General features: G+C 74.0%; 23 protein-coding genes (1 of these 23 running past the window's edge). 3 read left to right on the forward strand and 20 right to left on the reverse strand.

Annotation, left to right across the window (positions count from 1 at the left end; genetic code table 11):
- The coding region (locus ACFV57_RS05870; protein ID WP_385226489.1) for an amino acid adenylation domain-containing protein at positions 1-2,008 on the reverse strand (2,008 nt) is incomplete at its 3' end.
- Positions 2,009-2,125: 117 nt separating this feature from the next.
- Here ACFV57_RS05870 and ACFV57_RS05875 point away from each other — a divergent pair.
- A complete protein-coding gene (locus ACFV57_RS05875) occupies positions 2,126-2,869 on the forward strand; it encodes a 4'-phosphopantetheinyl transferase family protein (protein WP_385226129.1) in 744 nt (247 codons plus the stop codon).
- A 10-nt stretch (positions 2,870-2,879) separates the two neighbouring features.
- Here ACFV57_RS05875 and ACFV57_RS05880 read toward each other — a convergent pair whose 3' ends face one another.
- The 10 genes from ACFV57_RS05880 to ACFV57_RS05925 form a co-directional block, all read right to left on the reverse strand.
- Complete coding sequence (locus ACFV57_RS05880) at positions 2,880-4,541, reverse strand: amino acid adenylation domain-containing protein (RefSeq protein ID WP_385226131.1); 1,662 nt, start codon at positions 4,539-4,541, stop codon at positions 2,880-2,882.
- Entirely contained in the window at positions 4,538-5,806 is a 1,269-nt protein-coding gene (locus ACFV57_RS05885; protein WP_385226133.1) for an MFS transporter, read from the reverse strand. The genes ACFV57_RS05880 and ACFV57_RS05885 overlap by 4 nt, the downstream gene beginning before the upstream one ends.
- A complete protein-coding gene (locus tag ACFV57_RS05890; RefSeq protein ID WP_385226135.1) occupies positions 5,803-6,963 on the reverse strand; it encodes an HAD-IIIC family phosphatase in 1,161 nt (386 codons plus the stop codon). Before ACFV57_RS05890 ends, ACFV57_RS05885 begins: the two co-directional genes overlap by 4 nt.
- Positions 6,960-7,964 (reverse strand): 3-oxoacyl-[acyl-carrier-protein] synthase III C-terminal domain-containing protein, encoded by a 1,005-nt coding sequence (locus tag ACFV57_RS05895; protein ID WP_385226137.1) that lies wholly within the window; start codon positions 7,962-7,964, stop codon positions 6,960-6,962. The genes ACFV57_RS05890 and ACFV57_RS05895 overlap by 4 nt, the downstream gene beginning before the upstream one ends.
- On the reverse strand, positions 7,961-9,073 hold the full coding sequence (locus ACFV57_RS05900; RefSeq protein ID WP_385226139.1) for an acyl-CoA dehydrogenase family protein: 1,113 nt from the start codon (positions 9,071-9,073) through the stop codon (positions 7,961-7,963). The genes ACFV57_RS05895 and ACFV57_RS05900 overlap by 4 nt, the downstream gene beginning before the upstream one ends.
- Positions 9,070-9,360 (reverse strand): acyl carrier protein, encoded by a 291-nt coding sequence (locus ACFV57_RS05905; RefSeq protein ID WP_385226141.1) that lies wholly within the window; start codon positions 9,358-9,360, stop codon positions 9,070-9,072. The genes ACFV57_RS05900 and ACFV57_RS05905 overlap by 4 nt, the downstream gene beginning before the upstream one ends.
- Positions 9,357-10,220 (reverse strand): 3-hydroxyacyl-CoA dehydrogenase family protein, encoded by an 864-nt coding sequence (locus ACFV57_RS05910; RefSeq protein WP_385226491.1) that lies wholly within the window; start codon positions 10,218-10,220, stop codon positions 9,357-9,359. The genes ACFV57_RS05905 and ACFV57_RS05910 overlap by 4 nt, the downstream gene beginning before the upstream one ends.
- Before the next feature lie 61 nt (positions 10,221-10,281).
- A complete protein-coding gene (locus tag ACFV57_RS05915) occupies positions 10,282-13,773 on the reverse strand; it encodes a thioester reductase domain-containing protein (RefSeq protein ID WP_385226143.1) in 3,492 nt (1,163 codons plus the stop codon).
- The gene (locus tag ACFV57_RS05920; protein WP_385226145.1) at positions 13,770-14,156 is read right to left on the reverse strand and encodes an acyl carrier protein; all 387 of its coding nucleotides are present in this window, start codon (positions 14,154-14,156) and stop codon (positions 13,770-13,772) included. Before ACFV57_RS05920 ends, ACFV57_RS05915 begins: the two co-directional genes overlap by 4 nt.
- Positions 14,157-14,181: 25 nt before the next feature.
- Positions 14,182-15,015, reverse strand: coding sequence for a sugar phosphate isomerase/epimerase family protein (locus ACFV57_RS05925; protein ID WP_385226147.1), 834 nt, complete (start codon positions 15,013-15,015; stop codon positions 14,182-14,184).
- Between the two features lie 1,018 nt (positions 15,016-16,033).
- Between ACFV57_RS05925 and ACFV57_RS05930 the strand changes: the two genes are divergently transcribed.
- Positions 16,034-16,825: a phytanoyl-CoA dioxygenase family protein gene (locus tag ACFV57_RS05930; protein ID WP_385226149.1), complete on the forward strand. Its 792-nt coding sequence runs from the start codon at positions 16,034-16,036 to the stop codon at positions 16,823-16,825.
- Between the two features lie 55 nt (positions 16,826-16,880).
- On the opposite strand, the gene ACFV57_RS05935 is transcribed toward ACFV57_RS05930, so the two are convergent.
- The gene (locus ACFV57_RS05935; protein WP_385226151.1) at positions 16,881-18,182 is read right to left on the reverse strand and encodes a condensation domain-containing protein; all 1,302 of its coding nucleotides are present in this window, start codon (positions 18,180-18,182) and stop codon (positions 16,881-16,883) included.
- The gene (locus ACFV57_RS05940; RefSeq protein ID WP_385226153.1) at positions 18,179-18,433 is read right to left on the reverse strand and encodes an acyl carrier protein; all 255 of its coding nucleotides are present in this window, start codon (positions 18,431-18,433) and stop codon (positions 18,179-18,181) included. The genes ACFV57_RS05935 and ACFV57_RS05940 overlap by 4 nt, the downstream gene beginning before the upstream one ends.
- Positions 18,434-18,564: 131 nt before the next feature.
- Here ACFV57_RS05940 and ACFV57_RS05945 point away from each other — a divergent pair, with 131 nt between their 5' ends.
- Positions 18,565-20,133 (forward strand): amino acid adenylation domain-containing protein, encoded by a 1,569-nt coding sequence (locus tag ACFV57_RS05945; protein ID WP_385226155.1) that lies wholly within the window; start codon positions 18,565-18,567, stop codon positions 20,131-20,133.
- Positions 20,134-20,174: 41 nt separating this feature from the next.
- On the opposite strand, the gene sbnA is transcribed toward ACFV57_RS05945, so the two are convergent.
- The 7 genes from sbnA to ACFV57_RS05980 all read right to left on the reverse strand — a co-directional run.
- On the reverse strand, positions 20,175-21,218 hold the full coding sequence (gene sbnA, locus ACFV57_RS05950) for a 2,3-diaminopropionate biosynthesis protein SbnA (protein WP_385226157.1): 1,044 nt from the start codon (positions 21,216-21,218) through the stop codon (positions 20,175-20,177).
- A 15-nt stretch (positions 21,219-21,233) separates the two neighbouring features.
- Positions 21,234-22,340, reverse strand: coding sequence for a 2,3-diaminopropionate biosynthesis protein SbnB (gene sbnB / locus ACFV57_RS05955; RefSeq protein ID WP_385226159.1), 1,107 nt, complete (start codon positions 22,338-22,340; stop codon positions 21,234-21,236).
- Positions 22,341-22,399: 59 nt separating this feature from the next.
- Positions 22,400-23,452: a TauD/TfdA family dioxygenase gene (locus ACFV57_RS05960; protein WP_385226161.1), complete on the reverse strand. Its 1,053-nt coding sequence runs from the start codon at positions 23,450-23,452 to the stop codon at positions 22,400-22,402.
- A complete protein-coding gene (locus tag ACFV57_RS05965; protein WP_385226163.1) occupies positions 23,449-25,971 on the reverse strand; it encodes an amino acid adenylation domain-containing protein in 2,523 nt (840 codons plus the stop codon). The genes ACFV57_RS05960 and ACFV57_RS05965 overlap by 4 nt, the downstream gene beginning before the upstream one ends.
- Before the next feature lie 88 nt (positions 25,972-26,059).
- Entirely contained in the window at positions 26,060-26,278 is a 219-nt protein-coding gene (locus ACFV57_RS05970) for an MbtH family protein (protein ID WP_385226165.1), read from the reverse strand.
- A gap of 79 nt (positions 26,279-26,357) precedes the next feature.
- Positions 26,358-39,683, reverse strand: a complete 13,326-nt coding sequence (locus tag ACFV57_RS05975; protein ID WP_385226167.1) for an amino acid adenylation domain-containing protein — start codon at positions 39,681-39,683, stop codon at positions 26,358-26,360.
- Between the two features lie 717 nt (positions 39,684-40,400).
- A protein-coding gene (locus ACFV57_RS05980; RefSeq protein ID WP_385226169.1) for a non-ribosomal peptide synthase/polyketide synthase crosses the window boundary here: on the reverse strand, positions 40,401-57,671 show its 3' portion. The gene runs 4,860 nt beyond the window's last position; only the last 17,271 of its 22,131 coding nucleotides appear in the window; the start codon falls outside the window, past its right edge; it ends in the stop codon at positions 40,401-40,403.

Here is a 57,671-nt window from a genome sequence, read left to right on the forward strand (position 1 = left end):
GTTCGGCGGGCAGTGCCGCGAAGAAGTCCGGGTCGACGAGGAGTTCCTTCTCCAGGCGGACGCCCTGGTCGATCAGCGCGCCGAGCGCGGTCGCCTCGGCGTCGGCGCCCGCGCGGGTCAGCTCGACGGCCGTACGGAAGAGCCGGAGCAGGCGCCGGTTGCGGATGTCGCCGACGAAGACCCGGCCGCCGGGGGCCAGCAGGTCCACGGCGCGGCCCAGGACACGCAGGAAGTACGCGGCGTTGGGGAAGTACTGGGTGACCGAGTTGATCACGATGGTGTCGAAGTAGCCGGTGGGCAGGCCGTCGGTGACGTCGGCGGGCCGGCAGCTCAGCTCGACCTTGCCGGCCAGCTCCGGTACGGCGGCGACCTGGCGGCGCAGCCGCTCGACGGCCGGGGCCGAGAAGTCCGCTCCCCAGTACGCCTCGCAGGCGGGCGCCACCTGCGACAGCAGCAGGCCGCTGCCGACGCCCATCTCCAGCACGCGGCGGGGCTTGAGGGCGAGGATGCGCCGTACGGTCTCGGCGCGCCAGTCGCGCATCTCGCCGGCGGGGATCGCGGTGCCGTCGTAGCTGCTGTTCCAGCCGCTGAAGTCCTCGCCGAACGGCGGCTCGTCGTCCTGTGCCTTGGCCTCGTCGGCGTAGACCAGGTCGTGCATCTCCTGCCACTCGCCGACCTGGTGGCTGTCGGCCCCGTCGGCCGGCGCGGGGCCGTCGGACGGTACGACGTAGCCGACCAGGCGGATATCGCCGGGCCGGTCCTCGCGGGCGGCGACCACGGCCTGCCCGACGCCCGGGTGCGCGCCGAGGACCTGCTCGACCTCGCCCGGCTCGACGCGGTGGCCGCGCACCTTGACCTGGTCGTCGGCGCGGCCGACGAACTCCAGGCCGCCGCCGTCCCGGCGGCGCACCACGTCGCCGGTGCGGTACATCCGCGCGCCCGCCGGGCCGAACGGGCAGGCCACGAAGCGCTCCGCGGTCAGTCCGGCACGGTCCAGGTAGCCGCGGGCCAGGCCGGAGCCGGTGACGTACAGCTCGCCGGTGCCGCCGTCCGGCACGGGGGCCAGCGCCGCGTCGAGCACGTGCAGGCGCACGTCGGCGATCGGCGTGCCGAGCGGGGGCACCACGCGGCCGGACAGCGGCTCGCCCGCCGAGGCGCACACCGTGGTCTCCGTCGGGCCGTACGCGTTGACCATGCGGCGCCCACGCGACCAGCGGTCGACCACGTCCGGCGGGCAGGCCTCGCCCGCCACCGTCAGGGAGGTGATCTGCGGCAGGGTGGTGTGCGGCGGGAGCGCGGCCAGGAGGGACGGCGGGAGGGTGGCGTGGGTGACGCGCTGTCCGGCGACCAGCTCCGCGAGGCCGCCGCCGGGCAGCAGGCGCGCGGCGGGCGCCATGACGAGGGCGGCGCCGGACAGCCACGCGACGCAGATCTCCGCGACCGACGCGTCGAAGCTGGGCGAGGCGAACTGCAGGACGCGGCTCTCCCCCGTCACCGCGAACCGCTCGGCGTGGGCGGCGGCCAGCCCGGCGAGGCCCGCGTGCGGGACCACGACGCCCTTCGGGCGGCCCGTCGAGCCGGACGTGTAGATGACGTAGGCGGCGTGGGCGGGGGTGAGGGCCGCCCCGGGGTCGGTGTCGGGGTGGCCGGACAGGTCGCGGGGCAGGGTCTCCTCGTCGAGGACGAGGACGGGGGCCGCGTCGTCGAGGATGAAGGCGCGGCGTGCCCGCGGGTATTCGGGGTCGACGGGTACGTACGCGCCGCCCGCCTTCAGGACGGCGAGCAGCGCCACCGCCAGCTCCACCGAGCGCGGCAGGACCAGCGCCACCCGGGTCTCGGGGCCCACGCCCTGCCCGGTGAGCCAGTGCGCCAGGCGGTTGGCCCGCGCGTCCAGCTCGCGGTACGACAGCGTCACGTCCTCGAAGACCAGCGCCGTGGCGTCCGGGGTACGCGCCGCCTGCCGGGCGAAGAGTTCCGGGAAGGGGGCGGCGGCCGTCGCCTGCGTCATGTCGTTCACTGGTCCTCCACTCGTCGGCCGGCGCCTGGAGCGGGCCGTTCAAAAGGTGCGAAAGCGGGAATGCGGTTGCCTTGCCCGTGCCGTGTGCGCTCTGGAAAGGTGATCGCCATGGGGGCGAGCGGACAGCCGGTGGCGGTGGTGGCGGGTACGGACGAGGTGCTCGGCGCGGTCCCGGCGTACGAGCGGCTGCTCACCGGCGTGGAGCGGCGGCGCGCCGACGCGTTCCTGGCCGCGGGCCCGCGGGCCGACTTCGTCGCCGCGCACGTGCTGGTGCGGCTCTGCGCCGCCCGGCTGCTGGACCGGCCGGCGGACGGCCTCGTACTGGAGCAGCACTGCCCCGGCTGCGGCTCCGCCGAGCACGGCAGGCCGGGCCTCGCCGGGCTGCCGCAGGTGTACGTGAGTCTGTCGCACACCACGGGTGTGGTGGCCGCGGCGGCGGGCCACGAGCCGGTGGGCGTGGACGTGGAGCGGCGGACGCTGCCGGACAGTGTGCGGGGCGCGGCGGGCCGGGTGCTGAGCGCGGCCGAGCGGGCGGCGATGCGCGAACACGCCGACCCGGACGCGTACTTCCTGCGCCAGTGGGTCCGCAAGGAGTGCTTCGTCAAGCTGGGCAGGGCCACGCTGGGCGGGCTGGCCGCCGTGGACCTCGCGGGCCTGCCCGACGGAGCCGGCGTGCGCGACGCGGCCCGGGAACGCCTGTCCTGCCACGGCGACCTGTACGTGCTCGACCACACGGACCCGCGCCGGGACGCCGTCGCGGCCGTGGTGAGCACGGCGCGCCCCCGCATCGGCGCGTTGGCCGCGCACACCGGTCCGGGGCATCCTGCCGGGCTGGAGGGCCGGGGCACCTGAGCACCGCCCCTCACGCCAGCAGCTCGGCGAGCCGCTGGCGGTTGAGCTTGCCGTTGTCGTTGTGCGGCAGCTCCTCCAGGCGGCGGATACGGCGGGGCACCATGTGCAGCGGGACGTGCTGCCGCAGCCAGTGGCTGAACTCGTGCGCGCGCATCTCCTTGCCCAGGTAGGCGGCGAGCAGCCGCACCTCGTCCTTGACCCGGACGACCACCACGGCCGCGTCGCTCACCTCGGGGTGGCGCCGCATCGCGGCCTCGACCTCGCCCAGCTCCACCCGGTGCCCCATGATCTTGACCTGGTTGTCCAGCCGGCCGCGGTGCACCAGCCGGCCGTCCTCCCGGCGGACCCGGTCGCCGGTGCGGTACCAGTGGTCGCGGGTGAGCGGTCCGGTGCCGTCGTACGGGGCGGCGGGCGCGCCCGGCTCGTAGTGGACGAACCGTCCGGCGTTGTCGGCCGGGTCCAGGTAGCCGTCGAAGCGCTGGGCGCCGCGCACGCACAGTTCCCCGTCGTCGCAGGGCCGCCCCTCCTCGTCGAGGAGGACGGCTTCCATGTGCGGGTACGGCTGTCCGATGGGCACGGTGCCGTTGGCGCTGCCCGCGGCGGACCCGCCGTCGGAAAGTTCGTGGTCGGTGCAGGTGATGGTCAGCTCGGTCGGGCCGTACAGGTTGTGGATACGGCTGCCGGGCGCCACCTCGTGCCACAGCGAGGTCAGTTGCGCGGTGACCGGCTCGGCGCTGAAGCAGCTGTGGCGCAGCGTGGTGACCTGTCCGAGCGGCAGGTTGCCGTACCGCTCGGCGGTGGTGACCAGGGACGGAACGGAGAACCAGTGGGTGAGGCGGCGGCGCAGCACGTAGTCCACGGGCCGGTAGACCTCGTCCTTGTCCGGTACGACGACGGTGGCGCCGGAGCCCCACGCCACGAACAGGTCGTACACGGACGGGTCGAAGGTCAGGCCGAAGGTCTGCGACATGCGGCAGCCGGGGCCGGCCTCGTAGCGGGCGATGTTGTACGCCACGTACGGGGAGACGTTGCGGTGGCGGATCGGCACGCCCTTCGGGCGGCCGGTCGAACCCGAGGTGAAGAGCAGGTACGCCTCGTCCTCCGGGTCGCCGGGGTGGGCGGGCAGGGCGTCGGCGGGCGGCTCCGGGAGGCCGGCGCCGTCCGCCGGTACGACGGTCACCGGCGGCCGGAAGTCCGCGGGCAGGCCGGCGAAGGTGTCACGGTGCTCCTCGCCGACGAGGACGGCGCCGACCCCGGCGCGGCGCGCGATGTCGAGGTTGCGGGGCAGCGGGTGGTCGGCGTTGAGCGGTACGGCGGAGGAGCCGAGGCGCTGCACGGCCAGGTATGCCACGTACGCGGCGACCGTGCGGGAGGCGACCAGCGCGATGCGGGCGGGCGGGCGCGCGGGCCCGTCGCTGGCGGGCTGCGCGTCGAGGACGCGGGCCGCCAGGGCGAGCGACCTGCGGTGCAGTTCGCCGTAGGTCAGGGTCTGCTCGCCCAGTTCGAGGGCCGGGGCGTCGGGCCACCGGCGGGCGGAGTCGGCGAACCACTGGTAGAGGGTGCGGTCTTCCAAGGCGGGCTCCACGGGGACGGGCACGGCGGGGACGGCTGGCACGGCGGGGACGGGCTCGGCGGTGAACGGTGGGTGCGTCGGGGCGGGGTCGCTGCTCACGTCGTGGCCTCCGCCGGTGCGTCCGGGGCCGCGGCGCGCTTCTCCAGCGCCGTCCCCATCCGTACGACGGGACGCGCGACCAGCGCGAACAGCAGCAGCACACCGGCTCCGGCGGCCAGGTACGGGACGTTGACCTCGACCAGCTTGGCGAGCGCGCCGCCCGCCAGCGCGCCCAGCGGGATGGTGCCGGTGCCCACCAGCCGGTAGACGCCGTTGAGGCGGCCCAGCTGGTCGGGCGGGGTGGTGGCCTGGCGGAAGGAGACGGTCAGTGCCTGGTAGACGGCGGCGCCCAGCGCCATCAGGGCGAAGCCCGTGGCCGCGACGACCGCGTGCCGCACCAGGCCGGTCAGCAGCATCGCCACGCCCATCAGGACCATGCCGCCGAGCGCGGCGGGGAACGTGCCGAACCGGGCGGCCAGCCGCGCGTTGAGCAGCCCGCCGGCGATGCCGCCGAGCGCGCCGACGGCCAGGAACACGCCGAAGGCGGCTTCCGGGAGGCCGAGCCAGCGCACGACGTAGAGGACTTCGAGCGTGCCGGTGACGGCCATGCAGAAGTTCAGCGCGCCGAGCATGCCCGCGAGGGTGGCCAGCAGCCGGTCGGTGCGGAGCAGGCGTACGCCGTCCAGGATCATGGTGCGCCAGCGCGGCGCGGCGCCGGGCTCGGCGGGGCCGGCGGACGGGGCGGGAAAACGCGGCAGGGTGACCAGGAGAGCCACGCCGAGCAGGAACGACACCCCGTCGATCAGGAACGGCAGGCCCGCGCCGGCGACGAAGGCGAGGCTGCCGAGCGGCTGTCCGGCGGAGTCGCGGAAGATCAGCTGGGCCACGTGGAGGCGCCCGTTGGCGGCGGCGAGCCGGGCGGTGTCCACCACCATCGGCAGGTACGACTGGGACGCGACGATGTGCACCGTCTCGCCCAGCCCGAGCACCGCCGCCACCGCGCAGACCACCGGCAGGCTCACCACGCCGGTGACCACCGTCAGCGTGAGGACCAGGACCGCGGCGGCCCGCAGCAGGTCGACGCCGATGAGCAGCGCGCGCCGGTCGGCCAGGTCCGCCCAGACGCCGGCCAGCGGCGACAGCAGCAGCGGCAGCCAGTTGGCGACCGTCACCAGGGAGATCAGCAGCGGGTCGGTGGTCAGCGAGAGGGCGAGCAGCGGCAGGGCGGTCAGCCGTACGCCGTCGCCGAGCGCGGACACCGCGGTGGACGCCCACAGCCGGCCGAAGGCGCCCCGGCCGGGGCCCGCCGCGGCGCCGTCCGTCATGCCCACGGTTTCCCGGTGCCGTCGCCGGACCACAGGGCGGGCCCGGTCGCGGTGAGGGTCGTGGGGGCGGCCTGCCGCTGCGGGACCAGGTGCAGGCGCTGGACGTCCGCCGGGGCGTCGGCGCCCGGCTCCCGGCCCTCCTGGCACGCGCACGGCTTGGAGTCGAAGCCGGCGAACCGGTACGCGACCTCCATGATCCGGTTGCGTTCGGTGCGCCGGAAGTCGGCCTCCAGGTGCACCCCGGCCCGGGTGGCCTGGTCGGCGATCCAGCGCAGCACCTGGGTGCCGATGCCGAAGTTGACCACCCGGCAGGAGGTGGCGAGCAGCTTCAGGCGCCAGCTGCCCGGCGTCCGCTCCAGCAGGGCCACGCCGACCGCGCCGTGCGAGCCGAAGCGGTCCTCGACGGTCGTGATGAGCACCTCGTGGTCCGGGTCGGTGAGCAGGGCGCGCAGGTCGGCGTCCGAATAGTGCACGCCGGTGGCGTTCATCTGGCTGGTGCGCAGGGTCAGTTCCTCGACGCGCGCGAGGTCGTCCTCGTGGGCGCGGGCGATGCGCATCCGCATGTCCAGGGAGCGCAGGAAGTCCTCGTCCGGGCCGTTGAACTCGCTCTGGGCCCGCTCGCGCCGGAACTTCTCCTGGTACATGGCACGGCGGCGGCGGGCGTCGGTGGTGACGGTGGGGGCGAAGTCGGGCAGGTCCGGCAGGCCAGCCGCCTCCGGGGCGTCGTAGCAGCGCACGTCCGGCAGGTGGTAGGCGACCTCGGCGCGCTCGGTGTGCTGGTCGTCGATGAACGCGATGGTGTTCTGCGCGAAGTTCAGCTGCTCGGCGACGGCGCGTACGGCGTCGGACTTGCGGCCCCAGCCGATGTGCGGCAGCACGAAGTACTCGGCGACGCCGAGGCTCTCCAGCCGGGCCCAGGCGTCGTCGTACTCGTTGCGGCTGGCCACCGACTGGAGGACGCCGCGCTCGTCGAGGGCCTTCAGCGTTTCGAGGACGCCGGGCCGCAGGCCCAGTTCGTCGTTCTCCAGCAGGGTCCCCTGCCACAGGGTGTTGTCCAGGTCCCAGACCAGGCACTTCACCGCGGGACGTACGGCTGTCCCCGCCGCGTCCGTGGAAGTCCCGGTCTCCGCCGTCTCGGTGCCCGCCATGCCGGTCATACCTCCCAGAGGGTCACGGCCCAGGCCGCGACGGGGCTGTTGTTCAGGACGAGGACGAGGTCGCCGGGCGCCAGTTCGCCGCGGGCCGGCAGCCGGTCCAGGTTGAGCACCACGTCCATGGCGCCGGTGTGCCCGTACGACTGGAGGTGTTCGGTGCACACGGGGTGGATGGGCAGGCCGAGCAGGGTCTCGTAGAACTGGAAGGCCGACGCGGTGACGTTCTGCATGAGGGTGGCGGCGACCTGCTGCCGCTCCACGCCCGCGTCCTCCAGGACCTGCCCGACCATGCGCTTGAGGTGCTGCTGGCTGTGCAGGGCCAGTTCGAAGCGGTACCGGTCGACGGAGCCGACCTCCTCGCGCCACTCGTACCAGGGGGCGCTCTTGTAGTCGACCTGGAGGAGGTCGTGGAACTTGCCGTCGGTCTCCTGGCGGTGGGCACGCAGCACGGGCCGGCCGCCGCGGACCATGGTCATGGCGAAGGCGCCGTCGCCGACGATGGTGACGGGGTGGCGCACCCGGTCCAGCGCGACCGGGCGGCTGGCGTGCGCGATCATGACGGACTGCCGGGCCGGGTCGGCCACGAGCAGGTCCCGGGCCAGCGCCCAGGCCGAGCTGGAGCCCGTACAGCCCAGGCCGTCCAGGACGAAGGAGAAGGCGGAGCCGAGTCCGGCCTCGGCCTCGACACGGCCGGAGCCGGAGCCCAGCAGTACGTCGGGGGCGCGGGCGCCGACCACCACCAGGACGTCGGGGTCCGGGGCCGCCGGGTCCTTCTCGCGCAGTTCGCGTACGGCCTGGGCGGCGAGGCCGGCGGCCGTCGGTTCACCGGCGAACCGGCCGACCGTACGGATGCCGCAGTCGCGCACGAACTCGGCCTCTTCGCGCGGCAGTTGAGCGAACTCGTCGAGCTTCTCGACGGGTATCAGCTCGTCGGGCAGGAGGCAGTGCACGGCCCCCACCCCGATGGCCGTGTCCGTGCCGCTGCCCGTGTCCGTCGTCGTCATCCCCGGCCCGTCCGTACGTGGTCCGCGAGGAGCAGCTGGCTGATCTCCGTGCTGCCCTCGATGATCTCCATGAGTTTGGCGTCGCGGTAGGCCCGCGCCACCGGGTGGCCGTCGCGCGCCCCGCGGGAGGCCATGACCTGGACCGCCGCGGCGGCGCCCTGGGTGGCTTCCCTGGAGGCGACGTACTTGGCGACGACGGCCTGGGTGCCCAGCTCGGGCCGGTTCTCGTCCCAGCAGGCGCTGGCGTGTTCGCAGCATCTGAGGGCGATCTGCTCGGCGACGGCCAGTTCGGCCAGGTGCCGGGCGACGAGCTGGTGGTCGGCGAGCGGTTTCCCGAACTGTTCACGAGTGCGCGCGTGCGCCGCCGTGCTGTCCACGCAGGCCCGCAGGATGCCGGCGCAGCCCCAGGCGACCGAGAGCCGGCCGTAGGTCAGCGCGGTGGTGGCGAGCAGGGCGACCGGCAGTCCGGCACCGGACAGCAGGTGGCCGGCCGGTACCCGGACGTCGTCCAGGCGCACGTCGGCGTGGCCGGCGGCCCGGCAGCCCATGGGGTCCGGCACCCGCTCGATCCGTACGCCCGGGGCGTCGGCCGGTACGACCACCACGGCCGCACCGGAACCGTAGGTGCCGAAGACCACGAGCAGGCTCGCGTAGGCGGCCCCGGTCACCCAGATCTTGTCGCCGGTGACGCGCACCGTGTCGCCGTCGCGGCGGATCTGCGTGCGCATCGCCGACAGGTCGCTGCCCGCCCCGCTCTCGGAGAACGCGACGCCGGCCGTCTCTCCCCCGGTGAGCCGGGGCAGGAACGTGCCGCGCTGCGCGGCGGTGCCGAAGCGCTGCACGGTCCAGGCGGCCATGCCCTGCGAGGTCATCAGCGACCGCAGCGAGCTGCACAGCGACCCGGCGTGTGCGGTCAGTTCGCCGTTGGCGCGGCTGTCCAGGCCCAGGCCGCCGTGCTCCGCGGCGACCTGCGCGCACAGCAGTCCGCGCCGGGACGCCTCGCGTACCGTCTCCGCGGGGATGCGGCCGGCCAGGTCCCACTCCTCGGCGCGGTCACCGACCAGTTCGCCGAGCGCGGTGGCGGCGTCCGCGGTCGCCTGTGCCGTCACTGCCCCGCCGCTCCTTCGCCGCGCAGCCGCACGACGAGCGCGGTGATGGCGGGCACGGTACGGAAGTTGTCCAGGGTCAGGTCGTCGCCCTCGACGGTGACCTGGAACTCCTGCTCGACGTGCTGGAGGAGTTCCAGGGAGAACAGCGAGGAGAACGCCCCGGAGGCGAACAGGTCCTGGTCCACGGCCCAGTCGCCGCCGGTGCGGGAGCTGAGGAACGCCACCAGGCGCCGCTGGACGTCCTCGGCGCCGGTGGCCGCGCCGGCCTGGTTGTCGACGGTGGTCATGCGCGCGTTCCTCCGTAGGAGTAGAAGCCGTTGCCGGTCTTGTGGCCGAAGTCGCCGGCCCGCACCTTGTCCAGGAGCAGGTCGCAGGCGAGGTATCCGTCGTCGCCGGTGCGCTCGTGCAGCACCTTGAGGGTGTCGACGATGTTGTCCAGGCCGATCAGGTCCGCGGTGGCCAGCGGCCCCGTGCGGTGCCCGAAGCAGCCGGTGAAGACGCGGTCGACGGACTCGGCGTCGGCGCGGCCCTCGGCGACCAGCCGGGCCGCGTCGTTGATCACCCGCATCAGGATGCGGTTGGAGACGAAGCCGGGGCCGTCGCCGACCACGATCGCCTCCCGGTCCAGGGCGGTCAGCAGCCGGTCCAGCGCCGCCATCGCCGCGTCGCCGGTGCGCGGGCCGCGGATCACCTCGACCGCCCTGATCAGGTAGGGCGGGTTCATGAAGTGGGTGCCGACGACGTCGTGCGGCTGCTTCGTGTAACCGGCCAGCTCGTCGACCGGTACGGCCGAGGTGTTGGAGGCGATCAGTGTGCCGGGGCGGACCGCGGCCGAGATGGCGGCGAGCGCCTCGGTCTTGGCGTCGGTGGTCTCGGTGACCGCCTCGATGACGGCCGCCGCGGTGTCCAGCCGCTCGTACGAGGTGCTCAGCGTCAGTTCGCCGTCCGGCCCCTTGGGCAGCTTGCCCAGCAGCCGGGCGTGCCGCAGCTGCTGGCGCACCGCCCCGCGGGCGCGCTCCAGCTGTGCTTCGGACACGTCGATCAGCAGCACCGGGAGGCCGCGGCCCACGGCGAGCGTGGCCAGGGCGGTGCCCATGACCCCGGCGCCGACGACGGCCAGCCGGCCGTCGCCCCATCCGTCGTCCATCGTCGTCCCGTCTGTCGTCGCATCGGTGGTCACACCGGTGGTCCCGTCGGTGGTCACTGGGTCAGGCGCCTTCCGTCACGTCGGTCAACAGGGCCGCGAAGGAGGGGTGACCGGCGAGGTGGCGCAGGGCCAGCAGGGCCCGTGCGCCGTCGAGGCGGGGGTCCAGGCCGCGGTCGCGCAGCCACTCCCCCCACAGCCGGCCTTCCACGTCCACCCGCGGCGTGTCCAGGTCGTGGGTCTCGTACAGCGCCATGGTCGACAGCACCGGGTCGCCGGTCTCCAGTGCCCGCCGGCCTGCCAGGCGCGCCCACTCCGCGACCGGTACGGGGCGGGTCGGTGCGCCGAGCGCGCCCAGTTCGGCGAAGAGCGCGGCGAAGGTGGTGGCCTCCTCGCCGACCAGGTGGTAGGCGCGGCCCGCCGATCCGGGCTCCCGGCCGAGCTGGACGACGGCGCGGGCCACCAGGTCGATGGGGGCCACCGGCAGCGGCATGTCGTCCGCCGGGTGGGCGCCGACGGCCAGGCACGCGGCGACCAGCCGCCAGAGCATGTCCAGGTCGTTGCAGGCGCCGGTGGCGGTGTCGCCGCCGATCAGGCCGGGGCGGAAGACCCGTACCCGCATCCCGTCCCGTTCGGCCTTGTCCAGGAGGCGTTCGCTGACCCACTTGGAGATCCCGTAGCCGCCGGCCTCGGGGTCCAGGGGCTGTTCGCGGCGCTCCAGCATCCGGCCCTCGGAGCCGAGGGCCTGGCCGCAGGCGGCGAGGGTGGAGATGTAGCTGATGTCCGTGATGCCGTGGCGGCGCATCCAGCCGAGGAGGTGGTAGGTGGCCAGGGTGTTGGCCGGGCGCAGGACCTCGTACGGCTCGGTGAAGACGACGTGGGCGCCGCAGTGCACGACGTGGCCGGTGCGGCGGGCCAGTTCGCCGTCGCGGAAGGTCTCGCACACCTCGGCGATGTCCCGCAGGTCGCCGGGGACGATGTGCACGCGCGCCGGATCGGGCTCGGGGAGCCGGAAGCGCGCGGCGGTCTCGCGCAGGCGCCGGCGGCCGTGGTCCTCGTCGTCGGCGCGGACCAGGCAGTAGACGCGGCTGTCGCGGTAGCCGGGGTCCTGGAGGAGTTCGTGCAGCAGGAAGGCGCCGACGAAGCCGGTGGCGCCGGTGAGCAGGACGTCCGTGCCGGGCGGGGCCTCGCGCGGGGCGAGGGGCGGGAGTTCGAGCGCGAGGTCGGCGTCGATGAGGGCGGCGTCGGAGGGGTGCGTGGCGGGAGCCGCACCGGCGGTGGGGCCGGTGTCCGTGCCGCTGGAGCCTTCCGTGTCCGTACGGCCGGACGCGCCGCGGACCGCCTCGGCGACGCGGGCGACGGTGGCCCGGCTGCCGCCGGTGCGGTGCAGGTTGAGCAGGGTGCCGTACCGCTCCTGCACTTCGAGCGTCATCCGCAGGCCGAGCAGGGACGTGCCGCCGAGGGCGCCGAACTCGTCGTGCAGGCCGATGCCGTCGATGCCGAACAGTTCCTCCCAGAGGGAGACCAGTTCGCCTTCGAGCCCGGTGGGCGCGTCGGACTGCGCGCGCGCCGCGGCCCGCGGTGCGGGGTCCGTGGCTGCGGCGCCCGGCACCGTGAACACCGAATCGTCCAGCGCCGAGCAGCGGCGCCGGGTGAACGGGTACGTGGGCAGCGCGACGCGCCGGCCGGTGCCGTCGTCGAGCGCGCGGGCGTCCACCGGGACGCCGTGCAGCCAGGCGTCCGCGAGCGCCGCGGCGATCCGCTCGTCGCGGGCCGCGCGGTCCTCGGCCGGGTCCACCGGCAGGACGTGGCGGCCGGGGCCGCTCTCCCCCTCGCCGAGGATCAGCAGGTAGGCGTCGGCGGGCAGCGGGGCGGGGACGGCGCCGTGCTGTTCGGTACGGCCGCCGAGGGCGGCCAGCAGCACCGTACGTATCTGCTCGGCGTGCTCGCCGGTCGCGGTGACGGCCAGGACGGGGCGGCGCGTACCGGCGCGTACCGTGCGGGCGGCGGGCGGCCGGGGCAGGCGCAGGGCGGCGGCCAGCCGGTCGGGGGCCGCGGTGACCACCCGGCGCTCGGCGAAGTCCTGCCGCCCGACGCGCAGGGTGTGGGCGATGTCCCCGGCGGGGGCACGGTCCTGGTCGATCTCGTCGGCCAGGCCGCGGGAGAGCGCGTCCAGTTCGGTGCGGGTACGGGCGGAGAGCTGGAGCCGTACGACGGGCCGGGCGGGCGCGGAGGGGCGCACCGGCTCCGGCGGCGGGGCGAGGACGACGGACGCGTTGGCGCCGCCCAGGCCCATCGAGTTCACCAGCACCTGCCGGGCGGTGTCGGTGCACCGCTCCAGCTCGGTGGGGACGCGGAAGGGGCTGTCGGCGAGGACGCCGGGGTCGCGGGCGTGCTCGAACATCGGGTGCGGCACCAGGTGGCCGGTGCGGGCGAGGTGGATGCCCTTGATCAGCCCGGCGATGCCGGCGGCCGATCCGGCGTGCCCGATGTTCGCCTTGACCGTGCCGAGCGCGCAGTAATTGCGGTCGGCGGCCCGGCCGCCCGCCGCGCGCAGGCCGTCGATCAGGCCGCGCAGTTCGACCTGGTCGCCCAGGGGCGTGCCGGAGCCGTGCGCCTCGGCGTACCGCAGGTCCGCCGGGTCGGTGCCGGCCACCGTGAGCGCGGCGGCGACGACCGAGGCCAGGCCGTCCGGGCTGGGCGCGGTGAAGCCGGGCCGGTGGGCGCCGTCGTTGCCGACCGCGCTGCCCCGGATCACGGCGAGGACCGGGTCGCCGTCGGCGAGCGCGTCGGCGAGGCGGCGCAGGACGACGACGCCGATGCCGGAGCCCGCGCCCGTACCGGTGGAGCGGATGTCGAAGGCGCGGCAGAAGCCGTCCTCGGACAGCACGCCGCCGGGCTGGTACTGGTAGCCGACGGACGGGTACGACAGTCCGCTGCCGCCCGCCAGGGCGATGTCGCACTCCTCCGAGAGCAGGCTGAGGACCGCGTAGTGCACGGCGGTCAGCGAGGAGGAGCAGGCGGTCTGCACGGCCAGGGACGGGCCGCGCAGACCGAGCTTGTAGGAGACCCGGGGGGCCATGAAGTCGATGCCGCCGCCCAGTTGCGTGGCCAGGTCGTCGAAGGCGGCGGGGCCTTCCGTACGGGCGCGGGCGTACTGGAGCAGCGTGTTGTACGTGCTGTTGCTCGCCCCGGCGAACACGCCGATCTGCGGGCCGTGCGCACCGTTCGGCAGGTGGCCGGCGCGCTCCAGGCCCTCCCGGCACGCCTCCAGGAAGAGGCGCTGCTGCGGGTCGATCAGCTCGGCCTCGACGGGCGGGTAGCCGAAGAACTCGGCGGCGAACAGCTCCGGGTCCTCGATCCAGCCGGACCGGGTCACGAAGCCCGGCGCGGCGGCCGTCTCGGCGGACACACCGCAGCGGCGCAGGTCCTCGGCGGGGATGTCCCGGAGCGAGACCACGCCCTTGTCGAGGTTGCTCCAGAACTCCTCCGGGGTCGCGGCTTCCGGGAACCGGCAGCCGACGCCCACCACCGCTACGGCGGTCTCGCTGTTCATCGCGCGGCGGACCCTTCCGGCTGCTGCGGGCCCGCGGCGGGCGCGGCGTCCGTACGGCCGCGGCGGGCGCTGCCCAGCAGGCGGCCGCGACCGGCCGGGGCCGCCGCCGCGGGGGCCGGGGCCCCGGGCTCGTACGACGGGTCCAGCAGGCGGGCCTGGGCGCGCACCGTGTCGTGCCGGAACAGCTCGGCGACCTCCAGCTCGCGGCCGGACTGGTCGGACAGCTCGTCGCTGAGCATGACCAGCAGCATCGAGTTGCCGCCCGCGTCGAAGAAGCCGGTGTCCAGGGGCACGTCGTCGGTGCCGAGCACGTCCTGCCACGCCTGGCGGACGAGCTGGAGCGGGTCCGCGGGTATGGACGCGCTGTCTTCGGGGTTCGCCACGGGGGCCTCCGGGAGGGTTTCGGTTTCAGACACGCCGCGCCGCCGCGGTGTCGAAGAACTCGCGGGACCGGGCCATCGCCCGGCCGACCTTGTCGTAGGCGTTCTCCGGGTCGGAGAACGGGCCGACCTCGACGCCGACCCAGGCGGCGTCGACCGCGAGCAGCTGTTCGGTGAAGGCGGCCATGTCGGCGACGCCCTCGCCCGGCACCAGGTGCTCGTGGTAGGTGCCGTTGGAGTCGGAGTAGTCGACGCTGTTGACGCGGCCGGGCAGCCGCCCGACCTCGGACGCGCTCACGCCGGCGACGACGAGGTGCGAGACGTCGACGTTCGCCTGGAGGGCCGGGGAGCCGACGTCGTCCAGCAGCCGTACGAGGTCGTCGACATCGGTGACCAGCGAGGTCCGCATCGGCTCCGGCTTGACGCTGAGCGCGATGCCGCGGCCCTCGGCGTAGTCGGCGAGCCGCCGGACCGAGGTGGCCAGCAGCTGCCACTGCGCCTCCTCGGGCCACATGGCGCGCCAGAACCAGTCGCCGAGGAGCAGTTTCATGACCTCGCCGCCCAGTTCCCCGGTGAGATCGATATGTGCCTCGGCGCGCTTGAGGTGGAACTCCCGTACGACGTCGCGGAAATCACTGAGGCCGAAGGCGTGACAGGCCGTCAGGCTGATCGGCAGGCCCACCGCGTCGGCGTCGTTGCGGAATTGCAGCAGCCGTTCCGGCGCCAGTTCCATCGCCTCTTCGACGATGCAGATCCATTCGGCGCCCAGTTCCGCGGCGGCCCGCCATGCGTCCTTGCCCTGGTAAGGGGAACCGTAGAACGCCTGGTCCACCAGCAGCCCGAGGCTTACTTGACTGTTCATGGATTGTTCCGCTCCTAGTCGGTGCGCGTCCCGGCCGTGGCCCGGAGTGCTTCGGTCTTTCCCCAGGGAAAAGACCCGGCGCGAAATTCCGCTGTCCGCAGTGGTGGTGGTGCCGGAACGGGCGCGCCGGGCCGGAGCGCGTCGGCGTATGGCCGCCGCGCCGCGCACCGGTGCGCGTACCGGGCCGCTGCCGTTTCGGGCAGGGCGCGGACCGCTCGCGGGGGTCGACGACTGTCGGTATTTCCGGATTCGCCCGCCGGACCGGGGCCCGCTACGCGGCGTCGGCCGCCGGACGGCGTGGTGGTGCGGTGCGGCGGCCGGCCGCACACCGGATCGCGCCGCCGCGGCGGGCTGCGGTGCTCGTCACCGCGTCCGCTCTCTCGTCGATTGTCATCATTCGCGCCCCCGTCGGCCCATGATCCTGACGACCTGTTCCGGCCCTGTCGAACACCGGGATGCTAGCACGCGTCCCTGTGTGCGCTCTATGGCGAAATGTCAGGTCATGGCGCGCCGTCGGGCCAGGAAAGGCCAGCTCAGAGGGGGTAGTTGGACGAAGCAACCGAAAGCGGGAGCGGGCGGTCCGAACGGACTGGACAGGGCCGCCCCGGCCGCTCGCCGACGGCCGCGGCGCACGCCCGGCGGACGCGGCGCGACGGCCGCCCGTGCGCGGTCGGCGCCCGCGCGCGGCGCACGGACCCGGCCCGCCGCCGACGCGCCGCGCCGCATTTCCCGCTCCCCGCCAAAGAACGCGTTCCGTTTCCGTGGCGGTCCCCCGGGACGGTTGCGCGGTGGATCACGGCTGGAGTTAACTGGTCGTGTTGAACGGGGGCTGGAAAAAGGGCGGCCGGTGCGTACGGCCCGCCGTCCCGCCGGTGCGGGCCCATTGCGCGGCCCGGCGCCGCCGTCCCTCTCTTCGCGGCCCGTCCGCCGCATTCCACGCCGCTGACCCGACGTCCACGGACCGTCATGGGAGCGGCACATCACAGAGGAGACGACATACATGTCACGGGGAACCGCTGTGCCGCGAAATGCACGCGAGGAATACGAACGCAGCGGATGGCTCGCGATGCCCGGCCGGCTCGCTCCGGAGGCTTTGCGAAAGGTACGGGAAAGCGTCGCGGCGATTTCCCGCACCGCACGGCCGGAAGTCGTACAGGAAGCCGGCAGCGACACCGTCCGGGCCCTGCACGGCTGCCACGGGTACGACGACGTGTGCGCGCAGCTCGTACGGCATCCGCTGCTGCTGGACCTGGCCGAGGAACTGGTCGGCGACCGGGTGTACGTCTACCAGTTCAAGGTGAACATCAAGAGCCCGCGCGAGGGCCAGGAGTGGCCCTGGCACCAGGACTTCGCGTTCTGGGCGCACGAGGACGGCATGCCGGCGGCGGACGCGGTGAACATCGCGGTCAACCTGGACGAGGTGCACGAGCACAACGGCCCGCTGACGGTGCTCACCGGCTCGCACCGGCTCGGGCTGATCGAGGCGCCGGAGGCGGCGCGGGCGGTCACCGGCCGCGACTGGCACGAGCACGTCTCGGCGCGGCTGACGCACACCGTGTCCGAGGAGCGGGTGCGCGAACTCGCCGCGGACTTCCCGCCGGAGAGGATGACCGGCCCGGCGGGCGCGATCACCGCCTTCCACCCGAGCATCGTCCACTCGTCCACCGACAACCTCTCGGACGACCGGCGCGCGGTGCTGCTGATCACCTACAACTCGGTGCGCAACGCACCGGCCCGGCCCGGCCGCCCGGACTTCCTGGTCGGCCGGGACACCACCCCGGTGGAACGGCTGGCCGGCGCACTCGCGTAACGAGAGGGCGCGCGCCCGGCGGCCCGCACCTGCGCGGTGCGGGCCGCCGGGCCGTTCAGCGCGCGGCGCCCTGCCCCAGGGGCCGGCCGTCCAGCATTTCCGGTACGGAGCGCAGCAGGCCGAGGAAGGCGTCGAGGTGCCCGGCCAGTTCCGTACGGTCGTACAGTCCGTCGTTGCCGTCGAAGGAGACCTGGAGGCCCTGGCCGTCCAGGCGGTCGTACACGTTCACGGTCAGGTCCTCGACCGGCCCCGCGGCCAGGTTGTGGACGGTGGCCGGGTGGCCCGCGTAGCCGGAGCCGAAGCCGAAGGACATGATGTTGACGTCGGGGCCGAACTGCTTGCGGCCCTCGGGCAGTCCCGGCAGCTCCCGCACCAGGCGCTCCTGCGGGTAGCGCTGGTGCGCGACGGCCTCCTCCAGCCGCGCCGAGACCTCGGCGACGACCTCGGCGAACGTGTGCCGCGGCGTCACCGTGACCCGCAGCGGGACCGTGTTCGTCAGCATGGCCGGTACGCGGCGCAGCATCGGCGCGGTGCGTCCGGTGACCGGCAGGCCGAGGACCACCTCGCGCACGCCCGTCGCACGGTGCAGCTGCACGGCGACGGCGGCGAGGACGATCTCGGGCCAGGTGACCTCCAGTTGGCGGGCCGCGGCGCGCAGGTCGCCGACGTCGCCGGGGCCGAGGTGGCCGCTGTGCCGTACGTAGGAGCGGGTGGCCGGCGGCTGCCGGCCGGTGAGGCTCGCGACCTCGGTCTGGCCGGCCATCCGGTCGAGCCAGTACCGGCGGTCCGCCTCGAACTCGGGGGAGTCCTGGTAGGCGCCGTCCGCCGCGACGGCCTCGGCGAGCGTGCCGGGCGGGCGGGGGCGGCGCGGGCGGCCGGTGGCCAGGGCGGTGTAGACGTCGGCGACGTGCGCGGCGACGAGCGAGAGGCCGAAGCCGTCCACGACGACGTGGTGGGCCGCGCGGTACCAGAAGTACCGCTCGGGGCCCGCCTTGAAGAGCGCCCAGCTGAACAGCGGTCCCGAGGCGAGGTCGTAGGGCCGCGCGAGCTCCTGGCGCATCCGGCGCTCGGCGGCGGCGCGCGGGTCCGGTTCGGCGCTGACGTCCTCGTGGATCAGCGGTACGTCCACGGTGTCGTCGATGTCCTGGCAGAGCCCTTCCTCGCCGAGGCCGAAGCGGGCGCGCAGGGCCGGGGTGGCGGCCACCACCTCGCGCAGCGCCGCCTCGAAGAGCGCGGAGTCGACAGGGCCTTCGATGTCGCAGTACTCGGCGATGTTGAAGGACCGGTCGTCCGGGTCCAGTTGCTGGGCGACCCAGACGCCGGTCTGGGCGGCGGACAGCGCCAGCCGTTCGGTCATGCGGCGGCCCGCAGCTCGCCGACGAACGTCACGACGCTGTCCAGGCTGTGGAACTTCTCGGCGAGCGGGGTGTCGCCGGGCAGCTCGACACCGAAACGTTTCTCGACGAATGCGCCGAGCCGGGCGACGGAGAGCGAGTCGAGAATCCCCCATTCCAGCAGCGGGGTATCGGCTTCCACCTCGCCCTGCCCTTTGAGGACGTGCTCCTCGATGAATCCCTTGACAGCGTCAAAGGTCTCGCTATCCTTCATTTATCTCCCCCAGAGTTGACGTCAGGCTTTCCGTCGGCATTCCGCCGCATTCTCCCACCGAGCGGCCGCACGCGCTGCACCTGACGGTAAATCACGCTACTGTTTCGCCGGGTTGACTGTCAAGAAACTTGATGCATTCCGGGCGGGCCGGGCCAGACAGACATGGAGACCTGACTGTGAAACTGCACCACCTCGTCCGGGCGGCGGCCCGGCGGACTCCGGACGCCCTGGCCGTCACCGGTCCGGACGGGTCGGCGAATTACGCACAACTGGACGCCTGGGCGGACCGGCTCGCCCGGGAACTCGCCGCCCGGGGCGTGCGCGCGGGCGACCGGGTCGGCATCTGGCTCGACAAGTCGGTGGCGGCCGTCGCCCTCATGGAGGCCACGCTGCGGCTGGGCGCCGCGTATGTGCCGCTCGACCCGCAGGCACCGCCGGCGCGGGTGGCCAAACTGGTCCGGAACTTCGCTCCGGCCCTGGTGGCGGCCCCCGCGCAGCGGGCCGCCACGCTCGCGGAGCACGACGCCGGCGCCCCGGTGATGACCGCCTGGCCGGACGGCGGCGACTGGGCACGGCTGCCCGCGGGACCGGTACGGCCCGGCCCGGACGTGGTGGAGCCGGACATCACCGACGACGACCTCGCGTTCATCCTCTACACGTCCGGTTCCACCGGGGAGCCCAAGGGCGTCTGCCACAGCCACAACAGTGCGTGGGCGTGGGTCGAATGGGCGGCGCAGGCGCAGGGCGCGACGGCCGCCGACCGTCATTCCAATCACGCTCCTTTTCATTTCGACATGACGGTGATCGACGTTTACGTCCCGTTCTCCGTCGGCGGTTCCGTACATCTCGTACCGCCGGAGACGGCGTACCACGCGAAGGCGCTGGTGCGTTTTCTCACCGACCATGAAATCACCGTCTGGTATTCGGTGCCGGCGGCCCTGATGCTGATGATGCGGCACGGCGGTCTGCTGGAAACCGATGTGCCGTCGCTGCGCAGTCTGCTGTTCGCCGGGGAATCCTTTCCGATCGGGCCGCTGCGGCAGCTCCGGCAGCATTTTCCGGACATTCGGTTCATGAATCTCTACGGGCCGACGGAGACCACCGTCTGCACGGCCCACGAGGTCGGTGACATTCCGGCGGACCGCCTGCTGCCCGTGCCGATCGGCGGGCCGGTCTGCGGGGACACGGTCGTCGCGGTACGGCCCGACGGGCGGCCGGCCGGCCCCGGCGAGGAGGGCGAGCTGATCGTCACCGGGCCGAGCGTGATGCTCGGCTACTGGGGCCGCCCGCCGGTCACCGACCGGACCTACGCCACCGGGGACATCGCACTGGTCCTGGAGGACGGCACCTTCCAGTTCGTCGGCCGCCGCGACGCGATGGTCAAGGTCCGCGGCAACCGGGTGGAACTGGGCGAGGTGGAGGCCGTGCTGCAGAGTCACGAGGGGGTCGCCGAGGCCGCCGCCGTGGTGCGCGGCACCGGAATCGACGCCGTCCTCGTGGCGTACGTGGTCGCCGCGGACGGGCACGACCCCTCGCTCATCGACCTCAAGCGGCACTGCGCCCGGCAGCTGCCCCGGTACGCGATCATCGAGACCGCGCACCGGCTGCCGTCCCTGCCGCGCAACGCCAACGGCAAGGTCGACCGCCGGGCGCTGACCGCCCGCGCCGCGGAGGCGGACGGGGCGCCCGCCCCCGCGTAGCGGCGGGCGGGCGGACGCGGTGGCCGTGCGGCGGCGTGCGGTCACCGCGCCGCGGTCCCCGCGACCGGCGCGCAGGGCTCCGCCGCCGGACAGCCGTCCTGCGCCGTGCCGTCCCCGCCCTCCGGGCCCGTCTCGTACACCGCGTCGCCGTAGACGTTCCGTACCCACGACTCCTGGTAGAGGGTGTCGAGGTAGCGCTCGCCCAGGTCGGGCGAGATCGCCACGGCGGTGACCGGGGTGCCGGAGCGGTGCGCGGCCAGCCAGCGCCGCGCACCGGCGACGACGGTCCCGGTGGACCCGCCGAACAGGAAGCCGGCCGCGGCCAGCCGGTGGCAGGTGCGTACGGTCTCCGGCTCCGGCACGATCACCACGTCGTCCACCAGGGAGTGGTCGAGCTGTGGCGGCCGCACGCCCGCGCCGAGCCCGGGGATCATGCGGGTGCGCGGCGGCCCGCCGAAGGTCACCGAACCGGCCGCGTCGACCGCGACCACGGTCACCGGACGCGTCCACTGCCGGAACCAGCGGGCGCACCCCATCAGCGTGCCGGTGGTGCCCGCGCCGACGAAGAGCACGTCCAGGGCGGGGAACTGGCGGGCTATCGCGGGAGCGGTGGTGTGCTGGTGGGCGAGGGCGTTGTACGGGTTGGTGTACTGGTTCAGCCACACGTAGCGGCTGTCGGAGGCGCACAGTTCACGGACGTGGCGCAGGCGCGCGCCGAGGTAACCGCCTTCCTCGTCCGGCCTGTTGACCGTGTGCACCTCGGCGCCCATGGCCTCCATCAGCCGCCGGGTGCCGAGGTTGCAGCGCGCGTCGGTCACGCACCGGAAGCGGTAGCCCCGGTCGGCCGCGATCATGGCGAGCGCCACGCCCAGGTTCCCGGACGACGACTCCACCAGCACCGAGCCCTCGCGCAGCGCGCCGGAGCGCTCGGCCGCCTTGACCATGGCGGCGGCGGCCTTGAGCTTGACGGAGCCGGCGAAGTTGAAGCCCTCGCACTTCAGGTGCAGTGCGGTGCCCAGCACCGGGCGCAGGTCGACGTAGAGGTCGTCGGTGTTGAATTCCTGGGGAGAGGTGATCACCGGCACCGCGGCCACCCCGCCTCACGCATGGCCGCCACCGGCCGGGCCGCCGTCCGCGGGGCCCGGCGTGGCCGCCGCGCCCGTCGTCGGCGCCGTGCCGTCTCCGTAGCGGCTGGTCTCGTGGAAGAAGTCCTCGACGACCTGCAATGTGCCTTCCGCGGCCACCTGGTCGTAGACGTACTTGCCGACCGCGAGGTCCAGGACGCCCAGTCCGAACGGCGAGAACACCACCGGCCGGTCCGTGGGCAGGTCGACCCGGCCCGCCATGACGTCGTACAGGGTGCCGTCGATGAAGTCGCGGTTGCCGGACTGCTGTTCGGCGAGGTGCGGGGAGGTGTCGGCCTTCAGGCAGTGCTCGATGTCGTCGACGACGTTGGCCGACTCCAGGATGATGCCGGGGGCCAGGTCGCGCAGCGAGACGTGCAGGACGACGGGGTTGTGGCCGAACCACGCGGTGTCGGTGACGTGCGGGGTGCCGGCGACGGTCGCGAACACCACCAGGTCGCTGGACCTGATCAGGTCCTCGGCGCGCTCGTGCACGGTCACCTGCCCGGTGGCGCCGCTGCGCTCCAGGTACGCGCGAAAGCCGCCCGCGTGCTCCAGGTCGAGGTCGTGCACCCCGACCTCGTCGAAGGTCCAGCCCGCGCCGTGCAGGTAGGTGTGGATGTAGCGGGCGATGAAGCCGGTGCCGAAGAAGCCGACGCGGCGCGGCCGGCCGCGCTCCCTGGTCAGCACGTCGGCCGCGAGGGCGGCGGACGCCGCGGTGCGCGCGGCGCTGATGATGGAGCTCTCCATGCAGGCGATCGGGTAGCCGGTGGCCCGGTCGTTGAGCACGGCGACGGCGGAGGCGCGCGGGATGCCCGCGTCGATGTTCTCCGGGAAGCTGGAGATCCATTTGATGCCGTCGACCTGGCTCCGCCCGCCGATGGAGGCGGGCAGCGCGATGATGCGCGAGGAGGGCCGGTCGGGGAAGCGCAGGAAGTACGACGGCGGGTTGACCGTGTCGCCCTCGCCGTGGACGCGGTACGCCTCTTCGATCAGCGCGATGACGCGCTCCTCCTGCCCGGAGAGCACCTGGTGCACCTGCGAGCCGGGGACGACGGCGAAGGGGGGAATCCGGACGGACATGAGGGAGCGTGGCTCCGTTTCTCCGAGGAGTCGGTGGGCGGTGGGGGCGGTTGCGGCGGTCAGGAGTGGGCGGGCGGGCAGTCGGCGAGCCGTACCGGGGCGCCGAGGACCATGCCCACCTCGCGCGGCCCGGTGAAGGGCTCACGGCTGTGCGCCATCCGGATGTTGTCGACGAGCAGCACATCGCCGGCCTGCCACGGTTCGCGCAGGGTGGCGGCCTCGTAGACCTCGTTGACGGTCGCGACGGTCTCCGGGGCGAGGGGGGTGCCGTCGCCGTGCCGGGTGTTGAAGGCCAGGCCCTCCGGGCCGAGCTGGCGCACCAGGTAGTCGCGGATGGCCGGTTCCATGGTCCACTCGCTCAGGAACGCGATCTGGTTGAACCAGACCCGGTCGCCGGTCAGCGGGTGGCCGATCACCGCGGAGCGGCGCTGGCGGGTGCGCAGGCTGCCGTCCGGCTGCCACTCGTAGGCGATGCCGTTGGCCTCGCAGTACGCCTCGGCCTCGGCGCGGTCCTCGGTGCCGAACGCCTCCTGCCAGCCGACGCCGACCACGCTGTTGTACGAGCGGGTCAGCTCCCAGCCTTCGCGGGTGAACCGCTCGGTGATCTCCGCTGGCAGGTCCGCGAGGATCTGCCGGGCGTCCGCGAGGCCGGTGACGCCGCCGGTGGCGGGCGGGGTGAAGCAGCCGATGGCCAGCAGCCGGGGGAACTCCAGCGCGTAGCTCAGCTCGTGGTGCATGCACATGGGCTGGTCCGGCGGCCACTCCAGGGAGGAGAACACCGGGCCGCCGAGCGGGCGGCGGCGGGCGAACGCCTCGCGCTCCGGCACGGTGGGCCCGGTGAACGGTTCGGCCAGCCGCCCCAGTGCGGCGGCGTCGCGCACGCCCAGGCCGCGTACGAGGACGGCGCCGTGCCGCAGCAGCACGGACTCCAGCGCCGGGCCGTGCTCGGCGGCCCAGTCGGCGAGGGCGGGGGCCGCGACCGGTGCGTCCACGTGCAGGACCGGGGGCCTGCCGGGGGCGAGTTCGAGGGCGGCCTCAAGGGCCGGGGCCGGGTGCGGGGCCGGAGCGTCCGCGCGGCGCGGCGCGGCTTCGGTGGCGGGCGGCTGTGTCATGCGCTCATGTCCTTCTGCTGGTCGTTCTCGTCCATGGCCGCGGCGAGTTCGGACAGGACGGGGAGCCGGACGATGTCCTCCAGCGCCACCGTGTCCCCGATGGCCACGCCCAGCCGCACGGCGGACAGCGAGGTGCCGCCGGATTCGAAGAAGTGCTGGTCGCGGCCGATGCTTTCCACGGGTATGCGGAGCACCGCGGCCCACAGGCGGGCCAGCCGGCGTTCGGTCTCGGTCCGCGGCGCCGCGGCCTCCTGCCCGGCGCCGGACGCGGTGCGGACCGCGGCCAGTTCACCGGCGTGCCGGACCAGGGCCTTGCGGTCGGTCTTGCCGTTGCCGGTCAGCGGCAGGGCGGGCAGGTGGTGGAAGTACTGGGGGACCATGTACGCGGGCAGGGCGGCGCCCAGGGCCTGCCGGATCGCCGCCTCGTCGAGCGGGGCGTCGGCGGCGTAGCAGGCGACGAGGTGCTTGCCGTGGTCGGGGCTCTCCAGCACCACGACTCCGGCGTCCCGTACGCCGGGCACCCGCAGCAGCCGGTTCTCGATCTCGCCGATCTCGATGCGGAATCCGCGGATCTTGGTCTGGGCGTCCCGGCGGCCGAGGAACTCCAGGCTGCCGCCGGGGAGCCGGCGTCCGATGTCGCCGGAGCGGTAGAGCCGCTCCCCCGGCCGGTGCGGGTCGGTGCCGAAGGCGGCGGCGGTGCGCTCGGGGTCGTTGATGTAGCCGCGGCCGACGCAGACGCCGGAGAAGACGATCTCGCCGGGCGCGCCGAGCGGTACGGGATTGAGCCACTCGTCCACGACGTAGACCCGGACGTTGTTGACCGCCGGGCCGAGCGGCACCCGGTCCTGCTCCGGGACCCGGTCCATCACCTCGTGGTTGGTGTCGTCGGAGGTCTCGGTGAGGCCGTAGGCGTTGACCAGCTTGATGCCGGGGTACGCCGCGAACCAGCGCTCGGCCAGTTCCTTCTTGAGCGCCTCGCCGGTCGCCGAGACGCTGCGCAGCCGGCCCAGGGGCCGCGGCTGCTCCTCCAGGTAGGTGAGCATCACCTCCAGGTAGGAGGGCACCACCTGGAGGACCTCCACGTCCCCTTCGACGACGCTGTCCACGTAGCGCCGTACGTCGAGGATCTCCCGCTGCCCGATGATGCGCGTACGGCCGCCCACCACGAGGGCGGCGACCAGCTGCCACAGCGAGATGTCGAAGCACTGCGGCGCGGTCTGCGCGACGGTCTGCTCCGGGCCGATCTCCAGGTCGTCGATCTTGGCGAAGAGGTGGTTGACCAGGCCCGCGTGCTCGCACATCGCGCCCTTGGGCTCGCCGGTGGAGCCGGAGGTGAAGTAGATGTACGCGAGCTGTCCGGCGGCGACGGGCACGCCGGGGTCGGTGTCGTGCGCGCCGTCCGCTTCCGCGGCGCTCACCTCCGGGACCAGCAGGCGCGCGGTGGCGCCGTGGCCGGTCAGCGCCTCGTCGAGGGTGACGGTGGAGCCGGGCTCGGTCAGCACGAAGCGGCAGTCGCTGCGGGTGAGCATGGCGGCGACGCGGGCGGCCGGGAAGTGCGGTTCGACGGGCAGGTAGACGCCGCCCGCCTTGAAGACGCCGAGGGCCGCGGCCAGCCAGCCGAGGTTGCGTTCGGTGACCACGGCCACCACGTCCTCGGCCTGGAGGCCGCGGCGCAGCAGGGCGTGGGCGACGCGGTTGGCCCGGCGGTTGAGGTCGGCGTACGTCCACCGGGTGCCGTCGTGCTCGGCGGCGACGCGGTCGGGGTGCAGCCGTACCCGTTCCTCGAAGAGTTCGTGGACGCGCCGGTCGGGCACCGGGCGGTCCGGGCCCGCCAGGCCGTCGATCTGGTGCGCCAGTTCGTCCGCGGAGAGCAAACTCTGCCGGTGGTGCGCGGCCCGCGGGTCGGCGGCCAGGTGTGCCAGGGCCGTCAGGTGGTAGCCGGCGATGCGCTCCGCGTACGGCGGGTCGACGACGTCGCCGCGGCCGTCCAGCCGCAGGTGGAGCCCTTCCTCCGGCGATCCGCCGAAGGCGACGCGCAGGACGGGCTGCGAGCCGGTGTCCGCCGGGGATTCCGGCCCTGGTCCGGGCGCTTTCGCGGCCCCGCCGAGCCCGGAGAGGTCGCACACCACCTCGTAGCGCCGGTCCGTGTCCTCGGTGCCCGCCGTCGCGTCCGCCGCGCGGTGGGCGGCCAGCACCAGTTGTTCCCAGTCGCCGTCCGCCACCGGCACCCGGCACGGCCGGTGCGTGCCGTCGCCGCCGGGCGCGGTCCGGCCCGTCAGCACGTCGGTCTCACCGGTGAGCGCCGACAGCACCTTGGCGTGCGCCGCGAGCAGGACGGCGCCGACCGGCACACCGAGCCGTCCGGCGAGCCCGGTGAGCGCCGGGGCCAGGCCGTCGGGGACCCGGCACGTGTGGACGGTGGCGGGCGCGCCGGCCCGCCGTGGCCCGGTGTGCCATCGCGGGATGGCGGATACGGTGCCGGGGCCGCTGGGGGAGCCGGTGTCTGTCGGTGTGCCCATGTTCTCTGTGCCTTCGCCGGAGGGGTGGTGACCGGGGGCGCCGCGCGCGGCGGGCGCCCCCGTGGCTGCTGCGCTGTGCGGGCGCCGCTCAGGACCCGGCGCCCGCCATGGCCTGGGCCAGGCTCGCGGGCCGCATGTCGGTCCAGTGCTCCTCGACGTAGGCGAGGCAGGCGTCGCGGGTGTCCGCGGTCTTGGCGACGGTCCAGCCGTCGGGGACCTCGATGGACGCGGGCCAAAGGGAGTGCTGGGCTTCGTCGTTGACCAGGACGAGGTAGACGGCGTCCGGGTTCTCGAACGGGTTGGTCATGTCGGTCCTCACTCTTTCTCGGTGGTCGGGCGGCGCCGGCGGTGGCGCCGCCCGGTCGTGCGTACGGGGGCGGTGGGGGTCAGGGCCGTGGCATCCGGCGCAGGGCGGGCCGTTTGGCCGCCGTCTTCGGCGCGGCCGCCAGGCGTCCGGCCAGTCCGGCGACGGTCGGTGCCTCGAAGACGGTGCCGATGGCGACCTCGGCGCCCAGCGCGCCGCGGATGCGGCTGACGAGGCGGGTGGCGAGCAGGGAGTGCCCGCCGAGGTCGAAGAAGCTGTCGTCGATGCCGACGCGGTCGACGCCCAGCACCTCGGCGAACAGGCCGCAGAGGGTGGTCTCCTGCTCGGTGCGGGGCTTGCGGCTGCCTGCTGTGGTGGCGTACTCGGGTATGGGCAGAGCCTTGCGGTCCAGCTTCCCGTTGGGCGTCAGCGGCAGCCGGTCCAGAACCATCACCGCCGACGGGACCATGTACTCCGGCAGGCGCTCCACGAGACGCGCGCGGGCGGCCTTGACCACCGCGCCGATGCCGCGGGCCGCGACCGGGTTGTTGGTCCACGGGCCGCCGGTGGCGGCGGGCACGTACACGCCCGAGAGGACCGCGTGCTCCGCGTCCGCCGGGAGGATCAGCGCGTCGAACAGGGCCACCGACCTCGACGACCAGGTGGGGACCACGTACAGCCCGTGTTTCCGGCCCCGCTCCACCAGCTCCTGCGGATCGACGGCCGTACCGCCGAAGTCCCCGGCGGCCAGCCCGTCCAGCGCCCGTTCGGCCGTCACCTCGGCGACCAGCCGCGCACTGGGAATTCCGGTGATCCGCACCGGCCCGTCCGCGACCGGGACCGCCGTCAGGTCCAGCTCCGGGCTCCACGCCACCCGCCGCGCCCCGGCCACGTCCACGACCTGCCCGGGGGCCTTGTGCAGCACGACCTCGTAGCGGTGCCGGGTCAGTTCGTTGTGGTACGCGCCGGGCTTGAGGCGGATGTCCAGCGCGCCCACCCGCGCGTCGCGCGCCGCCAGTTCCGCGAAGAACTCCGGGGCCGTCACCAGCTCCTTCTCCAGCAGCACGGCACGGTCCACCACCGCACGTGCCGACGCCCCGCGCCCCGGCCGCACGGCCGCGTGCAGGGCTCGCAACGACCCCGCGTGCCGCACGTCGCCGATGACCAGACGGCCGCCCGGCGCCAGCAGTCCCAGCGCCCGGTCGACGACCCGGGCCAGATAGGCGTCGTCCGGGAAGTACTGGATCACCGAGTTGATCAGCACGGTGTCGAACGTGCCGGCCGGCAGGCCCTCGGTCACGTCGGCGGCCTGGCGGCGCAGCCGCACCCGGCCGTCGAGGCCCGCGGCCCGCACCTGGCCGGTCAGCCGCTCGATGACGGCGCCGGACAGGTCGGTGCCCCAGTACTCCTCCACGTGCTCGGCCAAGTGCCCCATGAGCAGGCCCGATCCGACGCCGATCTCCAGGACGCGCCGGGCGCCCAGGCCGCGAACCCGCGCCACGATCGCGTCGCGCCAGGCCCGCATCTCGTCCAGCGGAATCGGCTCGCCGGTGTAGGAGCTGTCCCAGCCGGAGAAGTCCTCGCCGAGAGCGAAGGCCTCGGCGCCCGGCCCGGAGTACACCGAGTCGTAGATCTCCCGCCACTCCCCCACCTGCGCGTCGATGCCGGACGCGGTCTCCTCGACGACGCCCGCCACCGCGGCGGCCGCCGGGTCGGGGACCACGTAGGCGGCGAGGCGCTGGTCGCCGGGGGTGTCCTCGCGGGCCAGGACGACGGCCTGGCGTACGCCTTCCGAAGCGGTCAGCAGCGACTCGATCTCGCCCGGCTCGATACGGAAGCCGCGGACCTTGACCTGCTCGTCCGCGCGACCCGCGTACTCCAGCTGCCCATCGGCACGCCACCGCGCAAGGTCACCGGTGCGGTACATCCGCACACCCGGCTCGAACGGCGACGCCACGAAGCGCTCCGCCGTCAGCCCGGCACGGTTCGCGTACCCGCGGGCCAGGCCCGCGCCCGACGCGTACAGCTCACCGACCACGCCCACCGGCACCGGTCGCAGTCCGGCGTCCAGCACATACGCCCTGGTGTTCGTGACCGGACGGCCGATCGGCACCACGTCGGCGGTGAACGTGTCGCTCATGGACACACAGACCGTGGACTCCGTCGGCCCGTACGCGTTGACGACCTTGCGGCCGCCGGCCGACCACCGGGCCACCAGCTCGGGCGGCGCGGCCTCGGCGCCCACGACCAGGCAGGCGAAGTCCGTCAGCGCGGCTGCTGCGCCCGCGGGCAGGGTGGCCACCACCGACGGCGGGATCAGCGCGTGGGTGATGCGCCGGTCGGCGAGGACGCCCGACAGCGGCTCGCCCACCAGGCGGCCGCCCTCGGGGACCACCAGCGTGGCGCCCGCGGCGAAGGCGACGACCAGTTCCCATACGGCCGCGTCGAAGCTGGGCGAGGCGAACTGGAGGACGCGGCTGTCCGCTGACACACCCAGTCGCTCCAACTGGGTGTGCGCCAGGCTCGCCACGCCCCGGTGGGTGACCACCACGCCCTTGGGCAGGCCGGTGGAGCCGGAGGTGTAGATGACGTAGGCCGGGCTGTCCGGGGAGACGGGCACGCCCGGGTCGGTGTCCGGGTAGCCGGACAGGTCCTGGCGCAGTGCCGCCTCGTCGAGGACGAGGACCGGCGCGGCGTCGGCCAGCATGTAGCGGCGGCGCTCCTCCGGGTAGTCCGGGTCCACCGGTACGTACGCGCCGCCGGCCCTCAGCACGGCGAGGACCGCCACCACCAGGCCGGCGGACCGGGGCAGCAACACCCCGACCGGCTTCTCCGGGCCCACGCCCTGTGCCCTGAGCCGGTGCGCCAGCCGGTTCACCCGCGCGTCCAGCTCCCCGTACGACAGCGAGAGGTCATCGGCGACCAGGGCCACCGCGTCCGCGTCCCGGCGGGCGTGCTCGGCGACGAACCCGGCGAGGGTCGTGCCGGGCACGGCGGCGGCCGTCCGGTTCCATCCGGACACCACCTGCTCGTGCTCGGCGCCGGACAGCAGTTCCAGCTGCCCGACGGTGCGCTTCGGGTCGGCCGTGACCTGCTCCAGCAGCCGCACCCAGCGGTCGAGCAGCCCCTCGACCGTGGACCGGTCGAAGAGGTCGGTCGCGTACTCGACGGTGGCGGTCACGCCCTGCTCGCCGCTGCTCTCGTCGAGGCTGAGCAGCATGTCGAAGCGCGACCTGCCGATGCCGACGGGCTCCGGGCGCACCCGCAGCCCGGGGAGTTCGAAGTCGCTCTTGGGCGTGTTCTGGAGGACCAGCGCGACCTGGAAGAGCGGGTGGTAGGCGGTGGAGCGCCGCGGGTTGAGCACTTCCACCAGATGCTCGAACGGCACGTCCTGGTGCGCGTACGCGGCGAGGCTCGACTCCCGCACGCGGCCGAGCAGTTCCTCGAAACTCGGGTCCCCGGACGTGTCCGTACGCAGCACGAACGTATTGACGAACAACCCCACCAGGTCGTCCAGCGCTTCATCCGTACGGCCCGCCACCCCACTGCCCAGCGCGATGTCCGTCCCCGCGCCGAGACGCGTCAGCAGCGCCGCCATACCCGCCTGGAGCACCATGAACACCGTCGCGTTCGAGCGGCGGGCCAGTGCCACCAGCCGCTGGTGCAGCTCCGCGGACAGCTCGTAGTCGAGGTGGGTGCCCTCGTAGGAGGCCACGGCCGGACGCGGCCGGTCGGCGGGGAACGTCACCTGCTCCGGCGCGCCCGCCAGCTGCCGCCGCCAGTATCCGACCTGCTGGGTGTAGATGCTCTCCGGGTCGCTCTCGTCGCCGAGCAGTTCGCGCTGCCACAGCGTGTAGTCCGCGTACTGCACCGGCAGCCGCTCCCATTGCGGGGCGGCGCCGCGTGCCCGCTCGGTGTAGGCGGTCACGAAGTCCCGTGCGATCGGGCCCATCGACCAGCCGTCGCCCGCGATGTGGTGGACGAGCAGGAGCAGGACGCCGACCTGCGGGCCGGTGCGGAACAGCCAGGCGCGGACCGGTATCTCCGCCGCGAGGTCGAACCCGTACGCGGCGGCCGCGCCGAGGGCGGCCGGCAGCTCCGCCTCGGTGAGCGTGCGGCTCTCCCACGTGAAGTCCGCCTCGGCCGCGTCCAGCACCCGCTGGTACGGCTCGCCGCCGGTCTCCGGAAAGACCGTGCGCAGCGACTCGTGCCGCCCGGTCACGTCCCGCAGCGCGGCGCGGAGCGCGTCGGCGTCCATGTCGCCGGTCAGGCGCAGCGCCAGCGGCATGTTGTACGTCGCGGAGCGGCCCTCCAGCTGGTGCAGGAACCACAGGCGGCGCTGCGCGAAGGACAGCGGCACCCGCTCGGGGCGCGGCATCGGGGCCAGGGCCGTACGGGTGCGGCCGTGGCCGGTGAGGCGGGCCGCGAGCCCGGCGACGGTGGGCGCCTCGAAGACCGCGGCGATCGGCACCTCGGCGCCGAGGCTGCCGCGGATGCGGCTGACCAGGCGGGTGGTGAGCAGCGAGTGCCCGCCCAGGTCGAAGAAGCTGTCGTCGATACCGACCCGGCCCACGCCCAGCACCTCGGCGAACAGGCCGCACAGGACCTCTTCCTGCGGGGTGCGCGGGGCACGGCCGCCCGGGGTGGCGGCGTACTCCGGCACGGGCAGCGCCTTGCGGTCCAGCTTCCCGTTCGGCGTCAGCGGCAGCCGGTCCAGAACCATCACCGCCGACGGAACCATGTACTCCGGCAGGCGCTCCGCCAGGCGCGCACGGGCCGCGTCGACGACGGCGCCGATGCCCTTGGCGGCCACCGGGTTGTTCGTCCACGGTCCGCCCGACACGGCGGGCACGTACACGCCCGACAGGACGGCCGTGTCCGCGTCGCCGGGGAGGACCACGGCGTCGAAGAGGCCCGTCGACCGCGCCGACCAGGTGGGTATCAGCCGCAGGCCCAACTCCCGGCCCCGCGCGGCCAGGGCCTCCGGGTCGACCGCGGTGCCGGCCGCGAGGGCTTCGGCGTCGAGGCCGTCGAGGGCCCGCTCGGCCGCCGCCTCGCCCACCAGGCGCGCGTTGGGAATCCCGGTGAGGCGCAGCGGCCCGTCCGAGAGCGGCAGCGCGCCCAGGTCCAGATCGGGGGTCCATGCCACCGGCCGGGCCGCGGACAGGTCGGTGACCCGCTCGGGCGCCTTGTGCAGTACGACTTCGTAGCGGTGCCGGGTCAGTTCGTTGTGGTACGCGCCGGGCTTCAGGCGGATGTCCAGCGCGCCGATCCGGGCGTCGTCCGCCGCGAGCCCGTCGAAGAACTCGGGCGCCACGACCAGTTCCTTCTCCAGCAGCACGGCCCGGTCGACCACCGCACGTGCCGCCGTGCCCCGCCCGGAGTGCACCGCGGCCCGCAGGGCCCGCAGCGAACCGGCGTGCCGCACGTCGCCGATGACCAGACGGCCACCGGGCGCGAGCAGGTCCAGCGCCTGGTCGATCACGCGGGCCAGGTACTCCCCGTCGGGGAAGTACTGCACCACGGAGTTGATCAGCACGGTGTCGAAGTGACCGGCCGGAAGGCCGTCCACGTCGTCCGCGGCCTGGGCACGCAGCCGTACGCGGCCGTCCAACCCCACCTGCGCCACCTGCGCCCGCAGCCGCCCGACGACCGCGGCCGACAGGTCCGTACCCCAGTACTCGTCCACGTCCGGCGCGAGGTGCGCCATCAGCAGACCGGACCCGACGCCGATCTCCAGCACCCGCGAGCCGCCGAAGTCCCGCACCCGGTCCACGACCGCGTCCCGCCACGCCCTCATCTCGCTCAGCGGAATCGGCTCACCCGTGTACGAGCTGTCCCAGCCGGAGAAATCCTCACCGAAGCCCACGCCCCTGGTGCCGGTCTCGGCGTACACCGAGTCGTAGATCTCCCGCCACTCCTCGACCTGCGCATCCGCGTCCACGCCGGTACCGGCGCGCGCGGCCACGTCCAGGTCGGGCACGACGTACGCGGCCAGCCGCTGGTCACCCGGGACGTCCTCGCGGGCCACCACCACGGCCTGCCGTACGCCCTCGGAGGCCGTCAGCAGCGACTCGATCTCGCCGGGCTCGATGCGGTAGCCGCGCAGCTTCACCTGCTCGTCGGCACGTCCGGCGAACTCCAGCTGCCCGTCGGCGCGGCGGCGCACCAGGTCGCCGGTCCTGTACATCCGCGCGCCCGGTACGAAGGGACAGGCGACGAACCGCTCCGCGGTCAGCCCCGCGCGCCGTACGTATCCGCGCGCCACCTGGGCGCCCGTGACGTACAGCTCGCCCACGACGCCCACCGGCACCGGACGCAGGCCCGCGTCCAGCACGAAGAGCCGGGTGTTCCAGGTGGGCCGGCCGATCGGCACGGCATGGCCGTCGGCGTCCTCGCCGGTCCAGGCGGCGGAGGCGACCTGGATGGTCATCTCCGTGGGGCCGTAGAGGTTGAACAGTTCGCTGTTCCACGCCGTGCTGATGCGCGCGGCCAGGTCGCAGCGCAGCGCCTCGCCGCTGGACCAGATGCGGCTGACGGCGTGCGCGGCGGGCGGCTCGGGCAGGTTGGCCAGCAGGGACGGCGGGAACTGGGCGACGGTGACGCCGTTCTCCGCGAGGTGCGCGACCAGCCGCTGCGGGTCGCGGATCACGTCGGCGGGCGCCACGCTGATCGCCGCGCCGGACAGCAGCGGGAACCAGATCTCCAGGCCCACCGAGTCGAACCGCACCGACGTGCGGAACAGCACCACGTCTTCGGGGCCCACCGGATAGGCGTCCTGCATCCACTGGAGGTTGTTGACCAGGCCGCGGTGCTCGACGAGGACGCCCTTGGGGCGGCCGGTGGAGCCGGACGTGTAGATGACGTACAGGGGGCCGGCGGGGTCCAGCGGTGCGGTGCGCTCGCCGTCCGTCACGTCGGCCGCGGCGTGCCGTGCGACCGCCGCCGCGGTCTCCGCGTCGTCGAGGACGACGGCGGGGATGCCCGCTGCGGCGGTGTCCAGGCCGCTGTCCCGGGCGACGAGCGCGAGCTCGGGCCGGGCGTCGCGCAGCGTGGTCAGCAGCCGCTCGGCCGGGTCGTCGGGGTCGAGCGGCAGGTAGGCGCCGCCCGCCTTGAGGACGCCGAGGAGGGCCACGACCGTCTCCGCCGAACGGGGCAGGGCGACCGCGACCAGCCGCTCGGGGCCGACGCCGAGGCCGATGAGGTGGCGGGCGAGCCGGTTGGCCCGCGCGTTCAGTTCGGCGTACGTCAGCGTGGTGTCGCCGAAGAGCACGGCGGTGGCCTCGGGCGACCGCGCCACCTGTGCTTCGACCAGGTCGACCAGGGTGCCCGGGACGACGTCGGCGGCGGTGTCGTTCCAGTCCGCCAGCTGCTGCCGCTCCGGCCCGGTGAGCAGGTCCGCCTGGCTGATCAGCCGCTCGGGAGCGGTGAGCGCCTGCTCCAGCAGGCGTATCCAGCGGGCCACGACGCCCTCGACGGTGGACCGGTCGAAGAGGTCGGTGGCGTACTCGACCAGCGTCTCGATGCCGGCCGGGTTGCCTGCCGCGTCGTACCGCTCGGTGAGCGAGAGCAGCATGTCGAAGCGCGAGGTGCCCGCGTCCACCTCCTCCATCCTCACCCGCAGGCCGGGCAGGGTGAAGTCCCCCTGGCCGGTGTTCTGGAGGACCAGCGCGACCTGGAAGAGGGGGTGGTAGGCGGTGGAGCGCTGCGGGTTGAGCACTTCCACCAGATGCTCGAACGGCACGTCCTGGTGCGCGTACGCGGCGAGGCTCGACTCCCGTACGCGGCCGAGCAGTTCATCGAAACTCGGGTCCCCGGACGTGTCCGTGCGCAGCACGAACGTGTTGACGAACAGCCCGACGAGATCGTCCAGCGCTTCGTCCGTACGACCGGCGACCCCACTGCCCAGCGCGATGTCCGTCCCCGCGCCGAGACGCGTCAGCAGCGCCGCCATACCCGCCTGGAGGGCCATGAACACCGTGGCGCCCGAGGCGCGGGACAGGTCCGCCAGCCGCTGGTGCAGCGCGGCGTCGATGGTGAACTCCGCGTAGGAGCCCTCGTACGAGGCCACGGCCGGACGCGGCCGGTCGGCGGGGAAGGTCACCTGCTCCGGCAGGCCGGCCAGCTGGGAGCGCCAGTAGGCGACCTGGCGGCTGAACAGGCTGTCCGGGTCGGCCTCGTCGCCGAGCAGCTCGCGCTGCCACAGCGTGTAGTCCGCGTACTGCACCGGCAGCTCCGGCCACTGCGGGGCCGTGCCCTGCACGCGGGCGGTGTACGCGGCGACCACGTCGCGGGCCAGCGGGCCCATGGACCAGCCGTCGCCCGCGATGTGGTGGAGCAGGAGCAGCAGCACGCTGTCCCGCGCCCCGGCCGGGCCGGTCGGGCCGGTTTCGAAGAGCCAGGCGCGGACCGGCGGTTCGGCGGCCAGGTCGAAGCCGTACCGGGCGGCTTCCTCCATCGCCGGCGGCAGGTCCGCCGCGGCGACCGTGCGGCGCTCCCAGACGAGGCCCGCCTCGGCCGGGTCCAGCACGCGCTGGTACGGCGCACCGTCGGTCTCCGGGAAGACCGTGCGCAGCGACTCGTGCCGCGCCACCACATCGCGCAGGGCCGCGTGCAGCGCCTCCGTGTCCACGGTGCCGGTCAGGCGCAGGGCCAGCGGCATGTTGTACGTGGCGGACGGGCCCTCCAGCTTGTGCAGGAACCACAGGCGGCGCTGGGCGGACGACAGCGGCACCCGTTCGGGGCGCGGGGCGCGGGCCAGTGCCGTACGGGTCCGCCCGCCGGGGGCCAGCCGTGGCACCAGTTCGGCGACGGTCGGCGCCTCGAACACGTCCTTGATCGGCAGTTCGGTGCCGAGGACGCTGCGGATGCGGCTGACGAGGCGGGTGGCGAGCAGGGAGTGCCCGCCGAGTTCGAAGAAGCTGTCGTCGATACCGACGCGGTCCACTCCCAGCACCTCGGCGTAGAGGCCGCAGAGGACCTCTTCCTGCGGGGTACGGGGCTTGCGGCCGTCCGCCGTGGTGGCGTACTCGGGTACGGGCAGAGCCTTACGGTCCAGCTTCCCGTTGGGTGTCAGCGGCAGCCGGTCCAGAACCATCACCGCCGACGGAACCATGTACTCCGGCAGGCGCTCCACGAGACGCGCGCGGGCGGCCTTGACCACCGCGCCGATGCCGCGGGCCGCGACCGGGTTGTTGGTCCAGGGGCCGCCGGTGGCGGCGGGCACGTACACGCCTGAAAGCGCCGCGCCTTCCGCGTCCGCCGGGAGGATCAGCGCGTCGAACAGGGCCACCGACCGCGACGACCAGGTGGGCACGATCCGGAGCCCGTGCTCACGTCCCAGGGCGACGAGGTCTTCCGGATCGACGGCCGGGGCTCCGAAGTCCTCGGCGTCCAGGCCGTCCAGCGCCCGCTCCATGGCCGCCTCGGCCACCAGGCGCGCGTTGGGTATGCCGGTGAGGCGCAGCGGGCCTTCGGGGAGCTGTCCGAGGTCGAGGCCGGCGGTCCAGGCCGTCCGCCGGGCGCCGGACAGGTCCACGACCTGCGCGGGTGCCTTGTGGAGCACGACTTCGTAGCGGTGCCGGGTCAGTTCGTTGTGGTACGCGCCGGGCTTCAGGCGGATGTCCAGCGCGCCGATCCGGGCGTCGCCCGCCGCGAGCCCGTCGAAGAACTCGGGGGCGGCGACGAGTTCCTTCTCCAGCAGCACGGCCCGGTCCACGGCGGCCCGCGCCGAAGCCCCGCGACCGGCGTGGACGGCCGCGTGCAGCGTGCGCAGCGAACCGGCGTGCCGGACGTCGCCGATGACCAGACGGCCACCGGGGGCCAGCAGCCCCAGCGCCTGGTCGATCACGCGGGCCAGGTACTCCCCGTCGGGGAAGTACTGCACCACGGAGTTGATCAGCACGGTGTCGAAGTGACCGGCCGGGAGGCCGTCCACATCGTCCGCGGCCTGAGCGCGCAGCCGGACGCGGTCGCTCAGGCCCGCCTGCGCCACCTGCGCCGACAGCCGCTCGATCACCGCGGCCGACAGGTCCGTACCCCAGTACTCGTCCACGTCCGGCGCCAGGTGCGCCATCAGCAGACCGGCACCCAAACCGACCTCCAGCACCCGCGCGCCGCCGAACTCCCGCACCCGGTCCACGACCGCGTCCCGCCACGCCCGCATCTCGCTCAGCGGAATCGGCTCACCCGTGTACGAGCTGTCCCAGCCGGAGAAATCCTCACCGAAACCGATGCCCCTGGTGCCGGTCTCGGCATAGACCCCGTCGTAGATCTCCCGCCACTCCTCGACCTGCGCGTCCGCCCCTACGGCGCCGGCCCGCACCGCCGCGCCCAGATCCGGTACGACATACGCGGCCAGCCGCTGGTCACCCGGGGTGTCCTCGCGGGCCACCACCACGGCCTGCCGTACGCCCTCGGAGGCCGTCAGCAGCGACTCGATCTCGCCGGGCTCGACACGGAAACCACGGACCTTGACCTGCTCGTCCGCCCGCCCCAGATACTCCAACTGCCCATCGGCACGCCACCGCGCCAGATCCCCGGTGCGATACATCCGCACACCCGGCTCGAACGGCGACGCCACGAACCGCTCCGCCGTCAGCCCGGCCCGGTTCGCATACCCCCGCGCCAGCCCCGCACCCGACACATACAGCTCACCAGCCACACCCACCGGCACCGGCCGCAACACCGCATCCAGCACATACGCCCGAGTGTTGCTCACGGGACGGCCGATCGGCGCGACCGTCTCATCGATCGCATCGCTCATCGAGACACAGACCGTCGACTCCGTCGGCCCGTACGCGTTCACGACCTCCCGGCCCCCCACGGCCCACCGGGCTATCAGCTCCGGCGGCACCGCCTCCCCCGCCAGCGCCACCGCCTTCAGCTCCGGCAACCCGCTCTCGGCACCAGCAGGCAGCGCCCCCAGCACCGACGGCGGCAACGTCACATGCGACACACGCTGCTCGGCCAACACCGCCTGCAACGCCTCACCCACCAGACGGCCCTCCTCCGGCACCACCAGCGTGGCACCAGACGAGAACGCCATCACCAGCTCCCACCACGCCGCATCGAAACTCGGCGACGCGAACTGGAGCACCCGGCTGTCCGCCGTCACCCCGAACCGCTCGATCTGCGCATGCGCCAGGCTCGCCACACCCCGGTGGGAGACCACCACGCCCTTGGGCAGGCCGGTGGAGCCGGAGGTGTAGATCACGTACGCGGGGTGGTCCAGCTCCACGCGCACACCCGGGTCGATGTCCGGGAAGCCAGACAGGTCCTGCCCCAGCGCCGCTTCGTCCAGCACCAGCACCGGCGCCGCGTCGGCCAGCATGTAGCGGCGGCGCTCCTGCGGGTACTCCGGGTCCACCGGTACGTACGCGCCACCGGCCTTGTGGACGGCGAGGACCGCCACCACCATCTCCACCGAGCGCGGCAGCATCACCCCCACCAGCTGCTCCGGACCCACACCCTGACCGATCAGCCAGTGCGCCAGCCGGTTCGCCCGCGCGTCCAGCTCCCCGTAGGTGATCGTCCGGTCCCCTGCCGCGAGGGCCACCGCGTCCGGAGTGCGGCGGGCGTGGGCGGTGAACTCCTCGGTCAGCGTCACGGCGGGCACCTCGACGGCGGTGCCGCTCCAGCCGGTCAGCAGCGTCTCGCGCTCGGCGCCGGACAGCAGTTCCAGCCCGCCGATCCGCAGCGACGGGTCGGCCGTCACCTGCTCCAGCAGCCGGACCCAGCGGGCCAGCAGGCCTTCGACCGTGTCGCGGTCGAACAGCTCGGTGGCGTACTCGACGACGGTCTCGATGCCCGAGGTCCCGTGTACGTCCTCGTGCCGTTCGAACATCTCCACGAGCATGTCGAACCGGGAGGTGGCCGTGGAGACGAACTCGCCGCGCACGTCGAGGTCCGGCAGCCGGAAGGACTCCTCCGGCGTGTTCTGGAGGACCATCGCCACCTGGAACAGCGGGTGGTGGGAGCCGGAGCGGTGCGGGTTGAAGAGTTCCACCAGGTGCTCGAAGGGCACGTCCTGGTGCTCGTACGCGGCGAGGCTGGTCTCGCGGACCCGGCCGAGCAGTTCCTCGAACGTCGGGTCGCCGGAGGTGTCCGTGCGCAGGACGAAGGTGTTCACGAAGAGGCCGACGAGGTCTTCGAGGGCTTCGTCCGCGCGGCCGGCGACGCCGTTGCCGAGGGGGATGTCGGTGCCCGCGCCGAGGCGGGTGAGCAGGGCCGCCATGCCGGCCTGGAGCACCATGAAGACGGTGGTGTTCGACCGGCGGGCCAGGTCGACCAGGCGCTGGTGCAGGGCGCCGTCGAGGGTGAACTCCAGGTGGGCGCCGTCGTAGGAGGCCACCGCGGGGCGCGGGCGGTCGGTGGGGAAGCTCACCAGGTCGGGCAGGCCGTCCAGCTGCTCGCGCCAGTAGCCGACCTGGCGGCTGACGAGGCTGTCGGTATCGGTCTCGTCGCCGAGCAGTTCGCGCTGCCACAGGGTGTAGTCGGCGTACTGGACGGGCAGCGTGGACCACTGCGGCGCGGTGCCGTCCACGCGGGCGGTGTACGCGGCCAGGACGTCCCGGGCCAGGGGCGCGAGCGACCAGCCGTCGCCCGCGATGTGGTGGAGCAGCAGTTGCAGCACGCTCTCGCTGTCGGTCCCGGTGTCGGTCCCGGCGTGGGGCCCCCTGTCGGTCCCGGTGTGGGGCCCGGTGCCGGGCTCGCCGTCGGACAGCTCGAACAGCCAGGCGCGTACCGGGATCTCGGTGGCGAGGTCGAAGCCGTAGCGGGCCGACTCGTCCAGGGCCGCGGGCAGCGCGTCCGCCGTCACCCGCCGGTGTTCCCAGGCGAAGTCCGCTTCGGCCGCGTCCAGGATCAGCTGCCGCGGCTCGCCGTCGGCCTCGGGGAAGACCGTGCGCAACGTCTCGTGCCGGGCCGTCACGTCGCGCAGCGCGGCGCGCAGGGCCGCCGTGTCCACCTTGCCCTTCAGGCGCAGCGTCAGCGGCATGTTGTACGTCGCCGAGGGGCCCTCCAGCTTGTGCAGGAACCACAGCCGGCGCTGCGCGAACGACAGGGGCAGCCGCTCGGGGCGTGTCATCGGGGCCAGTGCCGCGCGCCGGTCGCCGTCGCCGTCGCCCGCCTCGGCGCCGAGGCGGCGGGCCAGCGCGGCGGGGGTCGGGTGCTCGAACACGTCCTTGATCGGGGGCTCGGCGCCCAGCACGCCGCGGATGCGGACCAGCAGCCGGATCGCGGACAGCGAGTGCCCGCCGAGTGCGAAGAAGTCGTCGTGCGGGCCGACCGCGGGCACGCCCAGCACCTCGGCGAAGAGAGCGCGCAGCGTCTCCTCGCGCGACCCGGCCGGCCCGCCGGCCGCTCCGGGAGCGGTCGGGTCCGGTGTCGACGATGGCGTGGCGTCCAACTTCTCGCTCGCTTTCCTGGCGTTCTCACGTCCTCACGGCGGCCGCGCGGTTGCGCACGACGACGGCCGGCGGAGGGCAGGGTCGATCGGTTGTCTGTGGGGCGGGAGCCGTCGTGCTGACGGCATCGCCGGACGGCCCGCCGCCCGGTGGGCGGCGGCCTGCGAAGGGTCGGGTGTCCGGACGGCCGGGCAGGGCGCCGCGGAACACCGGTTATACGTTCGGGTACGGATGCGGAACAGCCGTACGGCGAGGGGAGAACGCGAGGGGCCCGGGCGGGCCCGCGTGAGGGGGCGTCGGGTCAGCGGCCGCGGGCGGACGCGCGCGAGCGCCTGGCCGACGTCACCCGGGGCGGTTCGACGAACGCCGCGCCGTACGTGAGGTCACCTGCGCGGAGGCCGTTGGTCGCGGCCCTCTCCGCATGACTCGTGCCATATCGAAGTCCCCCGTAGACATGCACACCGTCTGTTTCCGATCCGGCCGGCCGATCGCCTGCTGGATCTCACTTGAGTCAACCAGCCGTCCGGTGCCGCGTCAAGGTCGTAGATCTTCCCGCCCGGGCAAATCCCGTGCGCCCCGCGGCCGTCGGGCGCCGGGCATTTGCTGCCGCGCCGTCAATTGCGCCCGGGCCGCGCCGGAAACCGCATGAGCGGTCGGCGCGGTACGGGCGTCCGGGGCCTTTTCGTGCCGTGGTGGTACGGCGGTTCGCCGTTGTCAGGTCACCGGTCCGTGCCTTCCTGGAACGCCTGCCGCAACTTCTCGGAGAGCACGGATCCGATGTGCTCCAGCGGTCCGGGATTCATCATGTCGGTGTGTTTGCAGGGAATCTCCCGGAAATCGACGGCGCCTTCGAAATACGGGTCCCACGCGCCCGGCAGGAGCTGGTGCGCGGTCTCTTCGGAGGCGGCGACGACCAACGCCGGGGCGGCGACGGGGTGGTGCGCCACGTCCAGTCCGATGCGCGCGTTGTTGACGGTGACCTCCGTCATCGCCCGGACCTCGGCCGCCGAGAGGCCGGCCAGTGCGGTGTTCTTGGTGCGGAGCAGCTCGACGGTCCTCTCGTGGGTGAGGTGCGCGGCCTCGGCCTCGTCCGGTTCGATGTCGAAAAGTGCCAGCATGGCGCGGTGGACGTCGGCCGTACCGACCTTCGCGAGCGACTCCTCGACCTCCTCCCGGGCGACCGTGCTCACGGGGTGGCAGTCGAGCAGGGTGAGCAGTCCGACGCGCTTGCCGCGCCGTTCCAGGAGGTCCGCCATCCGGTGCGCGACGATTCCGCCGAAGGACCAGCCGAGAAGGTGGTACGGGCCTTCCGGCTGCGTTTCGGTGATGCGGTCGACGTAGTGCGCCGCCATTTCCTCGACGGAATCCGGCAGATTTCCCGAACCGTCGAGACCGGCCGCTTGTACGGCGTACACGGGTACGTCCGGGTCGAGGTGGCGCAGCAGTCCCGAATACGACCAGCCGAGGCCGCTTCCGGCATGGACGCAGAAGACCGGCGGCTTGCTGCCGTGTGTCCGCAGCGGCAGCAGGACATCCAGCGCGCCGCCCTCGGTGTCCGTGTCCAGTCGCCGGGCCAGTCCGGCCACCGTGGGTGTTTCCAGAATGGCCTTCACCGGGAATTCCACGCCCAGTACCGCGTGGATGCGTACGAGCAGCCGGACCGCCGAGAGGGAATGTCCGCCGAGTTCGAAGAAATTGTCGTCGGCGTTCACCCGCGGAACGCCGAGGATTTCCGCGAACAGCCCGCACAGGAGTTCTTCCCTGGGGGTGCGCGGCGGCCGTCCGGCGCCGTCGGCCTCCCCCTGGGGCAGCGGCAGCGCCGCCCGGTCGAGGGTGCCGTCAGCGGTGAGCGGCAGTTGGTCGAGGAGGATCACGGCGGCCGGGACGAGGTGTTCCGACAGCCGCTGTGCCAAGTGGGCGCGGAGGGCGGCGGGTTCGGGCGTGCCGTCGGTGGTTCGCCCGGGCACGGCGTAGGCCGTCAGGGTGTCCTCCCCGTCCCCGCCCTCGCGGACGACCACCGCTGCCGCGGTGACGGCCGGGTGGGCGGTCAACGCGTCCTCGACGGCGCGCGGTTCGATCCGCAGGCCGCGCAGGACGGCGCGCTCCCCCGCCTGTGCGACCAGCTCCGGCGCGAGCCCGTCCGCGCCGGCGCGGCGGCGTACCAGCTCGCCCGTGCGGTACATCCACGCGCCCGGCCGGAACGGGTCGGGCACCAGCCGCTCGCCGGTGAGCACGGCCGCGCCCGCGTACGCCGCGTGCCGCTGCGGGACGTGGACGTACAGCTCGCCCGTCACCCCCGGCGGTACGGGCCGCAGCCCGGCGTCGAGGACGTACACGGCGCCGCCTGCCGACGGATGGCCGAGTGTGGGCGCAGCCGAGTCCGCCACGCGGCCCGGCAGTGTCGCCGCGGCGCATCCGGCGGGCCGGTGCACGGCGTACGCCCGGGTCGCCGGGAGACCGCGCAGCCGGTGCCGCAGCGCCGTCCCGACGGGCTCGCCGGACAGCACGAGGCCGACGGGCGCGGGAGAGTCGCCGTCCGGCGGGCACAGGCCCGCGTCCAGCAGTTGTTCGGCCTGCCGTGGGGTGGTGGCGACCAGGTGGACGCCGGCGGCGTCGAGGTGCGCCGCGGTGTCCCGCGGGGACGGCAGGCCCTGGCCGGGCCCGGTGTCGTACAGGTGCAGCTCGTGCCCGGCGAGCAGCGCGGTCAGGGCGTCCCAGGCGCCCGGCGCGGAGAGCGGGACGGTCGGCGCCACGCGCAGCCGCTCCGCCCCCGACGCGGTCAGGGCGTCGGCGAAGGTGTGCTCCTGGTGGTGGGCGAACAGTTCGGTGAGCGCCGCGTGCGGTACGGGGAGGTGGCCGGGGCGGTGGGCGCCGACCGCCGGGTGGTCCGGCAGCAGGGGTGCTGCCCGGTCGGCGTCGGTGAGGTCGGCGGCATCGGCCGTCGCGTCCCCGGAGTCCTCCTCCGGCGGGACGACGGTCCGGCCGCCCGCGGCCCCGGCGTCGAAGCCCGGCCCGGCGACGACCAGCAGCGCACCGGCCGCGTCGAGGGCGTCCCGGGCGGCCCCGGGCTCCTCCGTACCGTCGAGCGCCACATACGCCGCGCCCGCCTTGAGGACGGCCAGCAGCGCGACGGCCGCCCGCGCGGACGGCGGCACCGCCGTCGCCACGACCCGTCCGGGCCCGGCGCCGAGTCCGGCCAGCCGCCGGGCGAGCCGGTTGGCGCGGCCGTTGAGCTGCGCGTACGTCAGCGTGGCGTCGTCCGCTACCACGGCGAGCGCTTCCGGTGTGGCCGCCGCCTGCCGCTCGAAGAGCCGGACCACGGTGTCCGGTACGGCGGCGCGCTCCGGGCGCCGGGCCGCGGGCTCCGCCATGAGACGGCGCTCTGCGGCGGTCCGTACGTCGAGCCGGGACACCTTGCGGCGCGGGTCGGCAACCAGCGTGCCGACCAGGTCCACGAGCCGCTCCGCGAGGGCGGCGGCCGTCGCGCGGTCGAACAGTTCGGTGGCGTAGCGCAGGGTGCCCAGGACTCCGCCGGGCGTGCCGTCGTCCGCGACGCGCTCGTTGAAGGTGAAGTCCAGGTCGAACTTGGCGGCTCCGGCTTCCAGTTCGACCGCTTCGACGTCCAGTCCGGACAGGCCGGGGCCTTCGGCGCCCTGCACCCCGAAGTCGACCATGACCTGGAAGAGCGGGTGCCGGGCCGTCGAGCGGTACGGGTTGATGATCTCCACCAGCCGCTCGAACGGCAGGTCCTGGTGGGCGTACGCCTCCAGACCGGCCTGCCGGACCCGGTCGATCAGCTCGCCGAACGCCGGGTCGCCCGACAGGTCGGCGCGCAGCACCAGCGTGTTGACGAAGAAGCCGACCAGGTCGTCCAGTGACTCGTCGGTCCGCCCCGCGACGGGCGTGCCGAGCACGATGTCCTCGCCCGCGCCGTGCTTGGACAGCAGCGCCGCGACGGCCGCCTGGATGACCATGGCGGGGCTGGCGCCGGAGGCGGTGGCCAGCGACACCAGGCCGCGGTGGATGCGGACGGGCAGTTCGAAGGCGACGACGCCGCCCTCGTAGCTCGGCTCGGCCGGGCGCGGCCGGTCGGCGGGCAGGGCCAGCTCTTCCGGCGCGCCGTCCAGCAGCTTCTGCCAGTAGGCGATCTGCCGGGAGATGGCGCTGTCCGGGTCGTCCTCGTCGCCGAGCACGTCCCGCTGCCAGAGCGCGTAGTCGATGTACTGCACGGGCAGCGCGGGCCAGCGGGGTGTGCCGCCGTCACGGCGCGCGGTGTAGGCGGCGGCCAGGTCGCGGACCAGGCGGCCCGCCGACCAGGCGTCGCCCGCGATGTGGTGCAGCAGGATCAGCAGGACCTGGCCGGGTCCGCCGTCGGCGTCGGTCTCCTCGAACAGTCCGGCCCGTACGGGCGGTTCGACGGACAGGTCGAACGGGTGGGCCGCAGCGTCGCGCAGCGCGCCCGGCAGTTCCGCCGCGGTGACGCCGCGCACCCGCCAGCCGAAGTCCACGGCCGCGGCCTCCAGCACCTCCTGCCGCGGCTCGCCGTCGGCCTCGGGGAAGACGGTGCGCAGCGACTCGTGCCGGGCGATCACGTCGTGCAGCGCGCCGCGCAGTGCCTCGTGATCGACCGTGCCCTTCAGCCGCAGCGCGAGCGGCATGTTGTACGTCGCCGACGGGCCCTCCAGCTTGTGCAGGAACCACAGGCGGCGCTGGGCGAAGGACAGCGGTACGGCGTCCGGTCGCGGTCCGGCCACCGGCGCGGTGCGGGCCAGGCCGCCCGCGTCCAGCCGCCCCGCGAGCCCGGCCACCGTGGGCGCCTCGAACACCGCGGCGATCGGCACCTCGGTGCCCAGCGTCCGGCGGATGCGGCTGACCAGCCGGGTCGCGAGCAGCGAGTGGCCGCCCAGTTCGAAGAAGCTGTCGTCGATGCCGACCCGCTCCAGCCCCAGCACCTCGGCGAACAGCCCGCACAGGGCTTCCTCGCGGGGCGTGCGGGGCTCCCGGCCGCCGCTGAGCAGCGCGTAGTCGGGTGCGGGCAGGGCCTTGCGGTCCAGCTTGCCGATCGGGGAGAGCGGCAGCCGGTCCAGCACGACGAACGCGGACGGGACCATGTACTCGGGCAGCCACCGGCGCAGCTTCGCCCGCAGATCGCGGCTCAGTTCGGCGGACCGGTCGGTGCGGGCCGGGCTGTTGGCGTACGCGGCGGGCGTACGGTCGGCGGGCGCCCGGTCGGGGGACGTGCCGTGGTAGGCCGCCACGAGGGTGCCCGGCTCGTCGGGGCCGGGCAGCACGACGGCGTCGAAGCGGTCGTCGTGGGCGGCCGACCACGTGGCGACGGCGTGGAAGCCGAGCCGTTCCACGTACTGGTGCACGGCCTCCGGGTCGGTTCCGGCCCCCGGGCCGGTGCCGCCGTCGATGCGGCGCAGTACGGACGCGTCGGCGTCCAGGCGCGCGTTGGGCACACCGGTCAGCCGCAGGCCGCCCGGGTGCTCGCGCAGCGGTCCGGCCAGCCCGTCGAGGCGGGCGCCCAGCTGCTCCCAGGTGACGGCGGGCAGCTCGGCCACCTGGGCGGGGGCGGCCGGGTTCCGGGTGATGACCACTTCGTAGCGGTAGCGCGACAGTTCGTTGTCGAAGGTGCCGCGCTTGAGGCGGACGTCGGCTCCCCCGGCGTCCGGGAGGCCGGCGGCCAGCGTGGTGAAGAAGTCCGGCGCGAGGAGGAGTTCCTCCTCGGCCGCGGTCCGCTGGTCGGCCTGGGCGCGCAGGGCGGCCGGGTCCGCGTCGGCGCCGAGGGCTGCCGCGGCGACTCCGGCCTGCAGGGTGCGCAGCAGGCGCAGGTTGCGGATGTCGCCGAGGTAGAGCGAGCCGCCCGGGGCGAGGAGGGCCAGGGCCTTGGTGATGACGTCGGTCAGGTAGCGGGCGTCGGGGAAGTACTGGGCGACGGAGTTGATGACGACGGTGTCGAAGAACCCTTCGGGCAGCCCGGTCGTGTCGTCCGCGGGCTGGGCCCGCAGTTCGACGCGTCCGCGCAGGTCGTCGCGGTCCGCGACGCGGGCCCGCAGGGTCTCGACGGCGGCGGCGGAGAAGTCGGTGCCCCAGTAGGACGCGCAGTGCGGGGCGACCTGGGAGAGGATCAGGCCGTTGCCGACGCCGAGTTCGAGGACGTTGCGGGGCGCGAGGCGCCGGATGCCCTCGACGGCGGCGGTCCGCCACGCGTGCATGTCGGCGAGCGGGATGGGCGAGCCGTCGTAGCTGCTGGTCCAGATGCCGAAGTCCTCCCAGAATCCGCCGCCGTCGGCCTGGCCGCGGTAGACCTCCTCGTACACCTCCTGCCAGGAGGCGACCCGGCGGGCGCCGTCGCCGTCCGCCGCGGTGTCCGGGCCGGGTACGACGTAGCCGACCAGGCGCGGGGTGCCGTCGTGGTCCTCGCGCACCTGCACGGTGGCGGCGGCGATGCCGTCCTGGCGGGTGAGGGCGGCCTCGATCTCGCCCGGCTCGATGCGGAAGCCGCGGACCTTGACCTGGTCGTCGGCCCGGCCCACGAATTCCAGGCCGTGCCGGCCGCGCCATTTGACGAGGTCCCCGGTGCGGTACATCCGCGCGCCGGGCCCGCCGTACGGGTTGGCGACGAAGCGTTCGGCGCTCAGGCCGCGCCGGTTGAGATAGCCGCGGGCGAGGAAGGGCCCGGCCGCGTACAGCTCGCCGACGACGCCGTCCGGCACCGGCCGCAGCTTCTCGTCCAGGACGTACACCTGCACGTTCGGCAGCGGCCGGCCGATCATCGGCGGCTGCTGCGGCCCGGTGACCTCACTGGCGGTGACCCAGACGGTGGCCTCCGTCGGCCCGTAGAGGTTGACGGCGCCGCCGCCCTGGGCGTGCAGCCGCTCGGCCAGGGCGGCGGGCAGGGCCTCGCCGCCGACCAGCAGCCGCACGCCCGAGAGGTCTCCCGCGCCCTCGTCCGGCCCGTCGCCGGAACCGGAACCGGAGCCCGAGCCCGAGTCCGAGCCCGAGCCCGAGCCCGAGCCGCCCAGCATGGACCGGTAGACCGACGGCGTGGCCTGGAAGAGGGTCGCGCCGCTGTCCGCGACCAGGCGCCGCAGGGCGAGCGGGTCCTTTGCGACCTCGGAGGGGGCCAGCACCACGCTCGCGCCGGACAGCAGCGGGGCGTGGATCTCCACGGCCGCGATGTCGAAGGTGATGGTGGTGGCGGCCACCATGCGGTCGTCCGGCGTCATCGGTACGCGGGTCAGTACGGCGTCCAGGAAGTGCGCGATGCTCGCGTAGGAGATCACCACGCCCTTCGGCCGGCCGGTGGAGCCGGAGGTGTAGATGACGTACGCGGCGTCCGCCGGGTGGATGGGGGTGCCGCGTTCGGCGTCGGTCACGTCGTCGTCCCCGCGGGCGAGGAGCCGCTCCTCGGTCTCCGGATCGCCGAGCCGGACGCACTGCTCGGGCAGCGGTCCCGGCAGGGCGCCGTGCAGCGCCGGGGTGGTGATCACGGCGGCCGGTGCCGCGTCCTTGAGGACGTACGCGAGGCGGTCGGAGGGGTTGGCCGGGTCGAGCGGCAGGTAGGCCGCGCCGGCCTTCCAGACGGCGAGCAGCGCCACGACCAGGTCCACCGTGCGGGGCAGCGCCAGCGCCACCACGCTCTCCCGGCCGATGCCGCCGTCCAGCAGGAGGCGCGCGAGACGGTTGGCGCGGCGGTTGAGGTCCGCGTAGTCCGTCTCGTCGTCGCCCGCGCGCACGGCGAGGGCGCCGGGGGCGCGGGCCGCCTGCCGCTCGAACCGCTCGTGCGGCAGCCCGGCGGGCGTGCCGCCGCCGGTCGCGTTGCGCGTCCGGAGCAGTTCGGTGCGCTCGTCGTCGGAGAGCAGCCGGGCGTCGGTGACGCGTACGGACGGGTCGCGCACCACGGCGCGCAGGAAGCCGACGTACCAGGCGGCGATCTTCCGCGCGGTGCTCCGGTCGAACAGCTCGGTGGCGTACTCCAGCGTGGCGCTGATGCCGTCCGGGCCGCCCGCCCCGGTCCGGGCCTCGCCCATGCTCAGGAACAGGTCGAACTTGGAGTTGTCGCTGTCCAGCGGGTACGGCTCGGCCTCGGCGCCGGCCATGGTCAGCGTCGGCGCGGCCACGTTCTGGAGCGCGAACATGACCTGGAACAGCGCGTTGCCGGACAGCGACCGCACCGGGTTGAGCGCCTCGACCAGGTACTCGAACGGCAGGTCCTGGTGGGCGTAGGCGGCCAGGGAGCGGTCCCGTACGCGGGCGAGGAGATCGCCGAACCGGGGGTCGCCGGAGGTGTCCGTGCGCAGCACCAGCGTGTTGACGAAGAAGCCGACCAGGTCGGTCAGTGCCTCGTCGGTGCGGCCCGCGATCGGGACGCCGACCGGGATGTCGTGACCGGCGCCGAGCCGGGACAGCAGCGCGGCGAATCCGGTCTGGAGCACCATGAACAGGGTGGTGTGGGTGTCCGCCGCCAGTTGGCACAGCGCGGCGTGCAGTTCCGCGTCCAGGGTGAAGGGCAGCAGGTCGCCGCGGTAGTCGGCGACGGCGGGGCGCGGCCGGTCGGTGGGCAGTTCCAGCTGGGCCGGGATGCCGTCGAGCGCGTCCTTCCAGTAAGCGAGCTGGCGTGCGACCATGCTGTCCGGCTCGTCGGCCCGGCCGAGGAGTTCCTGCTGCCAGATCGCGTAGTCGGCGTACTGGACGGGCAGCGCGCGCCATTCGGGGGCGGTGCCCGCGAGGCGGGCCTCGTAGGCGGTCCGCAGGTCGCGCATCAGCGGGGCGCGGGAGGCGCCGTCGCCGATGATGTGGTGCATCACGAGGACCAGGACGGGCGCGCCTGCGCCGGGCTGCTCGAACAGCCAGGCCCGTACGGGAGGTTCGCCGCCCAGCCCGAAGCGGTGCCCGGCGGCCTCCTGCACGGCCTGGTGCAGCCGCTCCGCCGTCACCTCCTCGGCCCGCAGGTCCAGTACGGCGTCGGCCGGGTCGAGCACCACCTGCCGGGGTTCGCCGTCCACGTCCGGGAAGACGGTGCGCAGCGACTCGTGCCGCCCGACCAGGTCGTTCAGGGCTTCGCGCAGTGCCTGCCGGTCCACGGTGCCGGTCAGCCGGAGCGCGAGCGGCCAGTTGTAGGCGGCGGACGGGCCCTCCAGCTGGTGCAGGAACCACAGGCGGCGCTGGGCGAAGGACAGCGGTACGGCCTGCGGGCGCGGCATGGGCACGAGTGCCGTACGCACCTGTCCCCCGGCCGCGTCCAGCCGGGCGGCCAGCCCGGCGACCGTCGGCGCCTCGAAGACCGCGCCGAGCGGCAGCTCGACGCCGAGGACCGCGCGGACCCGGCCGACCAGCCGGGTGGCGAGCAGGGAGTGGCCGCCCAGGTCGAAGAAGCTGTCGTCGACGGAGACCCGCTCGACACCGAGCACCTCGGCGTACAGCCCGCACAGCATCTCCTCGCGCGGAGTGCGCGGCGCACGCCCCGCGCTGAGGGCGCCGAAGTCGGGTGCGGGCAGGGCCCGGTGGTCGAGCTTGCCGTTGGGCGTCAGCGGTACGGCGTCGAGGGCCACCACCGCCGCCGGGACCATGTACTCCGGCAGCCGTTCGGCGGCGTGGGCGCGCAGCGCGGCGGTGTCCACGGCGGCCGGGCCGTCGGCGCGGTTCCCGGGCACCACGTAGCCGACGAGCCGGGTGTCGCCCTGGCCGCTGTCGCGGGCCACGACGACGGCCTGCCGCACGTCCGGGTGGTCCAGCAGGGCCGAGGCGACCTCGCCGGGCTCGACGCGGAAGCCGCGGATCTTGATCTGTTCGTCGGCCCGGCCCGCGTACTCCAGCTGGCCGTCCGGCCGCCAGCGCGCCAGGTCACCGGTGCGGTACATCCGTACGCCCGGCTCGAACGGGCAGGCCACGAAGCGTTCGGCGGTCAGTCCCGCGCGGCCGAGGTAGCCGCGGGCCAGCTGGGCGCCGGCCACGTACAGCTCGCCCGCGGTGCCGGTCGGCACCGGTTCGAGGCGCTCGTCGAGGACGTAGGCCCGCATGTTCCAGAAAGGGCGGCCGATGGGCACCGGCCCGGCGGGCAGCTTCTGCTTGGGGCCGATGCGGAACTCGGTGCAGTTGACGGTCGTCTCGGTCGGCCCGTAGGCGTTGACGACGGTCACCCGCCGGTGATCGGCGCGCCACTGCTGGAGGGCCGCGGCGGTCAGGGCCTCGCCGCCGAGGATCAGCATCTCCCCGGGCGACCAGCGCTTGGGCAGGTCACCGAGGAGCGGCAGGTGCGAGGGGGTGGCCTTCAGGAGCGCCACCGGCACCGCGTTGTCCTGCCCGGCCACCTCGTCCAGGCTGCCCAGGTAGACCCGGCCGCCGACGGTCAGGGTCGTGTAGAGGCCGGTGACGGTGAGGTCGAAGGCGATCGAGGTGGGCACCAGGGTGGCGCCGCGGGCCGCCGGATAGTGGTGGGCGGACCAGTTGAGGTAGTTGACGACGGCGCGGTGTTCGGTCACCACGCCCTTGGGGGTGCCGGTGGAGCCGGAGGTGTAGATGACGTACGCCGGGTGCTCCATCCCGATGTCGGTCTCGGGGTCGTCGTCCGGGTAGCCGGACAGGTCCCGGGACAGCGCCGCCTCGTCCAGGACGAGCAGCGGAGCCGCGTCGGCGAGGACGAACGCCCGCCGCTCCTCGGGGTATTCGGGATCGACCGGTACGTACGCGCCGCCCGCCTTCAGCACGGCCAGCAGCGCCACCACCAGGTCCACGGACCGCGGCAGCACCACCGCCACCAGCGTCTCCGGCACCACGCCCTGCTCGATGAGCCGGTGCGCCAGCCGGTTGGCCCGCGCGTTCAGCTCCCCGTACGTCACGGACTCGGCGCCGCACACCACCGCGACCGCGTCCGGGGCGCGCCGCACCTGGATCTCGAACTGCTCGGCGAGGGTGAACTCCGGCACCTCCACCGCCGTGTCGTTCCAGGCGGTGAGCAGCTGCCCGCGCTCCCGCTCGTCGAGCAGCCGGACCCGGCCGAGCGGCAGCGACGGGTCGGCCGTCATCTGCTCCAGCAGCCGCTTCCAGCGGGCCAGCAGCCCTTCGACCGTGGACCGGTCGAACAGGTCGGTGGCGTACTTCACCGAGCCCGCGATGCCGGCCGGCGCGCCGTCGTCGCCGTGCCGCTCCAGCACGTTGACCGACAGGTCCACCTTGGCCGTTTCGATGTCCACCGCCTCGCCGCTGACGTCCAGGCCGGGCAGGGCGAACCCGCCGGACGGGTCGTCCTGGAGGACCAGCATCACCTGGAAGAGCGGGTGGTGCGCGGTGGAGCGGCGGGGGTTGAGCAGCTCGACGAGGTGGTCGAACGGCACGTCCTGGTGCGCGTAGGCCGCCAGGCTGGTGTCGCGGACCCGGCCGAGCAGCTCCTCGAAGCCGGGGTCGCCGGAGGTGTCCGTACGCAGCACGAGCGTGTTGACGAAGAAGCCCACGAGGTCGTTTAGCGCGTCGTCCATACGCCCGGCGACCGGGGAGCCCACCGGGATGTCGGTGCCGGCGCCGAGCCGCGTCAGCAGCCCGGCCAGGGCCGCCTGGAGGGCCATGAAGACCGTGCCGCCCGAGGCGCGGGCCAGCTCCGCCAGCCGCGCGTGCACCGCGGCGTCCAGCTCGAAGGGCACCGAGGCGCCCGTGTACGAGGCCACGGCGGGGCGGGGCCGGTCGGCGGGCAGGGCGATCTGTTCGGGAAGCCCGGCCAGCGCCTCGCGCCAGTAGGCCACTTGCTGTCCGTACATGCTGTCCGGGTCGTCCTCGTCGCCGAGCAGTTCGCGCTGCCACAGCGTGTAGTCGACGTACTGCACCGGCAGGGCCTCCCAGTGGGGTGCCGCACCGCGCTTGCGCGCCTCGTACGCCGTCACCACGTCGCGGGCCAGCGGCCCCATGGACCAGCCGTCGCCGGTGATGTGGTGCAGGAGCAGCAGGAGGACGCAGTCGTCCGGGCCCAGCTCGAACAGGCGGGCGCGGAAGGGCAGCCCGGCGGTCAGGTCGAAGGCGTACCGGGCCGCCTCGTCGAGGGCGGCGGGCAACTCGGCCTCGGTGACCGTGCGGCGCTCCCAGCCGAAGTCGGCGTCGGCGGCGTCCAGGACCACCTGGTGGGGCTCGCCGTCGGTGACACGGAAGACCGTACGCAGCGCGTCGTGCCGCCCGACCGTGTCGTGCAGCGCGGCCCGCAGTGCCTCGTGGTCCACGGTGCCCTTCAGGCGCAGCGGCAGCGGCATGTTGTACGTCGCCGACGGGCCCTCCAGCTGGTGCAGGAACCACAGGCGGCGCTGCGCGAAGGACAGCGGGATCGCGTCGGGGCGCGGCATGGGGCCGAGCGAGGTGCGCGTCGGGCCGCCGAGGCCCAGCTGTTCGACCAGTCCGGCCACGGTCGGCGCTTCGAACAGCACCCGGAAGGGCAGTTCCACGTCGAGTTCGGCGCGTACCCGGCTGACGAGCCGGGTGGCGAGCAGCGAGTGGCCGCCCAGGTCGAAGAAGCTGTCGTCCAGGCCGACCCGCTCCACGTCCAGCACCTCGCGGAACAGACGGCACAGCGTCTCCTCCTGCGGGGTGCGCGCGGCGCGGCCGTCACCGTCCCCGGCGCCGGCCGCATAGTCCGGCACGGGCAGGGCCCTGCGGTCGAGCTTGTCGTTGGGCGTCAGCGGGAGCCGGTCCAGCAGCAGCACGGCGGCCGGTACCAGGTACTCCGGCAGGCGTTCCGCCAGGCGCGCGAGGAGTGCCGCCGGGTCGGCGGCAGCGGTCCCGCCCGCGGCGTCCGGCACGGCGTAGGCGACGAGCCGCTGGTCACCGGGCGTGTCCTCGCGCACGACGACGGCGGCCTGCCGGACGCCGTCGAAGCCGGTCAGCGCGGACTCGATCTCGCCGGGTTCGATACGGAAGCCGCGCAGCTTCACCTGCTCGTCGGCGCGGCCCGCGTACTCCAGCTGGCCGTCCTCGCGCCACCGCGCCAGGTCACCGGTCCGGTACATCCGCACACCCGGCTCGAAGGGCGACGCGACGAACCGCTCCGCCGTCAGCCCCGGACGGCCCGCGTACCCACGCGCCAGGCCCGCGCCCGACGCGTACAGCTCACCGACCACGCCCACCGGCACCGGACGCAGCCCGGCGTCCAGCACGTACGTACGGGTGTTGGCGACCGGGTGCCCGATCGGCGCGGCCGAGTCGTCCACGGCCCCGCTCATCGAGACGCAGACCGTGGACTCCGTCGGGCCGTACGCGTTCACGACCTCGCGGCCGCCCGCCGACCACCGGGCGATCAGCTCCGGCGGCGCGGCCTCGCCCGCCAGCACCACCGTCGCAAGGGCGCCCAGCCCGGTCTCGGCGCCCGCCGGGACCGCGCCCAGCACGGACGGCGGCAGCGTCAGGTGCGTCACCCGCTGCCGGGCCAGCACCTCCACCAGGGCCTCGCCGACCAGCCGCCCGCCCTCGGGCACCACCAGCGTGGCGCCCGAGCCGAACGCCATCACCAGCTCCCACCAGGCGGCGTCGAAGCTGGGCGAGGCGAACTGGAGCACCCGGCTGCCGGCCGTCACCCCGAGCCGCCCGGTCTGCGCGTGCGACAGGCTCGCCACGCCCCGGTGCGGGACGACGACCCCCTTGGGCCGCCCGGTCGAGCCGGAGGTGTAGATGACGTACGCGGGGTGTTCCGGTGCGACGCGCACGCCCGGGTCGGTGTCCGGGAAGCCGGACAGGTCCTGGCGCAGCGCCGCCTCGTCCAGGACGAGGACGGGCCCGGAGTCACCGAGGATGAACTCCCGTCGCTCCGACGGGTATTCAGGGTCGACGGGTACGTACGCGCCACCGGCCTTGAGTACGGCGAGGACGGCCACCACCATCTCCACCGAACGCGGCAGCACCACGCCCACCAGCTTCTCCGGGCCCACACCCTGGCCCCGCAGCCAGTGCGCCAGCCGGTTCGCCCGCGCGTCCAGCTCCCCGTACGACAGGGACTCGGCACCGCGGACGACCGCGACGGCATCCGCGTCGCGGCGCGCGTGGCCGCCGAACAGCCCGGCGAGCGTGGCGGCCGGCACCTCGACGGCCGTCCGGTTCCACTCGGACACGACCCGGCCGCGCTCCGCGCCGGACAGCAGCTCGACCTGGCCGATCCGCAGCGACGCGTCCGCCGTCACCTGCTCCAGCAGCCGCGCCCAGCGGGCCAGCAGGCCCTGGACCGTCGACCGGTCGAACAGCTCGGTGGAGTACTGGACGGCGGAGACGACGCCCTGCGGCGCGCCGTCCGCGCCGTGCCGCTCCACGATGTTCAGTTCGAGGTCGGCCTTGGAGACGTCCAGGTCGACGCCTTCGACGTCCACCTCGACGCCCGGCAGGGCGAAGCCGGCCTCCTGGGCGTTCTGGAGGCCCAGGATGACCTGGAAGAGGGGGTGGTGGGAGGTGGAGCGCTCGGGGTTGAGCAGTTCCACCAGGTGCTCGAACGGCACATCCTGGTGCGCATACGCCGCCAGGCTGGTGTCCCGGACGCGCCCGAGCAGCTCCTCGAAACTCGGATCACCCGAGGTGTCCGTACGCAGCACCAGCGTATTGACGAAGAAACCCACCAGGTCGTCGAGAGCGTCGTCCATCCGCCCAGCGATCGGCGAGCCCAGCGGAATGTCCGTCCCCGCCCCCAGACGCGTCAGCAACGCCGCCATACCGGCCTGGAGCACCATGAACACCGTCGTGCTCGACCGCCGCGCCAGCTCCACCAGCCGACCGTGCAAAGCGGCGTCCAGCTCGAAGAGGAGGGACGCGCCCTCGTAGGACGCGACAGCCGGACGCGGCCGGTCGGCCGGGAAGGTCACCTGTTCCGGCAGGCCTGCCAGCTGCTCACGCCAGTAGTCCACCTGCTTCGCGTAGACGCTGTCCGCGTCGGCCTCGTCACCGAGCAGCTCGCGCTGCCACAGGGAGTAGTCCGCGTACTGCACCGGCAGCGCGGTCCACTGCGGGGCCGCGCCCTGGACGCGGGCGGTGTAGGCGGTGACCACGTCGCGGGCCAGCGGGCCCATGGACCAGCCGTCGCCCGCGATGTGGTGCATCAGAAGCAGCAGGACACTCTCCCGCGCGCCGGTCCCGAAGAGCAGCGCGCGCACCGGGACGTCCGTGGCCAGCTCGAAGGCGTACCGGGCCGCCTCGTCGAGGGCGGCCGGCAGCCCGGCCTCGGTGACCGTACGCCGCTCCCAGCCGAAGTCGGCGTCGGCCGGGTCCAGCACGCGCTGGTACGGCTCACCGTCGCGCTCGGGGAAGACCGTACGCAGCGACTCGTGCCGCCCGATCACGTCCCGCAGGGCCGCGTGCAGCGCCTCGGTGTCGACCTCGCCCACGAGCCGCAGGGCCAGCGGGATGTTGTACGTGGCGGACGGCCCCTCCAGCTTGTGCAGGAACCACAGGCGGCGCTGCGCGAACGACAGCGGCACGGCATCCGGGCGGGGCATGGGCGCCAGCGCCGTACGGACCTGTCCGCCGGCCGCCTCCAGACGCGCGGCCAGTCCGGCCACCGTGGGCGCGCCGAACACGTCCTTGATCGGCAGTTCCGTGCCCAGGACGCTGCGGATGCGGCTGACGAGACGGGTGGCGAGCAGGGAGTGCCCGCCCAGGTCGAAGAAACTGTCGTCGATACCGACCCGGTCCACGCCCAGCACCTCGGCGAACAGGCCGCACAGGACCTCTTCCTGCGGGGTGCGCGGGGCACGGCCGTCCGATCCGGCCGCGTACTCGGGGGCGGGCAGCGCCTTGCGGTCCAGCTTCCCGTTCGGCGTCAGCGGCAGCCCGTCCAGGACCACGACCGCCGACGGAACCATGTACTCCGGCAGGTGCTCCGCCAGGCGCGCGAGAAGTTCGGCGGGGCGGGCCGACCCGTCGTGGCCGTCCTCGAACACGACGTACGCGACGAGCCGCTGATCGCCGGGGGTGTCCTCGCGGGCGACGACCGCCGCCTGCCGTACGCCGTCGGACAGGGCCAGCAGGGAGGCGATCTCGCCCGGCTCGATACGGAATCCGCGCACCTTCACCTGCTCGTCCGCGCGGCCCAGGTACTCCAGCTGACCGTCGGCACGCCAACGTGCCAGGTCGCCGGTCCGGTACATCCGTACGCCCGGCTCGAAGGGCGACGCGACGAACCGCTCCGCCGTCAGGCCGGGCCGGTTCGCGTACCCACGCGCCAGACCGGCACCCGACGCGTACAGCTCGCCCACCACGCCCACCGGCACCGGACGCAGCCCGGCGTCCAGCACGTACGTACGGGTGTTGGCGACCGGGCGGCCGATCGGCGCGACCGAGGCGTCCGCGGCGTCCGCAGGGCCGCTCATCGAGACGCAGACCGTGGACTCCGTCGGGCCGTACGCGTTGACGACCTCACGGCCGCCCGCCGACCAGCGCGCCACCAGCTCGGGCGGCACGGTCTCACCGGCCACCAGCACCGTCCGCAGCGCGGGCAGGCGCGACTCCGTGCCGGGCGGCAGCGCGCCCAGCACGGACGGCGGCAGCGTCACCTGCGTCACGCCGTGCTCGGCGAGCACGCCCGCGAGGGCCTCGCCGACCAGGCGGCCGCCCTCCGGGACCACGAGCGCGGCACCCGAGGAGAACGTCATCACCAGTTCCGCCCAGGCGGCGTCGAAGCTGGGCGACGCGAACTGGAGCACCCGGCTGTCCGGGCCGACCCCCATGGGGCGGCCCTGCGCGCGGGCCAGGCTCGCCACACCGGTGTGCGAGACCACGACGCCCTTGGGCGTGCCGGTGGAGCCGGAGGTGTAGATGACGTACGCGGGGTGTTCCAGGGCGACGCGCACGCCCGGGTCGGTGTCGGGGAAGCCGGACAGGTCCTGGCGCAGCGCGTCCTCGTCCAGGACGAGGACGGGCGCCGCGTCGGCGAGGATGAACTCGCGGCGCTCCCGCGGGTAGTCCGGGTCCACGGGTACGTACGCGCCACCGGCCTTGAGGATGCCGAGGACGGCCACCACCATCTCCACCGAACGCGGCAGCACCACACCCACCAGCTTCTCCGGGCCCACGCCCTGACCGATCAGCCGGTGCGCGAGCCGGTTCGCGCGTGCGTTCAGCTCCCCGTACGACAGGGTCAGGCCGCCCGCCAGCACGGCGGGGGCCTGCGGCGCCCGCCGTACCTCGTCCTCGAAGAGTCCGGCCAGCGTCTTCGCGGGTACGTCGGCGCCCGTGTCGTTCCAGTCGGCCAGCAGGCGGGTGCGCTCCTGCGAGGTCAGCAGCTCCGCCCGCCCGATGGGCCGCGACGGGTCGGCGACGGCCTGTTCCAGCAGGCGCAGCCAGCGCGCCGCGAAGCCCTCGACGGTGGCGCGGTCGTACAGCGCCGTCGCGTACTCGGCCAGCGCCTCGATGCCCGTCGGCGCACCGGACCTGTCGTACGCCTCGGCCACGTTGAAGACCAGGTCCGCCCTGGCCACATTGAGATCGACACCCTCCACCTCCACCTGGAGGCCGGGGAGCCGGAAGGCGGCTTCCTGACCGCTCTGGAGGCCCAGGATGACCTGGAAGAGGGGGTGGTGGGAGGTGGAGCGCTCGGGGTTGAGCAGTTCCACCAGGTGCTCGAACGGCACGTCCTGGTGCGCGTATGCCGCCAGGCTGGTGTCCCGGACGCGCCCGAGCAGTTCCTCGAAACTCGGATCACCCGAGGTGTCCGTACGCAGCACCAGCGTATTGACGAAGAAACCCACCAGGTCGTCGAGGGCGTCGTCCATCCGCCCTGCGATCGGCGAGCCCAGCGGAATGTCCGTCCCCGCCCCCAGACGCGTCATCAGCGCCGCCATACCGGCCTGGAGCACCATGAACACCGTCGTGTTCGACCGCCGCGCCAGCTCCACCAGCCGACCGTGCAAAGCGGCGTCGATGGTGAAGGCCAGATGGCCGCCCTCGTAGGACGTGACGGCCGGGCGGGGCCGGTCGGCGGGGAAGGTCACCTGGTCGGGAAGGCCCGCCAGCCGGCCCGTCCAGTAGTCCACCTG

This window comes from Streptomyces sp. NPDC059788 (assembly GCF_042732265.1).
Lineage (GTDB): Bacteria > Actinomycetota > Actinomycetes > Streptomycetales > Streptomycetaceae > Streptomyces.

Coding starts and splice junctions, on each gene's coding strand:
- ACFV57_RS05875 (WP_385226129.1), top strand. CDS start 2,126: ATGGGGGCGAGCGGACAGCCGGTGGCGGTGGTGGCGGGTACGGACGAG.
- ACFV57_RS05885 (WP_385226133.1), bottom strand. CDS start 5,806: ATGACGGACGGCGCCGCGGCGGGCCCCGGCCGGGGCGCCTTCGGCCGG.
- ACFV57_RS05890 (WP_385226135.1), bottom strand. CDS start 6,963: ATGACCGGCATGGCGGGCACCGAGACGGCGGAGACCGGGACTTCCACG.
- ACFV57_RS05895 (WP_385226137.1), bottom strand. CDS start 7,964: ATGACGACGACGGACACGGGCAGCGGCACGGACACGGCCATCGGGGTG.
- ACFV57_RS05905 (WP_385226141.1), bottom strand. CDS start 9,360: ATGACCACCGTCGACAACCAGGCCGGCGCGGCCACCGGCGCCGAGGAC.
- ACFV57_RS05910 (WP_385226491.1), bottom strand. CDS start 10,220: ATGGACGACGGATGGGGCGACGGCCGGCTGGCCGTCGTCGGCGCCGGG.
- ACFV57_RS05915 (WP_385226143.1), bottom strand. CDS start 13,773: ATGAACAGCGAGACCGCCGTAGCGGTGGTGGGCGTCGGCTGCCGGTTC.
- ACFV57_RS05925 (WP_385226147.1), bottom strand. CDS start 15,015: ATGAACAGTCAAGTAAGCCTCGGGCTGCTGGTGGACCAGGCGTTCTAC.
- ACFV57_RS05935 (WP_385226151.1), bottom strand. CDS start 18,182: ATGACCGAACGGCTGGCGCTGTCCGCCGCCCAGACCGGCGTCTGGGTC.
- ACFV57_RS05940 (WP_385226153.1), bottom strand. CDS start 18,433: ATGAAGGATAGCGAGACCTTTGACGCTGTCAAGGGATTCATCGAGGAG.
- ACFV57_RS05945 (WP_385226155.1), top strand. CDS start 18,565: ATGCATTCCGGGCGGGCCGGGCCAGACAGACATGGAGACCTGACTGTG.
- sbnB (WP_385226159.1), bottom strand. CDS start 22,340: ATGTCCGTCCGGATTCCCCCCTTCGCCGTCGTCCCCGGCTCGCAGGTG.
- ACFV57_RS05960 (WP_385226161.1), bottom strand. CDS start 23,452: ATGACACAGCCGCCCGCCACCGAAGCCGCGCCGCGCCGCGCGGACGCT.
- ACFV57_RS05965 (WP_385226163.1), bottom strand. CDS start 25,971: ATGGGCACACCGACAGACACCGGCTCCCCCAGCGGCCCCGGCACCGTA.
- ACFV57_RS05970 (WP_385226165.1), bottom strand. CDS start 26,278: ATGACCAACCCGTTCGAGAACCCGGACGCCGTCTACCTCGTCCTGGTC.